Annotated in this window: 42 protein-coding genes (1 of these 42 cut by a window edge); 24 read left to right on the top strand and 18 right to left on the bottom strand. The window is 67.8% G+C overall.

Going from position 1 to position 49526, the window contains the following annotated elements:
• Positions 1 to 246: 246 nt before the first annotated feature.
• Positions 247 to 1167, bottom strand: coding sequence for a M14 family metallopeptidase (locus AC5P60_RS16380; RefSeq protein WP_483693247.1), 921 nt, complete (start codon positions 1165 to 1167; stop codon positions 247 to 249).
• Positions 1168 to 1298: 131 nt separating this feature from the next.
• Between AC5P60_RS16380 and AC5P60_RS16375 the strand changes: the two genes are divergently transcribed.
• The 3 genes from AC5P60_RS16375 to AC5P60_RS16365 all read left to right on the top strand — a co-directional run bounded on the left by AC5P60_RS16375 (position 1299) and on the right by AC5P60_RS16365 (position 6059).
• The gene (locus AC5P60_RS16375) at positions 1299 to 3380 is read left to right on the top strand and encodes a TonB-dependent receptor family protein (RefSeq protein WP_495201778.1); all 2082 of its coding nucleotides are present in this window, start codon (positions 1299 to 1301) and stop codon (positions 3378 to 3380) included.
• 62 nt (positions 3381 to 3442) lie between these two features.
• The gene (locus AC5P60_RS16370; protein WP_253133238.1) at positions 3443 to 5215 is read left to right on the top strand and encodes a chloride channel protein; all 1773 of its coding nucleotides are present in this window, start codon (positions 3443 to 3445) and stop codon (positions 5213 to 5215) included.
• 127 nt (positions 5216 to 5342) lie between these two features.
• The gene (locus tag AC5P60_RS16365) at positions 5343 to 6059 is read left to right on the top strand and encodes an MgtC/SapB family protein (protein ID WP_005409984.1); all 717 of its coding nucleotides are present in this window, start codon (positions 5343 to 5345) and stop codon (positions 6057 to 6059) included.
• Positions 6060 to 6129: 70 nt separating this feature from the next.
• Here AC5P60_RS16365 and AC5P60_RS16360 read toward each other — a convergent pair whose 3' ends face one another.
• Positions 6130 to 6537, bottom strand: a complete 408-nt coding sequence (locus AC5P60_RS16360) for a MerR family transcriptional regulator (protein ID WP_044570411.1) — start codon at positions 6535 to 6537, stop codon at positions 6130 to 6132.
• A 63-nt stretch (positions 6538 to 6600) separates the two neighbouring features.
• On the opposite strand from AC5P60_RS16360, the gene AC5P60_RS16355 reads away from it, so the two are divergent.
• Complete coding sequence (locus tag AC5P60_RS16355; RefSeq protein ID WP_414489864.1) at positions 6601 to 7428, top strand: class I SAM-dependent methyltransferase; 828 nt, start codon at positions 6601 to 6603, stop codon at positions 7426 to 7428.
• Positions 7429 to 7508: 80 nt separating this feature from the next.
• Here the strand turns inward: AC5P60_RS16355 and AC5P60_RS16350 are convergent, their stop codons facing one another.
• The 4 genes from AC5P60_RS16350 to AC5P60_RS16335 all read right to left on the bottom strand — a co-directional run bounded on the left by AC5P60_RS16350 (position 7509) and on the right by AC5P60_RS16335 (position 15576).
• Positions 7509 to 7799 (bottom strand): DUF6959 family protein, encoded by a 291-nt coding sequence (locus AC5P60_RS16350; RefSeq protein ID WP_019659952.1) that lies wholly within the window; start codon positions 7797 to 7799, stop codon positions 7509 to 7511.
• Positions 7800 to 7920: 121 nt separating this feature from the next.
• Positions 7921 to 8757 (bottom strand): outer membrane protein assembly factor BamE, encoded by an 837-nt coding sequence (locus tag AC5P60_RS16345; protein ID WP_483693249.1) that lies wholly within the window; start codon positions 8755 to 8757, stop codon positions 7921 to 7923.
• Between the two features lie 62 nt (positions 8758 to 8819).
• Positions 8820 to 14360 carry an ESPR-type extended signal peptide-containing protein gene (locus AC5P60_RS16340; protein WP_495201777.1) on the bottom strand — a complete coding sequence of 1847 codons (5541 nt, stop codon included), beginning with the start codon at positions 14358 to 14360 and terminating at the stop codon, positions 8820 to 8822.
• Between the two features lie 235 nt (positions 14361 to 14595).
• Entirely contained in the window at positions 14596 to 15576 is a 981-nt protein-coding gene (locus AC5P60_RS16335; protein ID WP_005409990.1) for an AraC family transcriptional regulator, read from the bottom strand.
• 693 nt (positions 15577 to 16269) lie between these two features.
• Between AC5P60_RS16335 and AC5P60_RS16330 the strand changes: the two genes are divergently transcribed.
• From AC5P60_RS16330 to AC5P60_RS16270, 13 genes are all read left to right on the top strand, one after another.
• Complete coding sequence (locus AC5P60_RS16330) at positions 16270 to 16476, top strand: Flp family type IVb pilin (RefSeq protein ID WP_495201776.1); 207 nt, start codon at positions 16270 to 16272, stop codon at positions 16474 to 16476.
• 88 nt (positions 16477 to 16564) lie between these two features.
• A complete protein-coding gene (locus AC5P60_RS16325) occupies positions 16565 to 17110 on the top strand; it encodes an A24 family peptidase (RefSeq protein ID WP_005413738.1) in 546 nt (181 codons plus the stop codon).
• Positions 17107 to 17583, top strand: coding sequence for a TadE/TadG family type IV pilus assembly protein (locus tag AC5P60_RS16320; RefSeq protein WP_005409993.1), 477 nt, complete (start codon positions 17107 to 17109; stop codon positions 17581 to 17583). The genes AC5P60_RS16325 and AC5P60_RS16320 overlap by 4 nt, the downstream gene beginning before the upstream one ends.
• Positions 17584 to 17606: 23 nt before the next feature.
• The gene (cpaB, locus tag AC5P60_RS16315) at positions 17607 to 18644 is read left to right on the top strand and encodes a Flp pilus assembly protein CpaB (RefSeq protein ID WP_049404138.1); all 1038 of its coding nucleotides are present in this window, start codon (positions 17607 to 17609) and stop codon (positions 18642 to 18644) included.
• An 18-nt stretch (positions 18645 to 18662) separates the two neighbouring features.
• Positions 18663 to 20018 (top strand): type II and III secretion system protein family protein, encoded by a 1356-nt coding sequence (locus AC5P60_RS16310; RefSeq protein WP_049404139.1) that lies wholly within the window; start codon positions 18663 to 18665, stop codon positions 20016 to 20018.
• Between the two features lie 27 nt (positions 20019 to 20045).
• Positions 20046 to 21302, top strand: a complete 1257-nt coding sequence (locus AC5P60_RS16305; RefSeq protein ID WP_032965901.1) for a CpaE/TadZ family protein — start codon at positions 20046 to 20048, stop codon at positions 21300 to 21302.
• On the top strand, positions 21287 to 22636 hold the full coding sequence (locus AC5P60_RS16300) for a TadA family conjugal transfer-associated ATPase (protein ID WP_005413742.1): 1350 nt from the start codon (positions 21287 to 21289) through the stop codon (positions 22634 to 22636). Before AC5P60_RS16305 ends, AC5P60_RS16300 begins: the two co-directional genes overlap by 16 nt.
• A 2-nt stretch (positions 22637 to 22638) precedes the next feature.
• Complete coding sequence (locus tag AC5P60_RS16295) at positions 22639 to 23595, top strand: type II secretion system F family protein (protein WP_043035231.1); 957 nt, start codon at positions 22639 to 22641, stop codon at positions 23593 to 23595.
• Positions 23596 to 23623: 28 nt separating this feature from the next.
• Complete coding sequence (locus AC5P60_RS16290) at positions 23624 to 24559, top strand: type II secretion system F family protein (RefSeq protein WP_088470604.1); 936 nt, start codon at positions 23624 to 23626, stop codon at positions 24557 to 24559.
• Positions 24559 to 25449 (top strand): tetratricopeptide repeat protein, encoded by an 891-nt coding sequence (locus AC5P60_RS16285; RefSeq protein ID WP_483693251.1) that lies wholly within the window; start codon positions 24559 to 24561, stop codon positions 25447 to 25449. Before AC5P60_RS16290 ends, AC5P60_RS16285 begins: the two co-directional genes overlap by 1 nt.
• Positions 25446 to 25904 (top strand): DUF3613 domain-containing protein, encoded by a 459-nt coding sequence (locus AC5P60_RS16280; RefSeq protein ID WP_049404144.1) that lies wholly within the window; start codon positions 25446 to 25448, stop codon positions 25902 to 25904. The genes AC5P60_RS16285 and AC5P60_RS16280 overlap by 4 nt, the downstream gene beginning before the upstream one ends.
• A gap of 8 nt (positions 25905 to 25912) precedes the next feature.
• On the top strand, positions 25913 to 28063 hold the full coding sequence (locus tag AC5P60_RS16275) for a TadG family pilus assembly protein (RefSeq protein WP_483693252.1): 2151 nt from the start codon (positions 25913 to 25915) through the stop codon (positions 28061 to 28063).
• 99 nt (positions 28064 to 28162) lie between these two features.
• Positions 28163 to 28873, top strand: a complete 711-nt coding sequence (locus AC5P60_RS16270; RefSeq protein ID WP_049404146.1) for a DUF2968 domain-containing protein — start codon at positions 28163 to 28165, stop codon at positions 28871 to 28873.
• Between the two features lie 69 nt (positions 28874 to 28942).
• On the opposite strand, the gene AC5P60_RS16265 is transcribed toward AC5P60_RS16270, so the two are convergent.
• Positions 28943 to 29338, bottom strand: coding sequence for a hypothetical protein (locus AC5P60_RS16265; RefSeq protein WP_024958102.1), 396 nt, complete (start codon positions 29336 to 29338; stop codon positions 28943 to 28945).
• A 186-nt stretch (positions 29339 to 29524) separates the two neighbouring features.
• On the opposite strand from AC5P60_RS16265, the gene AC5P60_RS16260 reads away from it, so the two are divergent.
• Positions 29525 to 30349 carry an alpha/beta fold hydrolase gene (locus AC5P60_RS16260; protein ID WP_005410005.1) on the top strand — a complete coding sequence of 275 codons (825 nt, stop codon included), beginning with the start codon at positions 29525 to 29527 and terminating at the stop codon, positions 30347 to 30349.
• A 325-nt stretch (positions 30350 to 30674) separates the two neighbouring features.
• On the opposite strand, the gene AC5P60_RS16255 is transcribed toward AC5P60_RS16260, so the two are convergent.
• The 7 genes from AC5P60_RS16255 to AC5P60_RS16225 all read right to left on the bottom strand — a co-directional run bounded on the left by AC5P60_RS16255 (position 30675) and on the right by AC5P60_RS16225 (position 37451).
• Entirely contained in the window at positions 30675 to 32321 is a 1647-nt protein-coding gene (locus tag AC5P60_RS16255; protein WP_483693253.1) for an MFS transporter, read from the bottom strand.
• Positions 32315 to 33598: an alginate export family protein gene (locus AC5P60_RS16250; RefSeq protein WP_495201775.1), complete on the bottom strand. Its 1284-nt coding sequence runs from the start codon at positions 33596 to 33598 to the stop codon at positions 32315 to 32317. Before AC5P60_RS16250 ends, AC5P60_RS16255 begins: the two co-directional genes overlap by 7 nt.
• Positions 33577 to 35424 carry an amidohydrolase gene (locus AC5P60_RS16245; RefSeq protein ID WP_483693277.1) on the bottom strand — a complete coding sequence of 616 codons (1848 nt, stop codon included), beginning with the start codon at positions 35422 to 35424 and terminating at the stop codon, positions 33577 to 33579. Before AC5P60_RS16245 ends, AC5P60_RS16250 begins: the two co-directional genes overlap by 22 nt.
• A 119-nt stretch (positions 35425 to 35543) precedes the next feature.
• A complete protein-coding gene (locus AC5P60_RS16240; RefSeq protein ID WP_088437066.1) occupies positions 35544 to 35969 on the bottom strand; it encodes a DoxX family protein in 426 nt (141 codons plus the stop codon).
• A 2-nt stretch (positions 35970 to 35971) separates the two neighbouring features.
• Positions 35972 to 36628, bottom strand: a complete 657-nt coding sequence (locus AC5P60_RS16235; protein WP_012480558.1) for a hydrolase — start codon at positions 36626 to 36628, stop codon at positions 35972 to 35974.
• Positions 36625 to 37068, bottom strand: coding sequence for a helix-turn-helix transcriptional regulator (locus tag AC5P60_RS16230; protein ID WP_049402833.1), 444 nt, complete (start codon positions 37066 to 37068; stop codon positions 36625 to 36627). The genes AC5P60_RS16235 and AC5P60_RS16230 overlap by 4 nt, the downstream gene beginning before the upstream one ends.
• A 50-nt stretch (positions 37069 to 37118) precedes the next feature.
• Entirely contained in the window at positions 37119 to 37451 is a 333-nt protein-coding gene (locus AC5P60_RS16225) for a hypothetical protein (RefSeq protein WP_005410012.1), read from the bottom strand.
• A gap of 96 nt (positions 37452 to 37547) precedes the next feature.
• Here AC5P60_RS16225 and AC5P60_RS16220 point away from each other — a divergent pair, with 96 nt between their 5' ends.
• A complete protein-coding gene (locus AC5P60_RS16220) occupies positions 37548 to 40577 on the top strand; it encodes a sensor histidine kinase (RefSeq protein WP_049402835.1) in 3030 nt (1009 codons plus the stop codon).
• Positions 40570 to 41223: a response regulator gene (locus AC5P60_RS16215; protein ID WP_005413756.1), complete on the top strand. Its 654-nt coding sequence runs from the start codon at positions 40570 to 40572 to the stop codon at positions 41221 to 41223. Before AC5P60_RS16220 ends, AC5P60_RS16215 begins: the two co-directional genes overlap by 8 nt.
• Positions 41224 to 41849: 626 nt before the next feature.
• On the opposite strand, the gene AC5P60_RS16210 is transcribed toward AC5P60_RS16215, so the two are convergent.
• The gene (locus AC5P60_RS16210; protein WP_483693255.1) at positions 41850 to 43043 is read right to left on the bottom strand and encodes an MFS transporter; all 1194 of its coding nucleotides are present in this window, start codon (positions 43041 to 43043) and stop codon (positions 41850 to 41852) included.
• Positions 43044 to 43136: 93 nt separating this feature from the next.
• Here AC5P60_RS16210 and AC5P60_RS16205 point away from each other — a divergent pair, with 93 nt between their 5' ends.
• Complete coding sequence (locus AC5P60_RS16205; RefSeq protein WP_483693256.1) at positions 43137 to 44066, top strand: LysR family transcriptional regulator; 930 nt, start codon at positions 43137 to 43139, stop codon at positions 44064 to 44066.
• A gap of 93 nt (positions 44067 to 44159) precedes the next feature.
• Here the strand turns inward: AC5P60_RS16205 and AC5P60_RS16200 are convergent, their stop codons facing one another.
• Together AC5P60_RS16200 and AC5P60_RS16195 are read right to left on the bottom strand one after the other, a co-directional pair.
• A complete protein-coding gene (locus AC5P60_RS16200) occupies positions 44160 to 45617 on the bottom strand; it encodes an amidohydrolase family protein (RefSeq protein WP_483693257.1) in 1458 nt (485 codons plus the stop codon).
• 51 nt (positions 45618 to 45668) lie between these two features.
• Positions 45669 to 46370 carry an ankyrin repeat domain-containing protein gene (locus AC5P60_RS16195; protein WP_111109146.1) on the bottom strand — a complete coding sequence of 234 codons (702 nt, stop codon included), beginning with the start codon at positions 46368 to 46370 and terminating at the stop codon, positions 45669 to 45671.
• 122 nt (positions 46371 to 46492) lie between these two features.
• Here AC5P60_RS16195 and AC5P60_RS16190 point away from each other — a divergent pair, with 122 nt between their 5' ends.
• Together AC5P60_RS16190 and AC5P60_RS16185 are read left to right on the top strand one after the other, a co-directional pair.
• Positions 46493 to 47374, top strand: a complete 882-nt coding sequence (locus tag AC5P60_RS16190; RefSeq protein WP_033833894.1) for a LysR substrate-binding domain-containing protein — start codon at positions 46493 to 46495, stop codon at positions 47372 to 47374.
• 132 nt (positions 47375 to 47506) lie between these two features.
• Positions 47507 to 47944 carry a DUF3806 domain-containing protein gene (locus AC5P60_RS16185; RefSeq protein WP_483693258.1) on the top strand — a complete coding sequence of 146 codons (438 nt, stop codon included), beginning with the start codon at positions 47507 to 47509 and terminating at the stop codon, positions 47942 to 47944.
• Positions 47945 to 48022: 78 nt separating this feature from the next.
• Here AC5P60_RS16185 and AC5P60_RS16180 read toward each other — a convergent pair whose 3' ends face one another.
• On the bottom strand, positions 48023 to 49183 hold the full coding sequence (locus AC5P60_RS16180) for an amidohydrolase family protein (protein WP_483693259.1): 1161 nt from the start codon (positions 49181 to 49183) through the stop codon (positions 48023 to 48025).
• Positions 49184 to 49365: 182 nt separating this feature from the next.
• Between AC5P60_RS16180 and AC5P60_RS16175 the strand changes: the two genes are divergently transcribed.
• Positions 49366 to 49526, top strand: partial view of a hypothetical protein gene (locus AC5P60_RS16175; RefSeq protein WP_049452765.1) — the beginning only. It continues 481 nt past the right edge of the window; only the first 161 of its 642 coding nucleotides appear in the window; it begins with the start codon at positions 49366 to 49368; the stop codon falls past the right edge of the window.

The raw sequence follows: 49526 nt of genomic DNA, 5'->3' as shown, positions 1-49526 counted from the left end.
CGGCAATCCCAGTGTCCCGTGGTTGCCGGCCAGCGGCCGGCACTGCCGATCAACGATGGGCGAGCGCGTAATCCAGCGCCGAGCACACCGCCGCCACCTGCGCGTCGTTGCACTGCTGTGGCGTCGCGACACGCCGCCCGGACCGGCCGCACTGTGGTGGGCCGACGCGCTTGGATGAGGTAGTGCCGGCCGCTGGCCGGCAATCCCAGTGTCCCGTGGTTGCCGGCCAGCGGCCGGCACTACCGATCAACGATGGGCGAGCGCGTAATCCAGCGCCGAGCACACCGCCGCCACCTGTGCGTCGTTGCACTGCTGTGGCGTCGCCCGCGGGCTGTCCGGGTAGACCTCGGTGGTGGTGGTGTACTTGGCGCCGGTAATGCCGGCGCACAGGCCCAGCTTCACCAGCGGGTACTCGATCACGCCATGGGCCACCACCGGCGAACCGATGATCTCGCCCTTGTCGTCGGCCGGCGCGATATGGGTGACCTTCTCCACCGCGGCGATGACCGCCTGCTGGAAGGCCGGTTGTGGGTTCCCGCTGTCGTCCACCAGGTAGAACCCATCGGGAATCAGGCCCGGCTCGAACGGCTTGCCGTCACGCGCGGCCAGCGCCGGGCGGAACTCGCTCTCGTCGCTGTCTGTGGTTTCGTGCAGGTCGATGTGCAGCACGAACTGGCCCCTGTACGGCGCGATCAGTTCGATGACGGCGGTCGATTCGCGGGCCGGGCCGTCGGCCCGGAAGTTGCGGTTCGGGTCGATCGCATCGAAGTTCCAGCGGTTGATGCGCTCGAAGCCCCACGGATTCACGCACGGCGCCACCAGCAGGTTGGCCTTGCCGGCATAGTCGGCGGCGTGCTTTTCGAGGAACTCCAGCGCGCCCATCACGCCGCTGGTCTCATAGCCGTGCACGCCACCGGTGACCAGGGCAGCCGGCAGCGCCGGGTTCCAGTCGCGGCTGCGCAGGGCCAACAAGGTGTAGGTCTCGCCCGCGTAGTCGAGCTGGCCGTAGGCCACCTTGTCAAAGCGCGAAGCCAACGCCTCGATGCGCGGCAGCACCTCTTCGTCATAGCGACGCAGGCGCTGCTGGCGGCCACGCCACGCCTCCCGCTCCGCCGCTCCCCACGGCTGGCCAGGGGTTCCGACGGGGTAGAAAGCAGCTTGGGACATGGCGGATCTCAGCGGGTCAGGAAGCAATCGCCCACTCTACCACCGGGGCATCGGCATGAACCGGAGGCGCATTCCAATAGCGAATGGAATCAGCAATAATTCTCATTTACGACCTTCCACAACCCGCACCGATGCCCATCCACGCCCTGCAACCGGCCCGCCTGCCCCTGGCTGCCGCCCTCGCCCTGTGCCTGCTCCCGGCCACCCGTGCCTTCGCCCAGGACGGCGCCACCACGCTGGACAGCATCCAGGTTTCCGGCAGCTGGCTGGGCACCGGCCTGCATGACAGCGTCAAGAGCTTCGCCGGCGCGCGCACGGTGGTCGACCGCCAGCGCATCGAGGCCAGTGGCGCAGCCAGCATCGGCGATGCCATGCGCCGCATCCCCGGCGTGCAGGTCACCGACAACTCCGGCACGGCCGGCAGCTCGGTCTCGCTGAACATCGGCGTGCGCGGCCTGACCGGGCGCTACTCGCCACGCTCGACCGTACTGCTGGACGGCGTGCCGCTGGCGGTGGCGCCGTATGGCCAGCCACAGCTGTCGTTCGCACCGACCAGCCTGTCCAACATCGAATCGATCGACGTGGTGCGCGGCGGCGGCGCGGTGCGCTACGGCCCACAGAACGTGGGCGGCATCATCAACTTCAGCACCCGCGCCATTCCGACCGGCGCGGGCCTGCACGGCGAAGCGGGTGTGCGCTACAGCGCCTACGACCATGGCGGCGGTGACAGCACCCAGTACAACGCCTTCCTCGGCGGCACCGGCGGCAACGGCCTCGGCGCGGCGCTGCTCTACTCCGGCCAGGACGGGCGTGGCTGGCGCCAGGGCAGCGATGACCGCTTCAACGACCTCGCGCTGAAGTTCGCCTATGCCATCGACGAACAGCAGGAACTGCGCGCCAAACTGTCCTACTACGATGTGCGTTCGCTGACCCCGGGCGGCCTGACCCGCGCCCAGTACGAGGCCGATCCGTTCCAGAACACCCGCCCCACCGATTTCTGGAAGGGCCACCGCACCGGCATCGACCTGGGCTACACCAATACGCTGTCGGCCAACAGCGAGTTCGAGGTGCTGGCCTATTACAACGAAAGCAGCCGCGCCAGCTCGCTGATCAACGCCGCCAACACCCAGCTGACCGTGCAGCCGCGTGACTACCGCGTGCTCGGCATCGAGCCCCGCTACACCCAGCGCCTGCACTGGGGCGCCAGCGTGCACGACATCACCGCCGGCTACCGCTTCCTGCGCGAACGTGGCAACGACCGCAGCTACACCGTCACCCGCCGCACCGGCGTGGCCAGCGCCACCAACCGCTTCGACAACGCCACCGACGCCCACGCGTTCTACATCGACGACCGCATTGCGATCGGCCAGTGGCGGATCACCCCGGGCGTGCGCATGGAATGGATCGACATGGACCGCCGCCAGGCCGGTGGCACGGCGACCTTCAGCAGCCGCAACGACAAGGCCCTGCCCTCGCTCAACATCGCCTACCTGCTGACCCCGCAGCTGACCGTGTTCGGCAACTACACCACCTCGTTCGGGCCGGTGCAGAACATCCAGCTGAATTCGCAGACCGCCAGCAATCCGCTGAACCCGGAAATCGCCAAGACCACCGAACTCGGTGCGCGCTGGCAGGACGGTGCACTGCGCGCGGAAGTAACCGTGTTCAAGATGCGCTTCGACAACCAGATCCTGCAGGTGCCGGGGATCACTCCGCCGACTTTCCAGAACATCGGCGCCACCGATCACAAGGATGTGGAGAGCGCACTGGAATACCGCTTCGCCGAGGACAGCGCGCTGGCCGGGCTGGAGCTGTACGCCAACTACACCTGGACCAAGGCGATCCAGCAGTCCGGCGACAACCGTGGCCTGGACGTGCCCTTCTACGCGCGCGACACCGACAGCGTCGGCGCCCGCTACGCACTGGCCGGCTGGACCTTCAATGTCTCCAGCACCCACCAGAGCGGCCAGTACGCCGACGCCGCCAACACCTGGGCCGAGAGCGCCGATGCGCGCGTGGGCCGCGTGCCGGGTGTTCGCCTGTGGAACGCGCAGGTGGCCTGGCAGGTGCCGGGACTGGGTGACAGCGAGATCGCACTGGGCGTGAACAACCTGGCCGACAAGCGCTGGTACACCCGCAATGTCGATGGCAACGCCGGCCGCATGGTGGCCGCGCCGCGTACCTTCTACGTGCAGGGCCACTACCGCTTCTGAAGCGGTAATCGCCCGATGCAGTGACGGTGGCGATCACGGTGGCGGCGTATCATGCCGCCACCATGTCACCGTCTGCTTTGCCATCGCGCCTGCATCTGGCCTTCCAGGGCCTGCGCCTGCGGCTGCGTGGCAGTGATCTGTGGTTCATCGCACTCGCGCTGCTGGTCGGCCTGATCGCCGGCTACCTGACCCTGCTGCAGTCGGGCATCGCGCGCTGGTTGCAGGGCACGCTGTATGGGCTGGACGAAGGCATGCGCCTGAGCTCCCTGCCCTCGCTGACCTGGACCGCGCTGCTGGTGCTGCCACTGGGCGGCCTGCTGGTCGGCCTGGTCAGCCTGGCCGCGACGCGGCTCAAGCGCCCCCTGCTCGATGCGGTGGAAGCCAATGCCCTGCATGGCGGCCGCATGTCGATGCGCGACAATCTGATCGTGCTGACCCAGACCCTGCTGTCCAATGGCTGCGGCGCCTCGGTCGGGTTGGAGGCTTCGTATACGCAGATGGGTGCCGGCAGCGGCTCGCAGCTGGGCCGGGTGATGCGCCTGCGTCGCAACGACGTGCGCATCCTGGTCGGTGCCGGTGCCGCCGGTGCCATCGCCGCCGCCTTCGGTGCGCCATTGGCTGGTGCGTTCTATGCCTTCGAAATCGTCATTGGCGCCTACACCCCGGCCGCACTGGCACCGGTGGCCGTCGCCGCGCTGGCCGGTGCGTTCGTGGCCGACCAGGCTGGCATCGAGGCCTACCTGCTGCCCGCTGCCTCTACCATCGACGTGCGTGCCGCCGACTACGCCATCTACGGCCTGCTCGGCTGCTGCTGCGCGATGGTCGGCATTGTCATCATGCGCCTGATCGCTTCGATCGAAGGCACGGTCAAGCGCAGTCCATTGCCGCTGTGGGGTCGCCCGGTGGTGGGCGGCCTGCTGCTGATCCCGCTGGCCCTGGCCAGCCCGCAGGTGCTCTCGTCCGGCCATGGCGCGCTGCACCTGGACCTGACTACCCACCTGCCGTTGATCTGGATCGGCGGCCTGCTGACCCTGAAGTGCCTGGCCTCCGGCATCTCTCTCGGGTTTGGTTTCCGTGGCGGCCTGTTCTTCGCCTCGCTGTTCATGGGCACCCTGGTCGGCGCCCTGTTCGCCGGCCTGCTGGCGATGGCCACCGGCGTGCCGGTGGTCGACGCCACGTCCGCTGCGCTGGCCGGCATGGCAGCGTTGGCTGCGGCGGTGGTCGGCGCGCCCATGACCATGGCCATGCTGGTGCTGGAAGGCACCCACGACTTCCTGCTGACCAGCGTGGTGATGAGCGCGGTGCTGGTGTCCAGCACGCTGGTACGGCAGTGGTTCGGCTACTCGTTCTCGACCTGGCGCATGCACCTGCGCGGCGAGACCATCAAGAGCGCCCGCGACGTCGGCTGGGTGCAGAACCTCAACGCCGGCCGGCTGATGCGCAAGGGCGTGGCCACCGCGCCGGCCGATCTCGATGCCGCCGCGTTCCGCCAGCGCTTCCCGCTGGGTTCGGGCAGCCGGGTGATCCTGATCGACAGCGAAGGCCACTACGCCGGCATCGTGCAGATTCCGCGCGTCTACGGCGACGGCGTGAAGCCGGAAACCACGATTGGCGAGCTGGCCGAGAACCGTGATGTGTCGCTGTCGCCAGCCGCGGACGTGGTCAGCGTGATGCAGCGCTTCGACCAGACCCAGGCCGACGAACTGGCCGTGGTCGCCGCCGACGGCCAGGTGCTGGGCGTGGTCTCTGAAGCCTTCGTACGCAAGCGCTACGCCGAGGAACTGGACAAGCGCCAGCGCGAACTGATGGGCGAGCGCGTCGAGGACACCGACTGATCCCGCAAAAAGGGGACGGAGGGAATTAAGTCGTTTCTGGCACCTGACTAACCACGCGTGGCGTGAACCGCTGGAAATCCACGCGTGGCGTGGATCTACTGTCACCATGACCGGGTAGACTCCGGCCATGCGCTTCATTGAGACCTTCCAGGCCGGTCCCTTCGCCGACACCGTGGTGAGCCTGCTGGCCGCCTTCGTGCTGGGCACGCTGATCGGCGCCGAGCGCCAGTACCGGCAACGCACCGCCGGCCTGCGCACCAACGTGCTGGTCGCCGTCGGCGCCGCGGCCTTCGTCGACCTGGGCATGCGCATCGCCGGCAGCGCCGAGGCGGTACGGGTGATCTCCTACGTGGTCTCCGGCGTCGGCTTCCTAGGTGCCGGCGTGATCATGAAGGAAGGCATGAACGTTCGCGGCCTCAACACCGCCGCCACCCTGTGGTGCTCGGCGGCGGTGGGCAGCTGCACCGGCGCGGACATGCTGGCCGAAGGCGTGCTGCTGACCGTGCTGATCATCGCCGGCAACACCCTGCTGCGGCCGCTGGTCAATGCGATCAACCGTATCCCGATCAACGAGGCCGCCACCGAAGCGACCTACGAAGTGCGCCTGAGCGTGGATGCCGAAGCCGTGCCGCGGGTGCGCGAGCGCCTCGTCGATGCGCTGGAGGCTGCGCAGTATCCGGTCGGCGACGTGCAGGTGGTCGAGCATGCCGATGCACCCACCGATGTGATCGCGGTGCTGGTCAGTACCGCCGTGAGTGCCGATGAGCTGGATGTGGTGCTGGCGCGGATGGAACACGTGCCGGGCGTGCTGCACGCCACCTGGGAAGTCAGCACCCGCGATTGATTCATCCACGCATGGCGTGGATCTACCGAGGTCGTGGTGAAGTAGATCCACGCCATGCGTGGATGCTCTCTCACCCGCCCGCCATGCGCTGCTGTGCGCGCAGCAGCTTGCGGAATGAACCGCACTGCCGCGCGTCCTGCGCTTCCGGGCAGGCCGCCGCGCGCTGCAGGTGCCGGCGCACCCGCTGCAACTGGGTGATCTGCCGCTGGAGCACATCGGCCTGTGCCAGCAGCGCCTCACGGTCCAGCGAGATACATCCATGCTGCGGCGGCAGCGACAACCCGATCTGCTGCAGCGACAACCCGGCCGCCTGGCCAAGACCGATCAGCGCCAGCCGTTCCAGCACGCGCTCGTCGTACTGCCGGCGCAGGCCGCGACGGCCCAGTGCCTGCAGCAGCCCAAGCTGTTCGTAGTAGCGCAGGGTCGAGGCCGGCACGCCACTGCGCTTGACCACCTCGCCGATATCCAGTTCACGCACGGGCTTGACCTCAAGTGACCTTCAAGCGCCAACCTATGGGCGACTTCCCCGCAAGGCAAGACCATGACCAGTACATCCCCCGTTGATCAGAGCGCGCTGTGGAACGGCCCCGGCGGTCAGATCTGGGTTGCGCAGCAGGCCATCCTCGATGGCCTGTTCCAACCCCTGGCCGACCTGCTGGTCGACGAACTGCCCGACACCGTCACGCAACTGCTGGATGTAGGCTGCGGGACCGGTGCCAGCCTGCTGGCCTCAGCCGCCGCACGCCCGTCGGCGCACTGCACCGGCCTGGACATCTCCGCGCCGATGCTGGCGCTGGCCCGTCAACGCGCCGAGGCGGCAGGACTGGACGCAGACTTCATCGTCGCCGACGCACAGCAGCATCCGTTGCCCACCGCGCACTTCGACTGGATCCAATCTCGGTTGGGCGTGATGTTCTTCGAAGATACCGAGGCCGCCTTCGCCAACCTGCACCGTGCCGCGCGGCCAGATGCCGGCCTGCGTTTCATCGCCTGGCGCAGCGCAGCGGAGAACCCGTTCATGACAACGGCCGAACGCGCCATCGGCGATGCACTGGATCTTCCGCCCCGCGCGCCCGGCGCACCGGGCCAGTTCGCCTTTGCCGATGGCGAGCGCGTGCAGCACCTGCTGCAGGCTTCCGGCTGGAATGACGTGGAGGTTGTTGCGGTAGACCTGCCCTGCTCGCTCGCCCGCGAAGACCTGCCGACCTATGTCGGCCAGCTGGGCCCGTTGGGCCTGGCGCTGCGCAATCTGCCCGAAGACCGGGCCACCTCGCTCCGGAACAAGGCGGTAGCGGCATTCACCCCGTTCATCGAGGGCGACCGCGTACGCGTGGATGCCGCCTGCTGGCTGGTCCGCGCCCGCGCCTAGGAAAAGGGGACGGAGGGGATTAAGTCGCTCTTGCCCCGAGTGTGCCGGAAACGACTTAATCCCCTCCGTCCCCTTTTTCCCTACAGCGCCTCGCCGGCGTCGGCCAGGCGCGATTCGATCAGCGCATACCACTGCTGCAGCACGTCGATCAGCATGTCCAGCTCGGCGTCGGTACGCTGTGCGCGGCCACTGCGCAGGCAGGCCTGGGCTTCCTGCAGCTGGGCCAGGAACCCGGCCACGGTGTCTGCCTGCAGGATCAGCCCCGGCAGGCGCCGCCCGGGAATGCGTACCACGGCATGGTTGCCGAGCTGGCCGTACACGCTGAGTGTGGTTTCCGTCTTCATGGAAAGAGGCAGGAATTGAGCGTTCATCGCGTGCACCATGGGAAACCTGAGCCGCCGGCAGGCGTGGTCAACGGGGGAGACGTAACCACGTCCTGCCGACGGTCAGGGGGGACTCGGGATACCGGGGCATGGCCCCGGTGCGGGACTCTCAGCGCGGTTGGGCGATCCCAGCGATCTGCACGCGACGGTTCGGCGCCAGGCAGGCGATCAGCTCGAGCCGATTGCGCTGCTCGCACTGCACGATCGGCTCAGCCGCGCCGCGTCCTTCGGCGCTGATGCTGGCCGCAGGCACGCCGCCCTGCACCAGCGCGCTGCGCACGGCCTCGGCACGTCGCTGCGACAGGGTCTGGTTGTAGCTGGCACTGCCGATACGGTCGGTGTACCCGGTCACCCGGATCGACTGCACCTGTGCGGCCTCGCGCACCTGCGCCAGGATGCCCTGCACCGCCTGCTGGCCTTCGGCGCTGAGTACCGCGCTGTCGAATTCGAACAGCGCGTCGGCCGACAGCCGCAGGGGTTGCTCCGGCAGCGGTGCCGGTGCAGGGGGCGCCGGTGGCCGTGGCGGTTCGATCACCGCCGCGCACGATTCCGGCTTCCAGTAGCCCCCCTGGGCGATGCCCTTGCTGTCGAAGCGCACCTGGAACTGGCAGGTGAAATACTCCGCGCCCTGCGCGGTGCGGAAGTTGAACAGGTAGTTCCACTCGCGCACGCCCCACATGCCTTCGTTGAAGTGCGGCGTGCCCAGCAAGGTATACAGCTGCCGCTTGCTCATGCCCGGCGCGAATCTGCGCAGGTCGGCGACGTCGGGATAGATGCCCTCCTTCAACGAAGCCTTGGACGCCTCCGGGAACTGCACGGCGGTGGTATCGGCAGGACGGTCAGCGGCCGGCGCATGGCTGCGGCAGGCGGCCAGCAGGCCCATCCCCAGGACCAGGCCCAGCACTGCGGCCATCTGGCCGGTGCGGGCGATGCGATGCTGTTTCATGTCATTCCCCCCTTTGGACGTTTCCGCGATGCCGGGCGGCGCGTGCGGCCCGGCCGCGGGGATCACCACTGGATGCCGGCACCGACGGCCACACCGGCCTCGCCACGGCTGTTGGTGGAGCCGCTGAACTTGTAGATCCAGCGACCACCTTCAGAGACACCGGAGATACCGATCGCCACGCCCGACTCGCCGTTGTAGCTGCCAGCGGCGACCGAGGCCATGCTGCGGCCCGCTTCGCTGGGCTGCGGCAGCGCTGCGGTGGCCATTGCCGACGCGATACCGGCCGAGGCGCGATTGTCGGTCTTGCGCAGGTCGCGCTCGAAGCCGCCCATGCGCTCGTCGGTGTACGCCTTCGACCAATCCAGGGTCTGCGCCATGCCCGACTTCAGCTGGTCCACGTTGACCGCGTCGGTACCGGCGGTGCCGGCGGCGACGTTGCGCACCGTGGTCGGGCCGCTGCTGGTGCTGCCCAGGGTGACGCTGTTGTAGTTGGTCGCACCGTTCACCGTGGTGTCGTAGCGGATCGTGCCCTGCTGCGAGGCCTGCAGCTGGCGTACGTTGACCGCATCGGTGGCCTGCGAACCGTCGGCCACGTTGACCACCTGGCGTTCGGCACCAGCGGCACCCACCGAGACGGTGTTGGCCCGGTTCGCCACCGAACCCGCACCCAGCGCCACCGAGTTGTCGGCCTGCGCCTGCGAACCATTGCCCAGCGCGGTCGAGTTGGCGCCGGCTGCGGTTGAGCCTGCACCACCGGCGGCCGAGTTGGCACCGCTGGCGGACGGGTCGGCCAGGTTGTTGGTGTTGTTGGCACGGAAGCTGCCGGCCACGTTGGTGATGTTCTGGATCTTCTGGTCGGTGTACTTCTTCGACTCGTCGATGGCGTAGTTCACGCCGTTCTTCAGCTGGCCGACATTGGTTGCGTCGTACGTATCGGAACCGTCGGCGACATGCGTGATCTTGCGCTCGCTGCCAGTACTGCCGACCGAGACCTCACCGGCCGAGTTGCTGGCACCGGTCTGGCCGTAGGCACCGGTGTAGCCGCTCTGCGCACCGACGCTGGCCACCGAACCTGCACCCAGTGCCACGCTGTTGCCGGCACTGGCGCTGGCGCCGTTGCCGACCGCCACGCTGTTGGCACCGGCCGCACTGGCCTGCGGGCCGACCGCCACCGCCTCCGCCCCGGCCGCCGTTGCGGCCGCTGCCGTCGAGTTCACCGCCAGGTAGGCACTGCCACCGCCGCCGTTGGTGATGCGCTGGTTGAGGACCTTCAGCGAGCCGTCCACCGCAGTGAAGGCGGCGGTGACATTGTTGTAGTCGCCGCTGGTGAAAGTGCCATCGGTGGCGATGCTGGAGATGCTGAACTTCGGCGCGGTCCACACGTTGGTGGTGCCGTTGTACGCGGTGGTGCCACCGAAGTAGTTGGCGATGGTGCTGTGGGTGCTGAACAGCTGGTCGCCGGTGATGGCATCGCTGCTGCCAGCCAGGATGCTGCCGGCGGCGACGTTGGTGATCTTCACTGCGCCGGTGCCGGTGCCGGTCAGCGTCACGCTGTTGAGCACGTTACCGCTGGCGTCGACGTCGTACTTCACGGCCAGCTTGTCAATCTCGCCGGTCTGGTCGGCAACGTTGGCCAGCGAATTGCTGACCGCGTCGAAGGCGGTACCGACGTCGTTGTAGTTGCCCTTGGTAATCGTGCCGTTGGCGGCCACGTTGTTGATCGAGTAGGTCGGTGCGGTCAGCACGCCGCTGGCGTTGACCGCCGCGCCACCACCGAGGTGGGTGGCAACGGCCTGGTTGGCCGCAAACAGCTGGGCACCGTTGATGGCCTCGCTGCTGGTGGCACTGACCTGGCCCGGGCCCAGGTTGCGCAGCGTGGTGGCGGTGCCGCTCTGGCCCAGCGTGGCACTGGCGTAGTTGACGCTGCCGTCGCCGTTGAGGTCATAGCGCAGGGCGCCCTGCTCCGACGCCTGCAGCTGGCCCAGGTTGACCGCATCGGTCGCGGCGGTACCGGCGGCCATGTTGGTGACCTGGCGTTCGGCACCGGCCGCACCGATGGACACGCTGTTGGCACGGTCGGCCAGGCTGCCGGCACCCACCGCGATACTGTTGGCGGCGGTGGCGCGGGCGTTGGTACCGACCGCGATCGAGTCGGCACCGGTGGCCAGCGCCTCGGTACCGGTCGAGTTCACCCGCAGGTACTTGGTGCCACCGTTGCGGATATCGGTGATCTGCGTGTTGAGATTGACCAGCGAGCCGTCGACCGCGGCGAAAGCATCGGTGGCGTTCTCATACAGGCCCTTGGCGATGGCGCCGCCGGTGGAGATGGTGCTGATCTCGAACAGCGGTGCAGTGAACGCGCCGCTGGCCGGATCGAAGGCCGCGCGGCCGCCGAAGAAGCTGGCGATGGCAGCATTGGTCGCCGCCAGCTGGCCGCCATTGACCGCTTCCAGACTGCCGGCCGTGACCGCACCGCCGGCCAGGTTGCCGATGGTGGTGGTGCCGGTGCCCGCCCCGAGCGTGACACGGCGATAGTTCGGGTTGCCGCCGGCATCCAGGTCGTAGGTCACGGCGGCATCGGCCACGCCGTTGATCAGGCTGATCGCGCCCTTCAGCTGGGCTACGTTGACCGCATCGGTGTTGACGCTACCGGCAGCCACGTTGGTGATCTGGCGCTCGCCACCACCGGCGGTGCCCACCGACACTTCGCCCGCCGAAACCTGCGGAGCAGTCAGGCCGTAAGCACTGTAGCTGGCCTGCGCGCCGCGCAGTGCGGCCGAGCGGTAACCCAGTGCGACCGAGTTGGCCTGGTTGGAGGTGGCTTCAGCACCGAGCAGGGTCTGCCCGTTTGCGGTACCGACGGCACTGTCGCCGACGATCACCGAATGGCCCATGCGCGCAGCGTAGTCGGCGGTCGGCACACCGGTCGGATTGCTCGGGTCGTTGACCCCATCACCCGGGAAGGCGACGTTGGCATCGACCTTCGGCAGTTCGTGCCGTGCATTGGCACCGATCACCACTTCCTTCGAACCGTTGGCGAAGGCGCCATCGCCCATCAGCACCTGGTAGTCCTGCGCGGCGTTCACGGCCCAGCACGAGATGTCAGCCAGGGCGACGTCCAGGCACTTGGCGGCCCACGCTGGCGAGTCCTTCGGCAGCAGCAGGCCCAGCAGGCCGCCCGGATTGCCGTTGTTGATGTTGTAGATGTAGCTGTCGGAGGTGACGCCACCGATCAGGGTCAGGTGCGAGCTGCCACCGGTAGCGGCACCGCCCAGCCCGTTGAGGGTGCTGCCGACCGGCGACAGGTTGACCACCGGCAGGCCCAGCACATTGACCGTCGAGTAGGTCTGCATCACGTTGGCATTGCTGAGCTTGAGGTTGCCGTTGCTCAGGTAGCCGTCGCCACCGAACAGGCTGGTGGTGGTCGGGCCGATCAGCTGCCCGACATTGCCGACCAGGCCGCCGGTGCCGATGATCAGGCCCGCGTTCGGATCGGCCGGAGCCGGCGCCTTCGGGCTGGTGGGCGGGATCGCCGAGGGCTTGGTCAGGCCGAGGCCGCCGAGCGTGCCGCCGACCAGGCCGCCGACCGCGCTGCCCAGATTGCCGAGGGTGCCATTGAGGTTGCCGTTGAGCAGGTTGCCCACGGCACTGCCGACATTGCCGAGCGTGTTGCCCAGCAGGCCACCCAGGCCAGTGCCGGAGCCGGTGGCGCCATTGAGCAGACCGCCGACGGAACCGACGGTGTTGTTGAGCGTGCCGCCGACCGCAGTGCCAACGCTGCCAACCGTGCCGCCGACTGTGCCACCCACGCTGCCGACGGTGCCATTGAGGGCTCCGCCGACCGCACCACCGACGGTGCCTACGGCTCCGTTCAGTGCGCCGCCTACGGCGCCCACGGTGTTGTTGAGCGTGCCGCCTACGGCGCCGCCCACGCTGCCAACCGTGCCATTCAGGGCACCACCGACCGCACCACCGACGCTGCCTACGGCGCCGTTCAGTGCGCCGCCCACGGCGCCTACAGTGTTGTTGAGCGTGCCGCCTACGGCGCCGCCCACGCTGCCAACCGTGCCATTCAGGGCACCACCGACCGCACCACCGACGCTGCCTACGGTGCCATTCAGTGCGCCACCCACGGCGCCTACAGTGTTGTTGAGCGTGCCGCCTACGGCACCGCCCACGCTGCCGACCGTGCCATTGAGGGCACCACCGACTGCACCACCGACGGTGCCTACGGCGCCGTTCAGTGCGCCGCCTAGGGCGCCTACAGTGTTGTTGAGTGTGCCGCCTACGGCGCCGCCGACCGCACCACCGACGGTGCCTACGGTGCCGTTCAGTGCGCCGCCAACGGCGCCCACGGTGTTGTTGAGCGCGCCGCCTACGGCGCCGCCCACGCTGCCGACCGTGCCATTGAGGGCGCCGCCGACCGCACCACTGACGGTGCCTACGGTGCCGTTCAGTGCGCCGCCAACGGCGCCCACGGTGTTGTTGAGTGCGCCGCCCACGGCACTGCCGACGCTGCCGACCGTGCCATTGAGGGCTCCGCCGACCGCACCACCGACGCTGCCTACGGTGCCATTCAGTGCGCCACCCACGGCGCCTACAGTGTTGTTGAGCGTGCCGCCTACGGCGCCGCCGACGCTGCCGACCGTGCCATTGAGGGCACCACCGACCGCGCTGCCGACCGTACCGACGGTGCCGTTGAGCGCGCCACCGACTGCATTGCCTGCGGCGCCGACCGCACTACCCACCAGCCCACCGACACCCAGTGCGCTGTTCTGCGCCGCAACCGTTGCCTGGCCGGCCAGTTTCAGATTGCGATCGGCAACCACTTCCTGGCCATTCGGCGCCTGCACGCGCACCTTGCCGGCAGCACCAGCATCGAATGCTGCGGTGATCGCGCGATCGTGGGTTTCTCCCGGCAGTTCCTCCTTGGCGGGCAGCGTGATCGCCGCCGTTGCCTTTACCTGGCCCTGGGCGTCGATCTGGTGGCCTGCCACCTTCAGCTTCGAATCCAGCGCCCCATCCACAGAAGCCTTCAGACCCCGCAGTGCGCCCGCCGGCGCGCCGCTGATGCCGGCGGCCGCCTTTGCACCGGCATCGATTGATGCCACCTGCGCGCCGCCAAGACCGATGTTGGCATTCGCTCGGACATCAGCGGCAAGCCTTGGTACGGCGACCTGCTTCGGCGCCGTGTTCGCGGCCAGCTTGACCTGCACGGAGGCCGGCAGCACGTCACGCACCACCGGCAGCGACGCGGTGCTCAACTGCAGGCCGACGCGCGCATCCGCGCTGATCGCCGGGCTGCTCTGGGCCTGGCTTGCGGCAGCCGCGAGGGCTACCTCGGCATCGACCTTGACTGGCATCGGCTGGGTATACTTGGCTGCAAGAGCCTGCAGATCACGCAGCGACTGATTGGATTCGGATGCTCCCGCGTGGCCACTGGCCAGCACACACAGCAGTGCCAGGGCGAGCGTGGTGGGCATCAGCAGGAAGGCGCGCGGATCCCGCGCGGCGCTGCCGCCGCTGTCGCCGGTGGCCAGTTCCGAGGCCACAACCAGAGCATTGAGCTGGCGGTTCCATACACGCCGGTAGATGCGATTCATGAGCACTTCCCCCGTAGGCGAACAACTTGAATGTCAGTGGACTTGCCGTTAGGCAGGTGACTGACATTTCAGCGTTTGCAACGGTGGCTGCGCACTTCATTCCGGCACGGCAATCGCGCATTCCGGCAAATCCACGGCCGGAATCGGCAGCGGGCTATGCAGAAGCGGCAACGATATCGGCAAGCGCATGGGCAATTCCGGCAGAAACCACCCCGAAACCCTTGCGGCGCTTGATTCAGGCCGGCTGGCCGATCTGCGCGGGAGCGCGCATCAGCGTATCGCGCGGCAGCTCGCCGAAAACCTTGCGGTAGTTGTCGGCAAAGCGGGAGAGGTCCCATAGGCCACAGCTGAGGGCGATCGCCTTCACCGAACGGCGGCTGGAATCGGCCATGGAAAGGCTGCGGCAGGCAGCGCACAAGCGCAGCATCGACAGATAACGGTTGGGCGAAGTTCCGAACAGATCCTCGAAGGCATAGCGCAGGCCGCGTTCGCTGACACCCGCCGCGTCACATATCTCGTTCATGTAGATATTGCGGCGCAGGTTGAGCCGCATGAAGTTCTCCGCCCGCTGCGCGATCAGATAATGCGTGCGCCGGGCGCGGCTGCAGCCGGGGCGATCGGCGGCGCCTGCACCGAGCAGGGCCTGCACGTGCTCGTGCAGCAATCGTTCGGTTTCCTGCGGCTGCAGGCCAGCGCCCTGGCCGAGCTGAAGATGCAGCTGCTGATAATGATGGGCGAGTGGCGCCGAATCGTTCGCCAGATTGAACAGTGAAAGTGCCTGGCCCGCGGGCGGTGTGCTGCGCAGGCTGAGTTCGGTCAACTTGCGTTGCACCCGTGCGACCGGCACCAGCATCAGGGTCATGTGCGTACCGGGGCTGAGCGTAAACTCGCTGATGCCTTCGGGCATCACCGTCAGCGCCATCCCCGGTGCAAGCGGCACCCCGTGGCACCAGCTCAGTGTTTCATCGGTGGCGTGCAGATACCCCAGCATCGCCCAGTCGGGTGGCAGCATGAAGCGGCCACGGCAGTGGAAACCGCAACTGATGCTGCAGAACAGGGCTTCCTCATGCACGCGCGAAGCGAAGGCCGCCCGCGGCCCGTTGCCATCGAGCAGCAGCAGTTCGACATCGCACACGCGAAGTACGCCGCCCAGCGTCGCCAGATCGATCGATCGCAGGCCGCTGTCGTCGCTGTCTTCTACCCCACCATCGACCATGACAGTGTCGTCCCCCCGTTTATCCGCAACTCGCTGCGGCCCCCACTGCCTGACAGGGCCACACCATTCCTCCAGGAACCTTCGCCATTGCCGGGATGGCCGCGGCCGGTGCCGCGCGACCAACCCGGTTGAAAGCAGCAACGTGAGAGCGAGTATGCCCGATAATCATCGAAGGTAAACCCGAACTCCGCATTGAAGAAAATAGATACAGAGATGAAGAAAATGTCGTCGCCAGTGGCACGATATTCGCATGCACCATTTGCGCCATCACAATATCTACACGTCGATGAATCGTTTTGCCAGCGAACGGATACGCGTCACAGAAACAACCTGAAAGTTTAAGGGCTACCGCGTTTCTGCCGAATTTGCATATAGGTTCCAGTTGCAGCCAACCGCCATTCAGGCAAAGTCGATAACACGGTGATCCGGTCGTTTCAAAACGACCACACCCGGGGGAGCGCATGACCACGACCGTATCGCAGAACAGTTCGGCCACCGGCGCAGCGCCGCGTGGTTGCAACGTTGCGGCCGGTATTTCTCCCGGGGCCGATTACCCAGAATGAGCACGGCGGGTCATTCCCGTCATGCCACCCCGCCAGGACGTGCGGGGCCCACGGACGATCCCGGCGGAGCCGGGCCACCGCCCAACAGGTGTCCTGCATCTGCAGACAACAAGTAGAGGGAGACAAGGCCATGAACGCATCCATCCGCAAGTTCCTGAAGGAAGAAGATGGCGTCACCGCGCTCGAGTACGGGCTGCTGGCCGCCGTCATCGCCGGCATCCTGATCGCGGTCGGCAACAAGGAGATGAAGGGGTTCTTCGAGACGCTGTTCAAGAACCTCTCCGACCTTGCCACCAAGGCCTCCGGGTCGGCACCTGCGACCGGCGGTGGCGGCTGAGCCTGCGCGCATCGCACATCCCTGCAGCAGTGCTGGGATGTGCCGGTGGCAACTGCAGGCTGTCCAATGACGGACGACGGAGTGTGCGATGACGTTGCTGGGACTATTGGCCATCGGCGTATGCCTGCGGATCGCGATCAGCGATCTGTATGCCCGCCGGGTGCCCAATGCCTGGCTGTTGTCTGCGTCCATCATTGCCGTCGCATTGATCATCGCGGGGCAGTTCAGCACGCCGCGCCAGCCGTGGCTTGCCCACGCAGCGGGCGCGGCGCTCGGCCTGGTGGCCCTGCTGCCGTTCTATGCCATCCGCTGGATGGGCGCCGGTGACGTCAAGTTCTTCGCGGTACTGGGGCTGATGCTGGGCTGGAAAGCCCTGCTGCCGATCTGGATGGTGGCCAGTCTCGCGGCCGGCCTGCACGCGGCAGTGATCATTGTCGGCCGCCGCCTGGGCGTGATGCTGCCCACGGGCCTTCAGATGCAGGTCAACCGCGCCAGCAGCCAATGGCAATCGCACCCCGCCCTGCGCGACATGCAGGCCGCGCGCCAGGGACGACATGGCATTCCCTACGCAGCGTACCTGGCCATCACCGGCATCGGCTGGGTCCTGGCAAGCGTCTATGGAGGTGTGGCATGAACATCCGCGATCCACGGCGTCAACGTGGTGCAGCCAGCATCGAATTTGCCCTGATGCTCATGCTGGGCCTGCTGCCACTGCTGCTGTTCACGTTCTCCGGCGTGATGATCATGGCCGCGCAACAGACATTGGCGACGGCCTCGGCCGAGGGCGCTCGCGCTTCGTTGCGCTATGGCAGCGCCAATGAACGGCGTACCGCAGCCTGCGTAGCAGCCCGCAGTTCGATGCAGTGGCTGTTGAAATTCTCTGGACAGGGTGTCGACTGCAGCAATGGCGGCAGCAACGCAATCGTTGTCTCCGCGCAGGCACCCTGCGCCGGCCTGGCCACTGCCCAGTGCATGACGGTGACCGTCAGCTACGACTACGCCAGCCATCCCTTCCTGCCGGGCACCGCCACGCTTTACAAGTGGGTGATGCAGGCCCCCATCCGTAGTGTCGCGGTCGCCCAGCTCGACCTCGGCAGCGGCAACTGACCATCGGCACAGGAGACGGTTCCATGCTCAAGTTGACCCGCATCGCTGCCGTCGCCCTGATCGGGCTGGCCGTGCTGCTGGCGGTGATCGCCTTGATGATCGGGCGCAAGCAGGCCGCGCCGGCCACGGTTGCCCCGGTCGCGCAGAGCGAAGCCTCGGCGATCACCGTGGTAGAGGCGGTGGCCCGACTGCCGGCCGGCGAACCGATCTCTGCCAATGGAGTGCGCCTTGCGCAGCGGACCACGGCGGTAGCCGGTGCTGCCACCAGCATCTCGGCCGTGGTCGGCAAGGTACCGGTGCAGGACATCGCCGAGGGCACCGCCATCAGCAGCGGCGCCCTGGCACAGGGATTCTCGCTGCAACTGCGTCCGGGGGAACGCGCGCTGGCCGTCCCGGTGGACGAACTGGTCGGCGCCGGAAACCGCATCCTGCCGGGTGATTTCGTCGATGTCTTCCTCAACCTGCGCAATGCCCAGCCCAACGCCAGCGGTCCGGCAGAGGCCGCGCAGACCCGCCTGCTGCTGTCGCGGCTACGCGTGCTCAGCTACGGTCAACAGGACATCGCTCCGGTCACCGGCGATGCCGTCGCCGGCAACGAAGGCGATACCCGCAACGATCCCCGCGCCGCCGACATCACCGGCAATGGCAGCAATCATGGCTCGGGCAACGAGGCCACCCAGCCGGCACGCAGTGCGGTGCTGGCAGTGCCGGTGGCCGATGCCAACCGGCTGCTGCTGGGTGCGCAGCAGGGAAAGCTGTTCCTTGCCCTGCGCAACCCGGCCGATACGGGGCAACCCGACCTTGCACTGTTCCCACAGGCGCGTGGCGTGATCGATCCCGTGCGTGGCCTCGATGCCGAACAGCAGCTCGCACTGCAGCGGCCGGAGAACCACGCCTTCGCCGGCATCGATGGTGATGCCCTGGCCGGCCGCGGCAACAGCGCAGCCCGCAGCAACCCGCAGCCGCCGGTGCATGCGCCGGCGGCTCGACGCAGCGCACCGCGTGCGTCGGGCATCGAGATCATCCGTGGCGACAGCTCCGCCCCACGCGGTTCCCTTTGACCTGCATCGAGCGCATCCATGACCGAACGCCGCCACCCACGCCCCTCCCCCCGCCAGCGCTGGCTGGCCCTGCTGCTGGTGCTGCTGGCTCCGGCAACAAGCGTGGCCGCAGACGATCTCGTGTTGCAGGCGCGTGAGCAGCGCCCGTGGACGCTTCCGACCGATCTGGAACGGGTCGCCATCGCCGACCCAGGCGTCGCCGACATCGTGATGCTGCGTGGGCAGCGCCAGGCCCTGCTGGTCGGAAAAGCGCCGGGTACGACGACCCTCCTGCTGTGGCACCGCAAGCAGGCCGAGCCGCAACGTCTGCAGGTGCGGGTGCAGAGTGCCGTGCAGGGCGCGGCAGACGCGGGCTCCAACGGGCTGGTGTTCACCCAGCAGGACAACCAGGGCCTGCTGCAGGGAAGCACCGATAGCGTGCTCTCGCACATGCAGGAACAGAAGACCGCGGCCATGGCGCTGGGCAAGGACGGGCTGCTTGCCGACGCGTCGACGGTCAGCAGCGGCGGCGTGGTGCAGGTCGAGGTCAAGGTGGTCGAATTCAACAAGACCGCGTTGAAGCAGATCGGCATCAGCTTCCAGAACCGCAATGGCAGCTTCGCCTACGGCTTCGCCCGCCCGGGCGGCCAGTTGCCGGGCAACACCGGCATCCTGCCGGGCATGAAGGAAGGCAACTCCGGCAACGAGGCCGAGTCGCCCATTTCTTCGGCGTTCCGGCTGGTGTTCGGCTCGACCAAGGGCCTGTGGAACGCCGATGTCGACCTGTTGCAGAGCAACGGCATGGCGCGCGTGCTGGCCGAACCTACCCTGGTCGCACTATCCGGCCAGAGCGCCAGCTTCCTGGCTGGCGGCGAACTGCCGATCCTGGAGCCGCAGGGCCTGGGCACCACCACCATCACCTATAAACCGTTCGGCATCGGCCTGACCGTGACGCCGACGGTGCTGGCCCCCAACCGCATCGCGCTGAAGGTCGCACCGGAAGCAAGTGATCTGGACTACAGCAACGCCATTGCCCTCAATGGCGTGCAGATTCCCTCGATCACCACGCGCCGTGCCGACACCACGGTCGAACTGGGCGATGGCGAGAGCTTCGTGATCGGCGGCCTGGTCAGCTCCAATGTCGTCTCCAACGTCGGCAAGATCCCGCTGTTGGGCGACCTGCCGATCATCGGCTCGTTCTTCCGCAACTTCGACTACAAGCGCCAGGACAAGGAGCTGGTGATCATCGTCACGCCGCGGCTGGTGCAGCCGCTGGCGCGCAACACCGAGCTGCCGCTGCCTGGCGAACGCGAGGCCAAGCCGCACATGCCCGAATGGGGCGCCTGGCTGCTGGGTCCCATCAGCCAGGACCCGGTACCCGGCTTCTCACGCTGATTCCATGATGCCTGCGATACCACGCCCATGCCCTACGCCACTGCCCAGCCGCTGCATCCGCAAGGACCGCCGATGAATCTGGTCCTGTACGGAATGGATCGCGAACTGCTGCCCCGGCTGGCGGCCAAACTGCCGCCGACCACTACCCTGCACTGGCAGGACAGCAGCGCGCCGACCTCCGCTCTGGACCTGCAACGCGGGCCGCAGAGCCTTGTGCTGCTGGATTTCCGCCCTGAACATGCCGCCGCCTCCAGCGTGCTGGCGCAGCAACTGCAACAGACCGAACCGGATCTTGCATTGGTTGCCGTCGGTGCCACCAGTACCGGCCAGGTGGAAGGCATCGTCATTGCATTGCGGGCGGGCCTGCGCGACGTGCTGGACCTGGACAGCGACAACGTCGGCATCGAGGCCGCGCTGCGCCGCGCCCTGTCGCCACGACCGGCTGCCGCCGCGCAGCACGCGCACAAGGCGCGCCTGATCGTACTGCTGGGCGTGCGCGCCGGAGTGGGCACCAGTACGCTGGCCGCGCATCTTTCGGTGCTGGCACAGCAGACCCGTGCGCTGGCGCAAGGCGAGGCGCTGCAGCAGGACGGCCTGCTGATGGAGCTGGCCCAGCCTTCGGGTGACCTCGCGCTGTACCTCAACCTGGACAGCCGCTTCCATTACGAAGATGCGCTGCGCAACGCCAGTCGCATCGACGCCACCCTCGCCCGCACTGCGATGGCTCGCCATGACACCGGCCTGGTGCTGCTGGACCGCGCCAGCGGCAGCGATGCGGTGCCGCCATCCGATCCGGCTGCGCTGCTGCAGCGCCTGCGCCACGTATTCGCCAGCGTGCTGTGCGATGCCGGTGGCTGCCCGCTGCGGCAGCTACCGCCGCTGTTGCTGGACCAGGCCGACGAGATCTGGCTGGTCACGGACGCTTCGATCGCCACGCTGGTATCGCTCGACCAGGCCTTGAAGCACCTGGCCGGCCAGCGCGAACGGGAGAAGCGCCTGCAGCTGGTGATCAACCGCCACGACGACAGCAGCGGCATGAGTCCCGACCAGATCGCACGCCGATTCGAAGTGCCACTGCTGGCCACGCTGCCCGAACGCCCGCGCGTGCGCCTGGCGGCCAGCCAGGGACATCTGCTGCTGCAGGACGCACCGCGCGACCCCTACCTGCGTGCCCTCGCCCCGCTTGTATCGCGCCTGGATCCGGCTGCCTGCCCGGTCCAGGCCCATGGCCTGCGGGAAAGACTCTCCCTTGCCCTGGGTGGATCGCAATGGAAGACAAGGTAACCCCGTTCCCGCATGCCGCCACCCGCCCGGTGCTGCCCGACAGCGCCCCGGCCCACCTGCCGTTCGCGCAGACCGAGCAGTACCAGAAGGTGCTGTCGGCCGCCCATGAGCACCTGCTCAACAGCATCGAGGACGAGCGCATCGATATCGATTCCTGGGCCCCTGACACCATCGCCCGCTGGGTGCAGGTGCAGACGGTGGGCTTCATCCAGGAATGGCGCATCCCGATCAACGAGGAGGAGATGCAGGTGGTGGCCGAAGGCCTGGTCAAGGAGCTGACCGGCTTCGGCCCGCTCGACGACCTCCTGCACGACCCGACGATCGAGGACATCCTGATCAATGGGTTCAAGGATGTGCATGTCTCGCAGGGAGGACAGCTCAAGCGCGCCACCCAGCGTTTCACCGACGACACCCACCTGCTGCGCATCCTTCGCCGCATCCTCGCGCCGCTGGGCCGCCGACTGGACGACTCCAACCCGATGGTCGATGCGCGCCTGCCCAACGGCGGCCGCCTCAACGCGATCATCTCGCCGCTGGCGGTGGATGGCCCGATGGTGTCCATCCGCAAGTTCCGCAAGGATCCGTTCACCCCCGACGAGCTGCTGGCCAAGGGCACCTTCGATGCGCCGATGCAAGCGCTGCTGAAGGCCATGGTGCTGGGCCGCTGCAACATCCTGGTGTCTGGCGGCACCAGTTCCGGCAAGACTTCACTGCTGAACGCACTGGCCAGCTACGTGCCGCCGAACGAACGCGTGATCACCGTCGAGGACACCGCCGAACTGTCACTCAACCACCCGCACGTGGTCCGCCTGGAAAGCCGCATCGGTGGCGCCGAAGGCCATGGCGCGGTGAGCATCCGCGACCTGGTCCGTAACAGCCTGCGCATGCGCCCGGACCGTATCGTGGTCGGCGAGGTGCGCGGCGCCGAGGTACTGGAAATGCTGCAGGCGATGAACACCGGCCATGACGGATCGATGGCGACCATCCATGCCAACTCTCCGCGCGACTGCCTGTACCGCATCGAGATGCTGGCCGGGTTCGCCGGATTCCAGGGCAGCGAGGACAGCCTGCGCCGGCAGATCGCCAGCGCCATCGACTTCATCGTGCAGATCTCGCGGCTGGGCAGCGGCCGGCGCGTGCTGGTCTCGATCACGGAAATCACCGGTGTCAGTGACAACCTGATCACGACCCAGGAAATGTTCCGTCACGAACTGCAGATCGATGGCAACGGCAAGGAAATCGATCGCTGGATCGGACTGGGCTTCCACCCGCATTCGCACAAGCTGGAGCCGTTCCGGCAGCAGTTGCGCGAATCGTTGTACGGAGACTTCTGAGCATGGGCACGGGCCTGCTGCTGGGTGTACTGAGCATCATCTCGGTGCTGCTGGCGCTTGCGGTATGGCTGTGGGGCACCGCCAGCAACCGGGAGCAACGCCAGGCTTCGCTACAGCACGCCGAGCAGCAGCTGGCTCGCGGAGGCGCCAGTGGCGGAGCCCCGGCCGGGGCATCCGTAGCCGCCGCCAACGACCCGGCGCGACCGGCAAGTGCCGGGCGCCGGGTGTTGCCGCTGGACGGCCTGCTGCAACGTGCGGGCCTGCAGACGGGTTGGAAGCTGCCCATCATGATGCTGGTGCCGGGACTGGTGCTTTCGGTCGTGGCCATGCTCAGGCTCGGTACGGCGTGGATGTTCCCCCTGACCCTGCTGCTGTACCTGCTGGCCTGCTGGCTGTGGGTCATGCGCCGCACCACGAAACTGCGCGCACAGCTGCTGCACCAGCTGCCCGACTTCCTCGACAACCTGGTGCGGCTGACCGCGCTCGGCAACAGCCTGCAGGCTGCCTTCCAGGTGGCATCGATGCAGACCAGCGCGCCGCTGCGCGGACTGCTGGACACCACCGTGCGCTACGCGCGCAGCGGCATGGACCTGGACCGTGCCCTGAGCCTGGCGGCACAGCCCTACCGGATGGATGTGCTCAAGGTGCTGTCCGTCGTGATCGGTGTCAGCGTACGCATCGGCGGACGCTCCGATCAGATCCTACAGCGCATGGGCGATTTCATGCGCGACCTGGAGCAGGCCCAGCAGGAGCTGGCCGCGACCACGTCGGAAACGCGCATGTCAGCCTGGGTGCTCGGCCTGCTGCCACCGGCCAGCGCGGTGCTGATGGCCATATCGAGCCCCGAATTCTTCCAGCCGGTGCTGCACGATCCGCTGGGTCACAAGATCCTGTTGATCGCGCTGGGGCTGGAGCTGTTTGGCGCTTTCCTGCTCTACCGCCTGGCCAAGTCGCTATGACCACCCGGATCCGCCACGGAGGTGCCCGATGAGTGCCAGCACCTGGTTTGCCCTGTCGCTGCTGGTTCTGGCCGCCGGTGTTGCCCTGCTGGGCATCGCCGGATGGGTACGCAGCCATCGCGAACAGCGCACTTCGGCCACTTTGAAGACCGCACTGCAACCGCGGGATGAGGCGCGCGACACGGAGGCCGCGCGCCGTGATTCGCTGGGTTGGCTGGAACGCTTCGGGCGCGCGCTCAGTGGCGGCCGCCTGGAATCTGCATTGCTGGCCAATGAAGACCGGCTGCTGCTGGACCTGGCGGGCTGGAACACACGTCGTGGCACCGCCATCTATCTTGGCCTGCGCCTGCTGCTGGGCGTGCTGGTGCTGATGCTGGCCCTGGCGTTCAGCAGCGCCCAAGGGCTGGCCAGGATGATGGTCGTGATCGGTGCGCTCGCGGCAGGCCTGCTGCTGCCGAAGTTCATCCTCTCTTCGTGGGTGAAGCGGCGCCGGCGCGCCGTCGACAACGAGCTGCCCCTGCTGATCGACCTGCTGCGCCTGCTGCAGGGCGTGGGCTTCAGCATGGACCAGAGCCTGCAGACGCTGGGCGACAAGCTGCGCGACGCGTTGCCGGTGCTTGGCGGCGAGTTGCAGGAGGCCAACGTCGCGTACACCCATGGCCGCACGCGCGCGCAGTCCCTGCGCCGGCTGAGCGAGGTCTACGCCGATGATGACCTGACCAGCCTGATGCAGTTGATCCTGCAGGTGCACGCGCATGGCGGCGCAGTGCAGGAACCACTGCGGCAGTTCAGCATCCGGTTGCGCGAACAGCGCCGCAACACCCTGAAGGAAAAGGTTGGCAAGCTCTCGGTGAAAATGACCGTGGTGATGATGCTGACCCTGCTGCCAGCGCTGATGCTGGTTCTTGCCGGACCGGCGCTGGTCGCGCTGGCCACCACCATGTCCAAGATGGGATCGCCCTGATGCCTGCCCTGCGCACCTCCTGCCTGTTGCTCGCCCTTGCCGCCGTCGCCAGTGGTTGTGCGTCGAACACGCCGAAGTACCTGCGCGCGCCCAGCCTGGCCGCGCCCGAACCGGCGCCGCAGGACAGCCGCAATGCCTACCTGGAACTGATCGGGCGCATGCAGCAGCAGGGTGCCTGGTATGCCTCGCTGGCCCACGTCGATGCCTTCCGCCAGCGCTATGGCGACCCGCCGGCGTTGCGCCTGCTGCAGGCCGACGCCCTGCGCGAGACCGGCCAGGCCGACGCTGCCATCGCCCTGTACCGCGAGCTCTCCAGTGGCCCGCAGGCCGCTGCAGCCGCACACGGCCTGGGCCTGATCGCCGCGCGCCGAGACGATGATGGCGGCAGCGAGGAGGCACTGGCCCGAGCCACGCTGCTGCAGCCATTGAACACCGATTACCTGGGCGATCTCGGCTATGCACGTCTGCGTGCAGGTCAGTTCGAACAGGCGCGTGAACCGTTAGCCAAGGCGCTGGAGCTGTCTCCAGGCAATCCCAAGGCCACCGCCAACCTCGCCCTGTGGGCGGTGCTGCGTGGCGACACCACCACTGCAGAGCGCCTCGCCGGACAGGCCAATCTCAACGAGGACACCCGCCGCAGCATCCAGCAACAGGCCGCGCAGATCCGTGCCCGCCTGCAGCAGCGCCAGGCCGCCGCGGCAGCTGCCGCAGTCGTGCCGGCCCCTGCGCGTGCTACCGCCAGCGATGCCGGCAGCAACCGGCCCGGCGCTACGCGACTGGCGGCGGAACCACGCCGCGACAGCCGCGATGAGCGCGATCCGCAGCGCCTGCCGCCCTCGATGCTGGAACGCTTCAGCACCTCCGATCAGCCGAACGGAAACACTCCATGAGCGCCATGCCCCTGACCCGACACCTGTTGCCTGCACTGGCCTGCCTGCTGTTGACCGGCGGCGCGCAGGCGCAGCAGCAACCCCTGACCGGGCAGATGCTTGGCGGCAGCACGCCCGCTGCGCCGCCTTCGCAGCCGCTGCAGTCCGAGTCACTGGCCACCGTGGATCTGGCGACCCCGCCGGCACCGGTGCCGCAGGCGGCGCCTGCAGCGGTCGCCACCACCGACGGCAACGCTGCAGCCGCGCGACCCGGCCGCAGCCGGATCGGCGACACCACGCGCGACCTGTTCCGCCTGCAGGCATCAGGGCAGCAGGCCGGGCAACGCCTGCCGATCCTCGGCGACCAGGCCACGTTGAGCTACGCCCGCTACATGAAGAGCTTCGAACACGAGATCCCGGACTTTTTCGAAACCGATGTCGCCAAGTCCAAGGGATCATCCTCATCCGGACGCTGAGGTAGGCCATGAAACGCCCACGCCAGTTCAGTTTCGGCCGCCCACGCGGCGGCATGTCGGTCACCATGATGCTGGTCATGCTGGCGCTGCTCGCCATGCTGGGCCTGGTAGAGATCGGCTATCTGTTCTGGGCCAAGCGTGACGCACAGAAAGTCGCGGACCTCGCTGCACTGGCCGGTGCACAACGGCTGGAGCTGTGCACGTCTGACAACAGCGACAACAGTGCAGCGCGGCAGAGCGCGGTCACCCAGAACAGGTTTGCAGGCACCGTGCAGATCCGCTGCGGCAACTGGAGCGCCACACGCAGCACGTCGAACCGCTTCGTCACCACCATCGATGCCAGCAACCCGCGCAATGCCGTGCAGGTAGTCGCGCAGCGCAGCGTGCTGCCGTTCTTCGGCCAGAACACCGGCCTGCCCACCGTCAGCGTGGAGGCCGTAGCCCGCCGTTCGGAGCCCACTGCAGTATTCGCGGTCGGTTCGCAGCTGCTGCGCACCAATGGCGACTCGGTACTGTTGTCGACCCTGCGCCTGGTCGGCCTGGATGTGACCAACGCCACCGTGCTCTCCTATGACGGCCTCGCCCAGGCCAACATCACGCCGTCGGGCCTGCTCAAGGCGTTGAACATCCCGGTCAGCGCCAACCTCAGCGTGGCTGACTTCAACCGGCTGCTGTCGGTCAACAAGGTCTCGCTGGCACAGCTGGTCGATGCCACCGCCACCGTGGTCGGCCGCGACAGCACCGTGGGCGTACAGCTGCGTGCACTGTCCGATCTGGTCGCCACCCAGCTGGACATCAACAAGCTCAACATCGTGCTGGGCAGCCAGTCCGGTGGCGGCGGTCTGTTCGCCGAAGTGGTCTCGCCCGATGGCACGATCGGCAGCGCGCTGGAAGCGAAGGTCAACGTGCTCAGCCTGATCAGTACCGCCATCTCCATCGCCAACGACGGCAATGGCGTTGCGGTGAAGGGACTGGACCTGCTGGGCATCAACATCCAGGCCGGCGTGGTGGAACCGCCCTCGATCGCCATCGGTGGCGTCGGCACACGCGCGTACAACGCGCAGGTGCGGCTGATGGTGGACGTGGACAGCAACAACCTGTTCGCGGTGGGCCCGTTGCTGAACCTGCTCGGCACGCGCCTGCACCTGCCACTGCATGTCGATGTCGCCAACGCGATGGGCACGCTGACCGGTATCCAGTGCGGCGCCAGTCCACCCAAGGCCACCATCCAGGTCGATTCGTCGGTGCTGCGCGCCTGCGTCGGTAATGTCGACCCGGCGCAACGCTTTTCCAGGAGCAATGTCTGCGACGCCACCCTGAAGAACGAGCAGTTGCTGAGACTACTCGGACAACCCCTGATCAATGACAGGATCACCCTGCCCGCCCTGACCGGGTCCCAGAACCTGACCCTGGCCGCCGGCGAGACCGCCTCGACCCGGATCAACCCGCTGGCAGTAGGCAACGCGGTGTCGGACCTGGTCAATGAACTGCTGCGCGTGCTGTCAGGCATGCTCAACTCACCCAAGCAGGGCATGAGCACCAACGACACTGCCAAGGCACTGGCCGACCGCTACCTGCAGGCGGCCTTTCCCACTGGCGGGCGCTACAACGTCGATCAGGTCATTCCGTTGCTGCGCGATGGCGACCCGGCACGCAACCTTGCCCCGCTGGGCAACTGGACGGTGAAGAATGGCGTCCCCAAGCCCTGCCTGCTGGGCTTGACCACCTGCTGGGAAGACGGTTCGGTGTGGACCGGCTACAGGACCACGGTCACCGGCCAGGGCCTGGGCCTGCTCGATGGCCTGCTCGGCTCGCTGGTCGGTGGCCTGCTGATCAACCGCTGCGACAGCCTGCTCGGCAACCTGATCGACTACAACGGCTGCGTGCGCAACAACCTGGCCTCGTACATCCAGACCGCGCCGGCCGGCTTCCTCGATGGTGCAGGGGGGACAGGTGTCACCAATCCCGATGGCAGCATCAGCTGCAGCGGGCTGCTGTGCACGCTGCTCAAGCCGATCCTGGCCGCCCTGCGGCCGGTGCTCAACAGCGTCGGCACCCTGCTGACCAACCTGCTGGCCAGCGTGCTGGGCCTGGAACTGGGCCGCACCGACGTCAACGTGCAGTCCATCCAGTGCAGCGCGGCGCAACTGGTCTACTGACCCGTGACCGGCGCCCTTGGCGGCGCCTGCGCCCATGCTAGACTCCCGGCGGGGAACCACCTTCATCTCAACCCACACTCATCCGTGGATGGTCTAGACATGCGAGAAACTTCAGGGGGCGCGGTCTTCGCCCGGCACGCGCGCGGCGCGGCACTGCTGGCCGTGGCCATGATGCTGGTGGCACCGGCGGCCATGGCTGCCCGTGGCGACCGCGAAGCAGCAGAGCCGGCCGCACGCAGCGCGCCGGTGGTGCGCAACACCGTTGACGAGCTCAAGCAGCTGATGGATTCGCGCCAGCTGACCGAGCTGCGCACGACCTACAACGGCAACTATGGCGCCAGCCTGCTGTTCAACGCCAACACCCTGACCTACTACGTCGCCCTGTTCCAGGAGAAGAACTTCTGGCGGGTGATCAAGACAGATGCGGTCGACAACGCCGAGCGCGTCTACCGTACCTTTGCCCAGCAATCGGAACAGCTGGCGCAGGTCTACATCGATACGACCCGCCTGGAAGCCGGCAAGCGCTACACCGAGCGCCTGGTGGCCTACAACGAGGAGCGCCTGCGCGCCCTGCAGCAGGAAATGGAACAGCAGCAGGCGCAGTCGGCCCAGGTCAGCGCCGCCCTGCAGCAGGCGCAGCAGCAGGCAGTCAGCCTCAGCACCGACGTGCAGAGCACCAACAGCCAGCTGGATGCCCTGCAGCGCCGCATCCAGATCCTGCAGGCCGAACAGGGCAACCCGGAGCTGAGCCTGCCCAAGCCGGAAGGCGTGCCCTCGCCGGCACCGGCTGCCGCCAGCGACGGGCGCTGAAGGCCAGCGCACAGTAGTCCCGCACGACGGCGCCCTTGGGCGCCGTTGTCGTTTCCATCATTACCGGATTCAGCGGCACGCGTCGTACACCGCGTCGTCGAGCTGCCGACGCTGTACGAAGTCCAGGCGCTTGGCCTTGGCCAGCACCTCCCCGCGGCGCTGTCGTGCGCGCTCACAGGCCCTGGGGTCCGTGCTGATGGGTATCAGCGCGGCCTGCGGCCGCCCCGAGCGCACGGTGCGCGGTCGCGCCGGCACCGCGCTGCCCGCGCCGGCCGGCTTTGGCACCGGTCCGCGTGACAGCGACTGCTCCTCGGGCACCTCCCAGCGCCATTCCGCATGCCCCTGGCAGGGTGTCTGCTGATAGACCGGATGTGGCCCGTCCACGCATTTGTAGACGTTGGTCTGCGCATGAACCGCCGTGACCAGCATCAGGCACAACAGTGGGCTACATCGCATTCTCGGCATCGCGAGCTCCTCGACCAGGCTGCCGCCATCGTCTGTGCGGTGGCCGCTTCATGCCAGAGCGATACGCGTCACAGTCCGGGCAATCCAGCACAGCCGTGCAAGCCGTCCGATGTGCACTGCGATGTACTGCCGAAGGCACCGGCACCGCTGCCAGTGCCTTCCCTCCCTTCCGCCAAGGAACCCGCAATGAGCAATTACGTCACCGTCGCCGATGGCGCCCGCATTTTCTACAAGGATTGGGGTACCGGCCAGCCGGTCGTGTTCGCCCACGGCTGGCCGCTGTCGTCCGATGCCTGGGACCCGCAGATGCTGTTCATGGGCCAGAACGGCTTCCGCGTGATCGCCCACGACCGTCGCAGCCACGGCCGTTCGAGCCAGACCTGGGATGGCAACAACATGGACACCTACGCCGATGACCTGGCCGCGGTGATCGAGGCGCTGGACCTGAAGGACGCGATCCTGGTCGGTCATTCCACCGGCGGCGGCGAAGTGGCCCACTACATCGGCCGCCACGGCAGCAAGCGCGTGTCAAAAGTGGTGCTGGTCGGCGCCGTGCCGCCGCTGATGCTGAAAACCGACGCCAATCCGGCCGGTACCCCGCTGGACGTCTTCGACGGCATCCGCAAGGGCACGGGCGGTGACCGCTCGCAGTTCTTCAAGGACCTGACCACACCGTTCTTCGGTGCCAACCGCGATGGCAATACCGTTACCCAGGGCATGCGTGATTCGTTCTGGCTGCAGGGCATGCTCGGCGGCGTCAAGGGCCAGTACGACTGCGTGCACGAATTCTCGGAAGTGGACTACACCGAGGACCTGAAGAAGATCGACGTGCCGGCGCTGGTGGTACACGGCGATGACGACCAGATCGTCCCGTTCGATGCCTCGGCGAAGCTGTCCTCGCAGATCATCAAGGATGCCGAGCTGAAGGTGTACGCCGGTGCACCGCATGGCCTGACCGTCACCCACGCCGACCAGTTCAACGCCGACCTGCTCGCGTTCGCGCGCAGCTGATGTACCGCGGCGGCGCCGCACCGGTGCCGCCGCCCCTTCGGTAGAGCCGGCCGCTGGCCGGCAACCCGATCATCCATCGTGATCACGCGCAGCCGGCCAGCGGCCGGCTCTACCACCGGCGGGTCAAACGCCTCTGCTTCGGTAGTGCCGGCCGCTGGCCGGCAACCCCATCATCCATCGTGATCACGCACAGCCGGCCAGCGGCCGGCTCTACCACCGGCGGGTCAACCGCCTTTGCTTCGGTAGTGCCGGCCGCTGGCCGGCAACCCCATCACCCATCGTGATCACGCGCAGCCGGCCAGCGGCCGGCTCTACCACCGGCGGGTCAGATGTCGGTGTGGTGATGCGGCACGGCGGCAGGCAGCGGGTCATGCCCGCCCACGAAGTGACGCACCACGGGTGCACGATCACCGCGATGCAGCTCCCGCAACACTTCCTGGATGGCCTTGTCATCAGCGGTGATGCGTTCGTGCTGGCGCAGGTGCTCGAGCCACGACGGGGTCACGAAATACTCCAGGTGGATGCCTGGACTGGCCACGTCCTCGACCACGCCCCAGACCACCGCGCCATCGCGGCGGCGGATCGTGCCCAGCGCGCGCATCTGCGACTGGAACGCGGCACGATCAGCACCGTCGATGCGGTACTCGATGGTGACCAGCACCGGGCCGCGATCGTTCGACACCGGCACCGACAGCTCGGGTGCGGGCCAGTGCCCGGCCGGACGCAGGTTCAGATCCTCGGTGCCAGCAATCCGCACGCGCCACACCAGCAGTCCGCCGATCACCGCACCTGCGGCAGCCACCAGCAACGCCAGCTCCGGCGAGGTGCGCTGCGCCAACGCGCCCCAGCTCAGGCCACCGGTCGCCATGCCGGCCGAGAACACCATGATGTACAGCGCCAGCGCACGCGCGCGTACCCATGCCGGCACCGCCGTCTGCGCGGCGATCTGCAGCGACGATAGCACGGTGATCCAGGCGAAGCCATTGACCAGCATCACAACCGGAAGCACGTACCAGCTGCGGGTCAGCGCCAGCCCGACCAGGCTGAGCGCCAGCGACAGCGTGGCCAGCAGCACCAGCAGGTCGCGATCCAGCTGCGCGCGCAGCTTCGGCAGCAGCAAGGCCCCGCCCACTGCACCGATACCGATGCAACCCAGCAGCATGCCGTACTGCCCCGCCCCACCCTGCATCTGGCCGCGCACCACCACCGGCAGCAGTGCATTCATCGCCGCAGCAAAGAAGAAGAAGCCCACCGACTTGATCAGCACGGCCTGAAGGCGTCCAGCGCGGCTGGCATAGCGCAGGCCCGCCTTCAAGCCGGCACCGAAACCTTCCGGCGGAAGGCTGGATTGCTTGGGATCACGCTTCCAGCCCCACACCACGAACAGCATCGCGGCAAAGGTGATGGCATTGAAGCCGAACGCCCACACCGCACCCAGCTGCGCCACGATCACGCCACCAATGGCCGGGCCGATCGAGCGGGCGATGTTGATGCCGATCGAGTTCAGCGCCACCGCCGAGGCCAGCATCGGCTGCGGCACCAGCTCGGAGACGATCGCGGCCTGCGCCGGCATTGCCATCGCTGCACCGCAACCCATGCAGAAGGTCAGCAGTACCAGCAGCTGCGGAGTCAGCATGTCCATCGCAGTCAGCGCCGCCATCACTGCGGCCACCAGCAGCATCCAGCCCTGGGTCGCCAACAGGTACCTGCGGCGATCGACGATGTCGGCCAGCGTTCCGGCCGCCAGTGCCAACAGCACGATCGGTACCGTTGTGGCCGACTGCACCAGCGCCACCATCAGCGGCGAACCGGTGCGTTCGGCCATCACCCAGGCGGCGGCCACGTCGTTGACCCAGGTGCCGATGTTGCTGGCCAGGATTGCCAGCCAGATCGAACGGAACATCTGGATCTTCAGCGGGGACCAGGCACCTGCGGCCTGTGCGGAGGGTTGCGACGCGTTTGCGTTCACCATTGCCATGCTCCAACGATCGAGGCGAACAGCGTGTCCTGGCCGCCGGCCTGCTTCAGTGCAGGACCGGCATCGACCCAGGCCAGCTGCAGCTGCCATTGCCAGTGTTCGCTGGCCTGCCAGCGGGTTTCGGATTTGTATTGATTACCGATGCGGCGCGCGCCACCGGCACTGCCTGGCAACGCCACCAGCGGCGCCGGCGTGGTGTAGACCGCGTCGGCGCGACGATGCTTCCAGGCCATCTGTACGCCCAGCTCCGTCGTCACCGCGTCGTGCAGGCGCAGGGTCAGGGTCGGCTGCACGTCCATCAGATTGGCCGGGGCCAGCAGGCTGGCGTCGCTGAAGTAGGCCGATTTCGGGAACAGCGCATTGAAGGTCCCCAGGCGGCCGTCACGCGGATTGCCATCGCCACTGGCGATGTCGGCCTTCAGCCCCAGACGCGGCTGCAGCGGCAGGTCCGTCCAGCGCCAACCCGTATCCGTGGCCAGCGTCCAGGCGCGGATATCGAGCGTGCCGACGGCCGTTCGCAGTTCACCGCCCTGCGCCACCAGCTCGCTGTTCCAGTCCAGTGCACCGGCCTGGCCGAACCAGCGCGCACCCAAGGTCTGCCGCCGCTCGATGCCGGAACCCGCCGCGAAGCGTGCGCCTTCGCGGCGGTAGTCCAGCAGATACAGATCCCACTGCCCCGCGCCCTGCCCGCGTGCCGTGGTGGCGTAGGCACCCCACAGGTGGGCACCGTGTTCCCCTCGATCATCAAAGGCACCCGGCCGGTTCTGCACCGGTCGCAGTGCCATCAGATCAAGCGTGCCGAGGCGGCCCTTCCAGCCCAGGCGCGCACCATCGAAGGCCAGGCGGATGTTCGGCCCATCGCGCACCGACAACAGTCGTGAGCTTCCGTAGCCGGCTTCCTGCCGACCGAGTTGCAGGTGGAAGCCGCCGCGCTGCCAGCGCCAATACGCCTGCTGCACGTCCAACGCGCTGCGGTCGGTGCGGCCGGGTCCGCCGGCCCTGCCATTCTCAGCATGCACGCCCAGCTGCAGCTTTGCCTGCCAGCGGTCCTCCACATAGGTGGCCGAGGCCAGCGCACGCAGCAGGCCATGGCCATCTTCGCTGCCACCAATACCGAACCGGGTCGGGTCGTAGTACAGGCCACGCACGCGCAGTGAGGCATCCCACTGCAATTGGCCGTCACCGGCATCAGTGCAGTGGCCACCCTCGCAGGCCAGCGCCAGCGATGGCACGGCCAGCAGCGCCAGGCTCAGAACGCGAAGCACGAGCATCCCATCGCGCCCCAGAACGCGGTCAGGTCATTGGTCGGCGCCGCGTGCTGCGCGGCATGCCCGTGCGCACCGTGGGTACTGCAGGCCACGCCGTGATGGCGGCGATGGGTGGTGGCCAACCCGGTGGCCGCATCGCCGACGTGGTAGCCACCGAACCGGTTGACCGGCGACCAGTCCGGCATCGCCGGCGGCAGCTGCGGCGCCAGCCCTGCATAGTCGGCATCTGCATGCACGATGCGGCCGCCGACGACGGTCAGCAGGCTGGTGATGTCGGCAATTTGCGCGTCGTCGACGCGGAAGAAATCGGCCGAGAGCAGGATGAAGTCGGCCAATTGGCCAGCTTTCAGCGTGCCCTTCACCGCCTCGTCGCCGGAGAACCAGGCGCTGCCCTGGGTCCACAGGCGCAGGGCCCGCTCGCGTTCAAGCAGGTTTTCCTCGCCATACAGGGCCAGCCCACCCACGGTGCGCCCGGTCACCAGCCAGGACAACGCCACCCACGGGTTGTAACTGGCCACGCGGGTGGCGTCGGTACCGGCACCGACCGGCACGCCTTCGGCCAGCATGCGCTTGACCGGCGGCGTGTGCCGCGCGGCCTGCACGCCATAGCGCTCGACGAAGGCTTCGCCCTGGTAGGCCATGCGGTGCTGCACGGCGATGCCGCCGCCCAGCGCACGGATGCGCTCGATGTTGCGTGGGGTGATGGTCTCGGCGTGGTCGATGAACCAGTGCAGGCCATCGAACGGCACCTCGCGGTTGACCTGTTCGTACACATCCAGGATGCGGGTGATGCTCTCGTCGTAGGTGGCGTGGATGCGGAACGGCCAGCGCTTCTCGACCAGCAGCTTCACCACGTCGTGCAGTTCGGGCTCAAGCTCCGGCGGCAGTTCCGGGCGGGGCTCGTTGAACAGTTCAAAGTCGGCCGCTGAGAACACCAGCATCTCGCCGGCACCGTTGTGGCGCAGCAGGTCATCGCCCTGGCGCGGCTGCAGGATCTCGCTCCAGCCACGGAAGTCGTCCACTTCCCTGCCCTTGTTCTGGGTGAACAGGTTGTAGGCAATGCGCACCGTCAGCTGGTCATCGCGGTGCAGCTGCTCGATGACCTGGTAATCCTCGGGATAGTTCTGGAAGCCACCGCCGGCGTCGATCACCGAGGTGATGCCAAGCCGGTTCAGTTCGCGCATGAAGTGGCGCGTCGAGTTCGCCTGGTACTCGATCGGCAGGCGCGGTCCCTTGGCCAGCGTCGCGTACAGGATCAACGCATTCGGCTTGGCCAGCAGCAGCCCGGTCGGGTTGCCCAGCGAATCGCGCACGATCTGCCCGCCCGGCGGATCCGGCGTGTCCTTGGTGTAGCCGCAGGCGCGCAGCGCGGCACGGTTGAGGAGTGCGCGGTCATACAGGTGCAGCAGGAACACCGGTGTATCCGGCGCGATGTCGTTGAGCTCCTGCAGGGTCGGCAGGCGCTTCTCGTTGAACTGCGCGGCAGTGAAGCCACCGACCACGCGTACCCACTGCGGCGCGGGCGTGCGGTCGACCTGGGCCTTCAGCATGTCCAGGGCGTCGCCCAGCGAGCGCAGGCCATCCCAGCGCAGTTCCAGGTTGTAGTTCAGGCCGCCGCGGATCAGGTGGGTGTGGCTGTCGTTGAGGCCGGGCAACAGGCGCCGGCCCTGGGCGTCGATCAAGGTCGCTTCGTTGCCCCAGCCACGCATGATCTCCTCGTCGCTGCCGACGGCGACGATGCGGCCTTCCTGCACGGCCAGCGCCTGCGCATGCGGCTGCTGCGGGTCGAGGGTGGTGATGCGGGCATTGCGGATGACCAGCGTGCTCATGCGACGCTCCTTGGAAGTGGAATCGAGTGCGGCACCGGCACGGCCGGCCAGACCGAGCGCAACAGCGGCGCCGCTGGCCAGCAGCACGTTGCGGCGGCCGTGATCGAGGGGATCGTGACTCATGCGAGGTCTCCCGGAAGACGGTGGACGTCCAGTGCCCAGGTGCCGGGCCCGGCCAGCGCGATGGCCAGCAGTACCGTGGTCCACATCAACGGGTACTCACTGCCACCGCGCATCCAGAACCAGCCCCTGGGCAGGGCCAACAGGACGGTGAAGCCGATGAAGGCGGCCGCTGCAAGCGCGGCGATGCGGGTCTGCCATCCCAGCAGCACGGCCAGCCCGGACAGCACCTGCAGCAGGGCCAGAAACAGCGGCAACGGTGCCACCGCTGGCAGCCCGAAGCCGCGCAGCTCGGTAGCGAAGCCGGACAGCCCCGGTCCACCGAACCAGCCGAACAGCTTGCCCAGTGCGTGCGGCAGCAGGAAGCCTCCTGCCGCCACGCGCAGCATCAGCAGGGCCAGGTCGAGGCCATGGCCAGCCAGCATGCTCAGTGCCCGCCTTCCTGCGCGCCGAACATGCGCTTGGCGTACTGGATGCCGATGCCGTAGCCGCCGGCATGGTCGCGGGCAATGCCGGTGGTCAGGTCGTAGGTTTCACCGCGTGCCCAGTCGCGCTGCAGTTCGAGCAGGTACTGCACGCTGGTCATCGGCACCGCGCCGGCCTGCACCATGCGGGTGATCGCACGCTCGTGCGCTTCTTCGCTGACATCGCCGCAGGCATCGGTGATCACGTAGACCTCGAAACCCTGCGCCAGCGCCGACAGCGCCGGCCCGACGATGCAGACGCTGGTCCAGAGGCCGGCAAGCACCAGGCGGCGCTTGCCGATGCGGTTGATCTCGTCGATCACCGCCCGGTCTTCCCAGGTATTCATCGAGGTGCGGTCGAACACCGGCTGGCCTGGGAAGATCTGCGGCAGTTCCGGGAACATCGGGCCGGAGAACGACGCTTCTGCAACCGTGGTCAGCACCACCGGCACATTGAAGCCCTTGGCACCCTTGCTGATCAACGACACGTTGTTGCGCAGCGCGGAGATGTCGATGGTGTGGGTAGCGAATGCCATCTGTGACTGGAAGTCGATCAGCACCAGGGCATGGTCGGTGGGCGACAACAGGGCCGGGGCGGGCGTGGCGGTGGCAAGGCTCATGGGTGGACTCCGTTGGAAACACGATCAGGGGGAAGCAACAGGGCCGCATCGCCGGCCAGGTACTGGCCGGGGCTGCAGCCGGTCTCGGCGCGGAAGCTGCGGACGAAATGGCTCTGGTCGAAGAAGCCGAGCTGCTGCGCCAGGCAGGACATCGGCAAGTGCTGGGCCGACAACAACTGGCGCGCACGTTCGATACGGCGACGGCGTACATAGCGCAGCGGGCTGGCGCCGGTACCGCTGCGGAACAGGCGGACCAGATGGAAGCGACTGACGCAGGCGACGGCCGCCAGTTCGGTGACCCGCAGCGGCTGTGACAGGTGTTCATCGACATAGCGCAATGCACGCTGCAATGCGGCGACCTGCTGCGGCGCCAGTGAAGCGGCGGGCGGATCAGGCGGAAGGATGGTGGCCATGCGGGACGCCGCGAAGAGATGCCCCATGGTGCGTGACCCCTGCGTGATGCCCTACCCCCGTCGGTCGAGGCCAGCACCTACCCGAATGGGGGAGGCCGACGGCCGAGCAGGCGGCGCCCGAACAACCGCGCATCGAGTGAATAGGCGCCAGGGCCCAGCGCCAGCAAGGCCAGCGGCAACACCACCAGTGGCCACGGCAGTGCCTGTGCATACAGGCCCAGTGTTGCCGGCACTACCGCCAGCGGCGTCAAGACGCCCAGTGCAAGCATCACCACCGCCAGCAGGCATAGCGCCGACAGCCAGCCCGCGTGCGTGCCCGGCGTGCACAATGCAGCGGCCACGCACAGCCGCAGCCACAGCAGGCCGATGCCCGGCCCGCGGTCGGGGAACATCACGAACAGGCGCTGCATGGCCGGACTCCACAGGACATGCCGGCGTGATAGCCGACCACGGCACCAGGCGCCTACCCCGTTCGGGTCACCCGCGGCTGCCCCGCACCTGCCAGAATGCGCGCCATGCACCGCCGCCCCTTCCCGTTCCTGCGTCGCCTGCCGGCGCTGCTGGCGTGCCTGCTGCTGTGGACCGCCCTGCCCGCCCTCGCCGTGCAGCGGCCGGCCGTGAGCAGCGGGTTGCCCGGCTACGAGCACACCGCCTGGCGGGTCGGCCAGGGTGCACCCGGTGACATCTGGGACATCAGCCAGGACCGTGACGGCCTGTTGTGGTTGGCTACCGGTTCGGGCCTGTACCGATTCGACGGACGTCGCTTCGAACGGCAGGCGCCACCGGCTGGCACCCGCTACCCGTCCACCAACATGGTCACGTTGGAACACAGCGCCGATGGCGCACTGTGGATCGGCTACTTCCAGGCAGGCATCAGCCAGTTCGCGCGCGGCCAGCTGTACAACTACGGCCGCGGCCAGGGCGTGCCGGTTGGCGTGGTACCGCACTTCAGCCAGGACCGCGACGGCCGCATGTGGGCAGCCATCAATGGAGGGCTGCGCGAGTTCGATGGCCAGCGCTGGCAGCCGCTGCCCGCAGACACGGGCGTTCCGGAACACCGCGTTCAATGGGTGCTGCACGACAGCCGTGGCACCTTCTGGGTACTGGCCAACCTCAGGATCTGGATGCGTCCTGCAGGCCAACCGCGTTTCGAGGACACCGGCATTGCTGTATCCCAGATGGCGACGCTGACCGAGAGCCCCCAGGGCGAAGTCTGGCTGGCCGACCGTGTGCGCGGCACCTCGCCGCTGGCCAATGCGCAGGGCCTGCTGCCAGACAGCGAACGCGAAGCGCGACGCCTGCCGGACCTGGTCGCCGCACGCCTGCAGTTCACTGCCGACGGCGCGTTATGGGCCACGATGAGCCCGCATGGCGGTGTGGCCCGGGTCACGTTCGACGGCAGCCGCGCCGTGCGCATGGAGCGTTTCGATTCGCCGCACGGGCTGACCGCCACCTCGGCCGTGCCGATCATCGCCGACCGCGAAGGCAATCTCTGGGTCGGCACCAATCTGGGCCTCAACCGCTTCCGCGTGCGCAGCGTGCACACGCTGGCGGTCGGCCCCAGTGATCCCTATCGCTCGCTGGTGCGGGCCAGCGATGGGCGTGTGTACGGCTACGGCGAGGACCTCAAGCCGTACGACCTGCGCCGGCCACTGCTGGAAGGCAGCGCCGCACAACTGCAGGCGGCCGCGCGCCGGGCGCCCACGCCGATCTGGCAGTTCGACTGGGTCAACCTGGCACGCACGGTGGCCGGCCACACCACGCTGATTCCGCTGCCCGAGCCCTTCACCGGGCAACCGCTGCATGCCCTGCTGTTCGCCGATGACGACCAGGCCTGGGTCTGCACCGGTGAACGTGGCGTGCTGCACTATCTGCACGGCCAGTGGCAGCGCGAAACGCGCCTGCCCGAACAGGCCTGCTCATCACTGGCGCTGGATGCCAATGGCCAGCTGCTGCTCGGCTATGCCGACGGCCGGCTGCGCAGCATGGGCGCGACCCGCATCGAAACCTTCGATGCCAACCACGGGCTGTTGGTCGGCCCGGTCACCGCGCTGCTGCACCACCAGGACCTGTTGCTGGTGGCCGGTGAGGCCGGGCTGGCCGCCCGCCTCGGCAATGGCCGCTTCATGCCGGTCAACACCGACATGGCCGGCGTGCTGGAGGGCATCACCGGCATGGTTGCCGATGCGCACGGTCACCTGTGGCTCAATGGCAGTCGTGGCCTGGTCCGGTTGGGGAGCGATCAGTTGCGGCGGGCGCTGCGTACCGGGCAGCCGGTGACGCCACGCCTGTTCGATGCGGTGGATGGCATGCCGGGCATCGCCCTGCAGAGCGGACCGATCCCCACCGCCGTGCTGGCCGACGACGGCCTGCTATGGCTGGCCACCAACCAGGGCCTGGCCTGGCTGGACACCACCCGGTCGCACGTCAATGCGATGGCTCCCAGCGTGCGCATCGGCGACGTGCTGCATGGCAGCGAACAGCAACCACTGCGGGACGGCCTGCGCCTGCCGGCCGGCACCAGCCAGCTGCAGATCGACTACGTGGCGCTGTCGCTGGCACGCCCGGAACGCAACCGCTATCGCTATCGCCTGTCCGGCGTTGACGATGGCTGGCAGGACGCGGGCAGCAGCACCCGCGCGTATTACACCAACCTCGCGCCAGGCAACTACCGGTTCGAGGTGGAAGCGGCCAACGAGGACGGCATCTGGAGCACTGCACCGGCCAGCCGCAGCTTCCGCATCGCGCCTACCTTCATCCAGACCGTGTGGTTCAAACTGCTGTGCACCGCCGCCGTGCTCGCACTACTGGTGCTGGCGGTACGCATCCGCAGCGGGCAGCTGGCCGCGCTGTTTCGTGCGCGCCTGCAGGAACGCAATGGCGAACGCGAACGCATCGCGCGCGACCTGCACGACACCCTGCTGCAGGGCAGCCAAGGCCTGATCCTGCGCCTGCATGCGATCAGCCAGTCACCCCAGACCCCCGAGCCGGTGCGCAGCCAGCTGGAGTCGGCAATGCAGCTGGCCGAGCGCAACCTGGCCGAGGGCCGCGAGCGGGTCAATGCGCTGCGCGAGGGGCCGTTCGCGGGTCGCGACCTCGCTTCGGCACTGGCCGATGTGCACGCCGAGTATGCCGGGCACGGCACCAATCCGCTGCGCCTGACCGTGGAAGGCAGCCCCCCACCACTGCAGGCCGATGCCGCCGAGGAAGTGTTCCTGATCGGACGCGAGGCGATCCGCAATGCGCTGCGCCATGCCAATGCCAGCGCCATCGAAGTGGAGCTGTCCTACGGCACGCGGTGCTTCCTTCTACACGTGCGCGATGATGGCGTGGGCATCGCCGACGAGAACGCCGGCCATGGCCATTGGGGCCTGCAGGGCATGCGTGAGCGCGCCCAGCGCCTCGGCGCGGAACTGCAGCTGTGGACCCGCCCCGGGCTGGGCACCGAGGTCGCGCTGGCGGTTCCCGCCCGTCGCCTGTATCACCGCCGCCCATCGCGTTGGCGCTGGCCCTGGAGTAGAACGAGCCATGACTGAAACCCCTGCCCCGATCGGCGTACTGGTGGTCGACGACCACCCGCTGCTGCGTGACGGCCTGGCCGCCCTGCTGGGCGCACAACCCGATCTGCGCCTGCTCGGTGAAGCCGCCGACGGCGAGGAAGCCATCGCACGCTACCAGCAGCTGCAGCCGGACGTGGTGCTGATGGACCTGCAGATGCCCCGCCTGGATGGTGTGGAAGCCATCGTGCGGATCCGCGCGATGGACCCGCGCGCGCGCATCATCGTGCTGACCACCTACCGCGGTGACGTACGTGCGGTGCGGGCGTTGCAGGCCGGCGCCAGCGCCTACCTGCTGAAGGACATGCTGCGCCACGAGCTGGTCGACACGATCCGCATGGTTGCGGGCGGCCGGCGCGCGCCGATTCCACCAGCGGTGGCGGCGAGCATCGCCGCGCATGTGGTGGAAGACCGGTTGTCGCCGCGCGAGACCGAAGTACTGCGGCACGTGGCCGGTGGCCTGTCGAACAAGCGCATCGGCGAGCGCATGCAGATTTCCGAGCAGACGGTGAAGGCGCACATGAAGAGCCTGATGGACAAGCTGGGCGTGGGCGATCGCACGCACGCGGTGACCCAGGCGCTGCGGCGCGGCATCATCAGCCTGGACGACAGCGGCCACGATTAGGGAGTGTTCGGCAGGGCCTGCGGCCCTGCACCCACGGTAGTGCCGGCCGCGGGCCGGCAACCTCAACAGCAAAAGCGGGCTTTCCGTGAGATGGCGGGGCGGTGTCGGAGTGCGGGGACGCCGTGAACCCATCCTTGGGGGCTTGGCCGCGGCATCCATGCCGCGGACACCCCGCACTCCGACACCGCCCCACCTCTGACAGATTCCGATGGCTGTTGGTAGGTGTCGACCTTGGTCGACACGCTAGATCCACGCCACGCGTGGCTGAAAGCGGTCAGATATCGAAATCAATCAGGGGTCAGATCCGTTTTCCTCCGGAAAACGGATCTGACCCCAAGAGCCGTTCCAACAGACCGCAGGAAACTGTCGAAGGCGGGGTGGGTCCGGTTGCGGGGGTGTCCGAGGCATGGATGCCGCGGCCAAGCCCCGATGGGTGAGGGCGCTTTGCTTGCGAAGCACTGCTTCGCAAGCGCCCGAACGCACAGCCGCCAGCGGCTGGGCCGGACCGCGAAGCGGGGTTTACGGCGTCCCCCGCAACCGGACCCACCCCGCCCACCTACAGAAACCCCGCCGTTGCTGTTGCCTCCAGCAGGTGCAGAGCTGCAAGCCCTGCCGAACACCACCCCTTACTTCAAACGTAGAAGCAGGCTGCCGCCCGCACACACCACCGCCAGCCAGGCCACGCCGTGCCACCCCCACTGTGCCAGCGCCAGGCTGCCCAACGCGCCACCGGCGGCCATGCCAATGAACATACCCGTGAACAGCAGCGCATTGAGGCGGCTGCGGGCCGGCGGCACCAGGCCATAGACCAGCGTCTGGTGCGCCACCAGCGCCGACTGGAAACCGAAGTCGAACAGCAGCGCACTCACCACCAGCAGCGGCAGCAGCGCAGCGGCCGGCAACCAGGCTTCGGCCAGCAGCAGCCCGAAACCCAGCAGCGCCACTGCGATCGCCAGCCGCGCCACCGCGTGGCAACCCAGGCGATCGGCGAAACGTCCTGCAAACGGCGCAGCCAGTGCGCCGGCCGCACCGGCGATACCGAACGCACCCGCCGCCGCACTGCCCAGGCCCAGACGAGCATGCAGCATCAGCGCCAGCGTCGACCAGAATGCACTGAAACCCACCGCCAGCAGCGCCTGGCTGGCCACCGCACGGCGCAGCTGCGGCTGCTCGCGCCACAACGCCAGCAATGAGCCCAGCAACGCCAGATAGCGCAGCGTGCTGGTCGGTGCGAAACGCGGCAGCGCACGCGCCATCAGCGCGCCCATCGCCGCCACCGATACCGCGGCCAGCACGAACTGCGTGCGCCAACCCCATGCTTCAGCCACCACGCCACTGACCACGCGCGACAGCAGGATGCCGAGCAGCAGGCCGGTCATCACCCGGCCGACGATCTGGCCACGCTGTGCATCCGGCGCCAGCACCGCAGCGGCGGGCACGATGTCCTGCGCCAGCGTGGCCATCAGCCCGACCAGCAGGCTGGCCATCAGCAGCCCCGGCAGGTGCCCGGCCATCGCTGCGGCGCCCAGTGCCAGTGCCAGCAGCGCGGACTTCAACAGGATCAAGGTGCGGCGGTCGAAGCGGTCGCCCAGCGGTGCCAGCAGCAGGATGCCCAGTGCATAGCCGAGCTGGGTCAGGGTCGGTACCAGGCCGGCGGCGCGCTCGCCTGCGCCGAGGTCCTGGGCGATCAGGCCCAGCATCGGCTGGCTGTAGTACAGCGAGGCGACCGAGAAGCCGGCGCCGGCCGCCATTGCCAGCACCAGCGGGGTGGAGGGTGCGGTCGCGGGTGCGGCGGCGACGGATAGCGAAGGGGTAGACATGGGGGAGTCCGGTGGAGAAAGTGGGCGTATCCTGCCGGTATTCGCCAAACGTCTGTAGTAGGCTTCATTACATATTCTTCATACGCCATACGCATGCATGACCTCGCAACCGGTGCGGATCGCCTGGATCTGCTGCGCACCTTCCTGCGCATCGTCGATGCCGGCAGTCTGTCTGCCGCGGCCGTGCAGCTGGGCACCACCCAGCCGACAGTCAGCCGACGCCTGCAGGCCCTGGAGCGACAGCTCGGCCTGCGCCTGCTGCAGCGCTCCACCCACGGCCTGCAGCTGACCGAAGATGGGCTGCGCTGCCAGCGCCATGCGCAACGCGTGGTCGACGAATGGGAGTCGCTGCAGGCCGAACTGCACGGCGAACCGGAAACGCTGCGCGGACGCCTGCGGGTGATGGTGCCGCACGCGTTCGGCCAGGCGCAGCTGCTGCCGACCATGCTGGCATTCCTGGCCCAGCACCCGCAGCTGAGCCTGGAGTGGATCCTGGAAGATAGGCGCCCGGACTTCATCGCAGAAGGCATCGACTGCGCGGTGCGGGTGGGACCGGTCGACGAACCGCGCATGGTCGCACTGCCGCTGGCCGAAGTGCCGCGCATCGTCGTGGCAGCGCCGTCGCTGGTGCAGTCCACCGCGATCAGCACACCGGAACAGGCACAGGCACTGCCATGGATCTCACTGGTCACCTACTACCGCGAACGCCTGCTGCTGCATGACGCACAGGGCCGCGCGCATACGCTGTCGATCAGCCCACGCCTGCTCAGCGACAACCTGTTCGTGGTGCAGCAGGCCGCACGCGCTGGGCTGGGCGCAGCGGTGGTCTCGGCCTGGCTGGTAGCCGACGATCTCGCACAGGGGCGGCTGGTACAGCTGCTGCCGGACTGGCAGGCGCCGGCACTGCCGGTGCATGTCGTGTTTCCTGCTGCGCGCCAGCAGCCGCCGCGGCTGCGCGCCTTCATCGATGCGATGAAGGCCGCACTGCCGCAACTTCATGGAATGCGGCCGGCACCGCGTTAGGCCAGCGGCCGCGTCATCCACGCATGGCGTGGATGCCGTCCAACCCCATAGGGTCGGATCCCTTCCCACCGGGAAGGGCTCTGACCCTGTCGGTCACTGCGTCTTCGCCGCCTCGGCATTCCACGCCGCCACCTTGGCCTTGGTATCAGCCAACATCTTGTCCAGCGCAGCGCGGTCATACACGCTGCCACGCAGGATCACGCTGTCGATCTTCCCGGTGGCGGCGATGTCCTGCAGCGGGTTGGCGGTCAGCAGCACCAGATCGGCGGCCTTGCCCTGTGCGACACCACCGTAGCGGTCCATCTGGCCGAACCAGGCCGGACCGGAACGGGTTGCGGCGGACAGCGCCTGCGGCGCGGTCAGGCCTTCCTTCACGAACAGCTGCAGTTCCTGGTGCAGCGCGATGCCCGGGAAGTTGAACGAATTGAGGAAGCCCGCATCAGTACCGGCGATGATCGTCACGCCCGCCTCCTGCAGCAGCGGCAGCACCGCGGCCACCTGGTGGTACTGCGCGTGGCGCGCTTCAATCTGCGCCGGCGTGGCCTTGGCTGCGCGGTCCACGCGCCACTGGTAGGTCGCGCGCAGGCCAGGGCCGATGTAGGCCAGGTACGGATCGTTGGCGTGGTCATCCTGGTCAAGGAAGTCGAGGATGCGGCCACCGTTGAGGGTCGGGGTCACGAATACGCCGCGCTTTGCGAAATCACGGTAGGCATGCATCGCAGTGTCACGGTCGAAGCTGGCGTCGAGGCGCCGGTTGGCTTCGGCACGGTCGATGCGGCCTGCGCCGAAGTCGGCGGCGATCTGCGCTTCATCCTTGCTGCCGGCCTTGAATGCGTAGTCCAGATGCTCGATCGAAGCCAGGCCGGCATCGACCGCCTGCTCCACGGTCAGTGCCATCGGAATATGCCCCGAGGCTTTGAAGCCGGCCTTTCGCGCAGCGCTGGCCGAGTACAGGAACAGTTCCGGCTTCAGCGTGCTGTCGGTGATCTTCACGAAATCGACCTTGTCATGCTGCAGGCGGGCGATCGCCTTGTCGGCGTCGGCCTCGCTGCCCACTTCGATCGTGCCCTTCCAGACCGGCTTGATGCCTTCGATCTTCGCACCGGAGCTGAGCAGGCGCGGGCCGAACAGCGTGCCCTTGGCGATCTCGCCGCGCCACTGCAGCACCTGCTCGGGCAGGTCGCCGGAGCAGTCACGCACGGTGGTGATGCCGTGCGCGATGTACAACGGCAGCAGCGCCTTGTTCTCTTCGATCAGCGCCGGACCACCACCGAAGTGCACGTGCATGTCCCACAGGCCCGGAATCAGGTACTTGCCCTTGGCATCGATCTGGCGGGCCGCACTCCATTGGCTTCGCAGCTGCGCGTCCGGGCCGACGGCGACGATGTCCTCGCCACGGATCACCACGCTCTGCCCGGCCAGCGTGCTGGCGTGCTCGACATCGACCACGGTGGCATTGCGGATCAGCAGGTCGGCGCGCTCGGCGGCAGACGCCGACAGCGGTGCTACCGCAAGGAGGATGGCAAGGGACAACGGACGGGAACGGAACATGGACAGCATCCTGATGGGCACGCCCAGCGTGCGGGTGGAAGGGGTTTGCATTCAACGCACCGCGCCGTGCTGGCGCAGCAGGGTCTCAATTCCGGTATAGCCGCGCTGGCGCGCGTGCGCCAGCGGCGTCACGCCGTCGCCGTCGGCAAGCTCCGGGTCGGCACCGGCCTCCAGCAGCAGCTGCACGATCTGCACCTGGCGCGCACCGCCATCGCCAAGCAGGATCGCTTCCAGCAGCGCGGTCCAGTGCAGCCGGTTGACATGGTCCACCGCCACACCGGCCCGCAGCAGCGTGCGCACAGTGGCGACGTGACCGCGCTCGGCGGCCGGAATCAGCGCGGTGCCGCCATAGCGGTTGGTGCTGCGCAGATCGGCGCCATGCGCCAGGGTCATCGCCAGGATCTCGTCCAGGCCGCGCGCACCGGCGTACAGGTAGGCGCTGTCCTGCAAAGCGTCCTTGGCGTTGACGTCTGCCCCGGCCTCGATCAGCTCACGCGCGGCATCCACGTTGTTGCCATGCGTGGCCAGCAGCAGCGCGGTGCGGCCCTGGCCATCGCGCGCCTCCAGCGTGGCGCCATCCTCGATCGCCTGTCGCACCGCATCGGCGTCGCCGCGGCTGGCAGCATCCTGCAGGCGCGCGTCTGCGTCGGCCCTGGACGTGGCGGTGCAGGCGGGGGTGACCATGGCCAGCAGGCACAACAGCAGCACGCGCGTGAACGGCGCAGGCCAGCCAGCGGAATGATGGACGCGCATGACAGTGTCTCCTCATGTCCGTCGCCACGGAACGCCGTGCGACGGTAGCAACAGCCGGGCGTTGCCGGCCCCTGCCCTGCATGGTAGAAGTCGGCCCGGGTATCCAGAAGTGAAATGTTCAAATGCAAGACAGTGCCAAATCGAATAGAACCCTGTTCGAACTGGACCTGCTGCGGGCGCTGGTGATGGTGGCCGACTGCGGCAGCTTCACCACGGCGGCCACGCGCCTGCATTCGACCCAGTCCACGGTCAGCCAGAAGGTGCGCCGGCTGGAGGAACTGGCCGGGCATCGCCTGCTTGAACGCGGCCATCGCGACGTGCACCCCACTGATGCCGGCCACACCCTGCTCGGCTACGCGCGGCGCATGCTCGACCTGAACGAGGAAATGGCGCAGGCGCTGGCCGGTGCAACGGTGGAGACCGCGGTCCGCATCGGTGTTCCCGAGGACTTCGTCAACGCACAGACCACGCGTATGCTGGCCGCCTTCAGCCGTCGCCACCCGCAGGTGAAGCTGGAGATCAGCAGCGGCCTCAGCCGCGATCTGGCGCAGGGCTTCGACCACGGCGAGCTGGACCTGGTGCTGGTCAAGCAACGCCGCAACAGCCGCCAGGCGGTGCATTGCCGGCGCGAGCCGATGCACTGGATCGACAGCCTGCGCAGCAGCTGCCTGCAGCAGGACCCGCTGCCGCTGGTCACCTTCCCCCCGCGCGGGCTGTACCGCGACGAGATGATCCATGCCGTGGAAGCGCTGGGCCTGCGCTGGCGCATCGCCTTCACCAGCTCGTCGCTGAGCGGCATCCAGGGCGCGGTGGCCGATGGCATCGGCATCAGCCTGCTGCCGCGCCGCGCGGTCAGCCGCGAGCACCGCATCATCGATGGAGAGCGCGAGCTGCCGGTTATCGACAACTACGAGATCGGCCTGCTGCATCGCGCGGACGCCGATGATGCCGTGCGCGCACTGGCCAGCGAGCTGTGGCGGCAGGTGCAACGCGAACCGGACTGACCACGGTAGATCCACGCCATGCGTGGATGCCTTTCGCGCATCACGCATCGAAACATGGTCACTCCGGCCGTATAGCGGGCGACAATCGCCCCGTAGAGTGCCGGTTGTTTCCGTGCCCCACGGCGCCCTGCCATGTCCGACGAAATCCCCACCCGCTTCGATCCCCTGCCCGCTGCCCTGCAGACGCATCTGCAGCACCAGCGTTCGCTGATCGCCACGCGCGTGGCGGCCGGCTTCCCGACGTTGCCGGTGCAGTGGCCGCTGGCGGCCAGCACACTGCAGCGCGTGGTCGATGCCGAGCTGATCGATCGTGCCGACTGCGATGGCTGGGAAGCGCTGGGCGTGGCATTCGGTGACACCCTGGCCCAGCGCGTGCCGGGCCTGGCCTGGATGCAGGTCACCGATGCCTGGGGCATCGACGCGGTGCTGCGTTATGCCAACAGCAGCCTGCAGATCGGCGCCAGCACGCTGCTGCTCAAGCGCGCCGAGCAGGGCGAGATCATCGACATCGCCCACCTGCTTGCGTGGCTTGAGGAATTCGTCGCCACCCGCGCCGACGATTACGCCTGACGGCACATCGGGGTAGATCCACGCCATGCGTGGATGAATGAGACCACGCGATGGTGCCATCCACGCCATGACGTGGATCTACAGCCAGCGGCCGTCGACCATCACGCGGCGCTCCACCGGCACTCCGGCCACGGCGGCCGGGCCGTGCTCGGCACGCACGGCCACGAACGTCGCCGGCCGGCCTTCGGCAATGCCATGCTGCGGCAGGCCGATCACCTGCGCGGCGTGGGTGGTGACCATGTCCAGCGCCAGCATCAGGTCGGCGTCGGTGTAGAACCCGGAACGGTAGCCCAGCAACATCGCGCGCTGCAGCAGGTCCCCATTGCCATACGGCCACCAGCAGTCGCGGATGTTGTCATTGCCTGCGAACACGCGCACACCGGCATCATGCAGCGCGCGCAGCGGCGGGAACGGATGATCGCCCGGCGCGTTGCTCATGATCGCCACACCCGCCGTGGCCAGTGCTTCGCCCACCTGCAGCGCGCGCGCCAGCGGCACTTCGCCCAGCGAATAGGCATGGCTGACCGCAACCCGCCCCTGCAGGCCGGCGGCCCGCGTCCGCGCGGCGATGCGCAGCAGCTGGGCCAGGCCGGTTTGGCCGGGCTCGTGCAGATGGATGTCCAGCTGCACGCCGTAACGCTCGGCCAGGCCGAACAGCAGCGCCAGCTGGCCTTCGGCATCACCATCGAGCGTGGTCGGGTCGATGCCGCCGAGCACCTCCACGCCCGCGGCAAGCGCCTGCTCCAGTACGGCGGCGGTGCCGGGACAGGACATCACCCCGGCCTGCGGAAACGCCACCAGCTGGATCCGCATGATGTCGGCGCAGCGCAGTGCCGCCTCGCGCACCGCTTCGAGATGGCCGAGACCGGTGCTGCCGTCGATATCGACATGACAGCGCATCGCCACCGTACCGAAAGCACTGCATTGGCGGATCAGCGCCTCGGCACGGTCCACCATCGGTGCCGCACCCGCCACCGCCGCCTTCTCCACCGCCAGCCGCTCACGCAGGCTGTTCACCGGCTGGTGCGGGTGCCAACGGTCGCCGACGAAGCTCTTGTCGAGGTGAATGTGGCCGTCGATCAGCCCGGGCAGCACCGCGAAGCCCTGCAGGTCGACGCATTCCGCCCCTTCGACGGGCGTGGCCTCGCCATTGAGCCCGCTGATGCGGCCATCACGGATATGGAAATGCAGTGGCGCACCGTCGCGGTCGACACCGCCATGGACGAACTGGAGGGTCATCGGGAACTCCCGGAATGCCAAGAATGGCGCCATCGTGCGCCTCGCCGCAGCCATCGGCCAACGAAATATCTGGATGGCACGCATTCACCAGAACGATGACTGCCCTGCGACAACCGGTCGCAGCCACGCCGTGCACACCCCTGAACGGGTAACATGGGCGCCTGTTTCCGCTGTGATGCCGCATGGGCCCGTCCGACCGCCACGATCGTCTCCGCCGCTGGCAGGCCGCGTCCCTGCTTGCCGCCGCCCCGATCGCCAGCCTGTCCGCCACCGATGCAGCGGCTGCCGCGCCGCTGCAGTCACCGCCGGGCCAGCAGCGCATTGCCCCGGCTGCACTGGTCGA

Source organism: Stenotrophomonas sp. YJH_SMC_120, from assembly GCF_059368675.1.
Note: the sequence above shows the minus strand (reverse complement) of the source record. Positions and strands in the feature narration are given on the sequence as shown.

Coding starts and splice junctions, on each gene's coding strand:
- AC5P60_RS16255 (WP_483693253.1), bottom strand. CDS start 32,321: ATGGTGAACGCAAACGCGTCGCAACCCTCCGCACAGGCCGCAGGTGCC.
- AC5P60_RS16185 (WP_483693258.1), top strand. CDS start 47,507: ATGTCCGACGAAATCCCCACCCGCTTCGATCCCCTGCCCGCTGCCCTG.
- AC5P60_RS16335 (WP_005409990.1), bottom strand. CDS start 15,576: ATGGTCGATGGTGGGGTAGAAGACAGCGACGACAGCGGCCTGCGATCG.
- AC5P60_RS16240 (WP_088437066.1), bottom strand. CDS start 35,969: ATGCTGGCTGGCCATGGCCTCGACCTGGCCCTGCTGATGCTGCGCGTG.
- AC5P60_RS16305 (WP_032965901.1), top strand. CDS start 20,046: ATGCCCTACGCCACTGCCCAGCCGCTGCATCCGCAAGGACCGCCGATG.
- AC5P60_RS16280 (WP_049404144.1), top strand. CDS start 25,446: ATGAGCGCCATGCCCCTGACCCGACACCTGTTGCCTGCACTGGCCTGC.
- AC5P60_RS16260 (WP_005410005.1), top strand. CDS start 29,525: ATGAGCAATTACGTCACCGTCGCCGATGGCGCCCGCATTTTCTACAAG.
- AC5P60_RS16365 (WP_005409984.1), top strand. CDS start 5,343: ATGCGCTTCATTGAGACCTTCCAGGCCGGTCCCTTCGCCGACACCGTG.
- AC5P60_RS16200 (WP_483693257.1), bottom strand. CDS start 45,617: ATGTTCCGTTCCCGTCCGTTGTCCCTTGCCATCCTCCTTGCGGTAGCA.
- AC5P60_RS16330 (WP_495201776.1), top strand. CDS start 16,270: ATGAACGCATCCATCCGCAAGTTCCTGAAGGAAGAAGATGGCGTCACC.
- AC5P60_RS16320 (WP_005409993.1), top strand. CDS start 17,107: ATGAACATCCGCGATCCACGGCGTCAACGTGGTGCAGCCAGCATCGAA.
- AC5P60_RS16285 (WP_483693251.1), top strand. CDS start 24,559: ATGCCTGCCCTGCGCACCTCCTGCCTGTTGCTCGCCCTTGCCGCCGTC.
- AC5P60_RS16290 (WP_088470604.1), top strand. CDS start 23,624: ATGAGTGCCAGCACCTGGTTTGCCCTGTCGCTGCTGGTTCTGGCCGCC.
- AC5P60_RS16235 (WP_012480558.1), bottom strand. CDS start 36,628: ATGAGCCTTGCCACCGCCACGCCCGCCCCGGCCCTGTTGTCGCCCACC.
- AC5P60_RS16310 (WP_049404139.1), top strand. CDS start 18,663: ATGACCGAACGCCGCCACCCACGCCCCTCCCCCCGCCAGCGCTGGCTG.
- AC5P60_RS16380 (WP_483693247.1), bottom strand. CDS start 1,167: ATGTCCCAAGCTGCTTTCTACCCCGTCGGAACCCCTGGCCAGCCGTGG.
- AC5P60_RS16370 (WP_253133238.1), top strand. CDS start 3,443: ATGTCACCGTCTGCTTTGCCATCGCGCCTGCATCTGGCCTTCCAGGGC.
- AC5P60_RS16300 (WP_005413742.1), top strand. CDS start 21,287: ATGGAAGACAAGGTAACCCCGTTCCCGCATGCCGCCACCCGCCCGGTG.
- AC5P60_RS16265 (WP_024958102.1), bottom strand. CDS start 29,338: ATGCCGAGAATGCGATGTAGCCCACTGTTGTGCCTGATGCTGGTCACG.
- AC5P60_RS16325 (WP_005413738.1), top strand. CDS start 16,565: ATGACGTTGCTGGGACTATTGGCCATCGGCGTATGCCTGCGGATCGCG.
- AC5P60_RS16220 (WP_049402835.1), top strand. CDS start 37,548: ATGCGCGCCATGCACCGCCGCCCCTTCCCGTTCCTGCGTCGCCTGCCG.
- AC5P60_RS16375 (WP_495201778.1), top strand. CDS start 1,299: ATGCCCATCCACGCCCTGCAACCGGCCCGCCTGCCCCTGGCTGCCGCC.
- AC5P60_RS16195 (WP_111109146.1), bottom strand. CDS start 46,370: ATGCGCGTCCATCATTCCGCTGGCTGGCCTGCGCCGTTCACGCGCGTG.
- AC5P60_RS16215 (WP_005413756.1), top strand. CDS start 40,570: ATGACTGAAACCCCTGCCCCGATCGGCGTACTGGTGGTCGACGACCAC.
- AC5P60_RS16340 (WP_495201777.1), bottom strand. CDS start 14,360: ATGAATCGCATCTACCGGCGTGTATGGAACCGCCAGCTCAATGCTCTG.
- AC5P60_RS16250 (WP_495201775.1), bottom strand. CDS start 33,598: ATGCTCGTGCTTCGCGTTCTGAGCCTGGCGCTGCTGGCCGTGCCATCG.
- AC5P60_RS16180 (WP_483693259.1), bottom strand. CDS start 49,183: ATGACCCTCCAGTTCGTCCATGGCGGTGTCGACCGCGACGGTGCGCCA.
- AC5P60_RS16355 (WP_414489864.1), top strand. CDS start 6,601: ATGACCAGTACATCCCCCGTTGATCAGAGCGCGCTGTGGAACGGCCCC.
- AC5P60_RS16345 (WP_483693249.1), bottom strand. CDS start 8,757: ATGAAACAGCATCGCATCGCCCGCACCGGCCAGATGGCCGCAGTGCTG.
- cpaB (WP_049404138.1), top strand. CDS start 17,607: ATGCTCAAGTTGACCCGCATCGCTGCCGTCGCCCTGATCGGGCTGGCC.
- AC5P60_RS16230 (WP_049402833.1), bottom strand. CDS start 37,068: ATGGGGCATCTCTTCGCGGCGTCCCGCATGGCCACCATCCTTCCGCCT.
- AC5P60_RS16205 (WP_483693256.1), top strand. CDS start 43,137: ATGCATGACCTCGCAACCGGTGCGGATCGCCTGGATCTGCTGCGCACC.
- AC5P60_RS16295 (WP_043035231.1), top strand. CDS start 22,639: ATGGGCACGGGCCTGCTGCTGGGTGTACTGAGCATCATCTCGGTGCTG.
- AC5P60_RS16245 (WP_483693277.1), bottom strand. CDS start 35,424: ATGAGCACGCTGGTCATCCGCAATGCCCGCATCACCACCCTCGACCCG.
- AC5P60_RS16190 (WP_033833894.1), top strand. CDS start 46,493: ATGCAAGACAGTGCCAAATCGAATAGAACCCTGTTCGAACTGGACCTG.
- AC5P60_RS16210 (WP_483693255.1), bottom strand. CDS start 43,043: ATGTCTACCCCTTCGCTATCCGTCGCCGCCGCACCCGCGACCGCACCC.
- AC5P60_RS16275 (WP_483693252.1), top strand. CDS start 25,913: ATGAAACGCCCACGCCAGTTCAGTTTCGGCCGCCCACGCGGCGGCATG.
- AC5P60_RS16270 (WP_049404146.1), top strand. CDS start 28,163: ATGCGAGAAACTTCAGGGGGCGCGGTCTTCGCCCGGCACGCGCGCGGC.
- AC5P60_RS16350 (WP_019659952.1), bottom strand. CDS start 7,799: ATGAACGCTCAATTCCTGCCTCTTTCCATGAAGACGGAAACCACACTC.
- AC5P60_RS16225 (WP_005410012.1), bottom strand. CDS start 37,451: ATGCAGCGCCTGTTCGTGATGTTCCCCGACCGCGGGCCGGGCATCGGC.